The organism is Pseudooceanicola nanhaiensis DSM 18065, from assembly GCF_000688295.1.
Lineage (GTDB): Bacteria > Pseudomonadota > Alphaproteobacteria > Rhodobacterales > Rhodobacteraceae > Pseudooceanicola > Pseudooceanicola nanhaiensis.
Genome location: NZ_JHZF01000015.1, coordinates 109,683 through 167,353, shown reverse-complemented (window position 1 = coordinate 167,353; position 57,671 = coordinate 109,683). Strand labels below are relative to the sequence as shown.

Annotated in this window: 39 protein-coding genes (2 of these 39 cut by a window edge); 27 read left to right on the top strand and 12 right to left on the bottom strand. The window is 69.7% G+C overall.

What is annotated here, in order from left to right; genetic code table 11:
* The 4 genes in view from Q344_RS0119075 to Q344_RS0119060 are tightly spaced (each overlapping or abutting the next) and all read left to right on the top strand, a layout consistent with a single transcriptional unit that may run on beyond the window.
* Nucleotides 1-47, top strand: the 3' portion of a protein-coding gene (locus Q344_RS0119075; RefSeq protein ID WP_028288180.1) for an ABC transporter permease. It extends 790 nt beyond the left edge of the window; 47 of the gene's 837 nt are visible here — the last part of the coding sequence; its start codon lies beyond the left edge, outside the window; its stop codon occupies nt 45-47.
* Nucleotides 47-850, top strand: a complete 804-nt coding sequence (locus tag Q344_RS0119070; RefSeq protein WP_028288179.1) for an ATP-binding cassette domain-containing protein — start codon at nt 47-49, stop codon at nt 848-850. Before Q344_RS0119075 ends, Q344_RS0119070 begins: the two co-directional genes overlap by 1 nt.
* Nucleotides 847-1,614 (top strand): ABC transporter ATP-binding protein, encoded by a 768-nt coding sequence (locus tag Q344_RS0119065; RefSeq protein ID WP_028288178.1) that lies wholly within the window; start codon nt 847-849, stop codon nt 1,612-1,614. The genes Q344_RS0119070 and Q344_RS0119065 overlap by 4 nt, the downstream gene beginning before the upstream one ends.
* Nucleotides 1,611-2,393, top strand: a complete 783-nt coding sequence (locus Q344_RS0119060) for a DUF1684 domain-containing protein (RefSeq protein ID WP_028288177.1) — start codon at nt 1,611-1,613, stop codon at nt 2,391-2,393. The genes Q344_RS0119065 and Q344_RS0119060 overlap by 4 nt, the downstream gene beginning before the upstream one ends.
* Nucleotides 2,394-2,396: 3 nt before the next feature.
* Here Q344_RS0119060 and Q344_RS24480 read toward each other — a convergent pair whose 3' ends face one another.
* Complete coding sequence (locus Q344_RS24480; protein ID WP_036540062.1) at nt 2,397-4,310, bottom strand: FAD-binding monooxygenase; 1,914 nt, start codon at nt 4,308-4,310, stop codon at nt 2,397-2,399.
* Between the two features lie 136 nt (nt 4,311-4,446).
* On the opposite strand from Q344_RS24480, the gene Q344_RS0119050 reads away from it, so the two are divergent.
* Nucleotides 4,447-4,911: a MarR family winged helix-turn-helix transcriptional regulator gene (locus tag Q344_RS0119050; protein ID WP_308423338.1), complete on the top strand. Its 465-nt coding sequence runs from the start codon at nt 4,447-4,449 to the stop codon at nt 4,909-4,911.
* 188 nt (nt 4,912-5,099) lie between these two features.
* Nucleotides 5,100-5,306, top strand: a complete 207-nt coding sequence (locus tag Q344_RS0119045) for a cold-shock protein (RefSeq protein ID WP_028288175.1) — start codon at nt 5,100-5,102, stop codon at nt 5,304-5,306.
* 273 nt (nt 5,307-5,579) lie between these two features.
* On the opposite strand, the gene Q344_RS0119040 is transcribed toward Q344_RS0119045, so the two are convergent.
* Complete coding sequence (locus Q344_RS0119040; RefSeq protein ID WP_028288174.1) at nt 5,580-8,750, bottom strand: bifunctional cytochrome P450/NADPH--P450 reductase; 3,171 nt, start codon at nt 8,748-8,750, stop codon at nt 5,580-5,582.
* 90 nt (nt 8,751-8,840) lie between these two features.
* Between Q344_RS0119040 and Q344_RS0119035 the strand changes: the two genes are divergently transcribed.
* Nucleotides 8,841-9,431: a TetR/AcrR family transcriptional regulator gene (locus Q344_RS0119035; RefSeq protein ID WP_028288173.1), complete on the top strand. Its 591-nt coding sequence runs from the start codon at nt 8,841-8,843 to the stop codon at nt 9,429-9,431.
* Nucleotides 9,432-9,477: 46 nt separating this feature from the next.
* Here the strand turns inward: Q344_RS0119035 and metH are convergent, their stop codons facing one another.
* The gene (gene metH, locus Q344_RS0119030; RefSeq protein WP_028288172.1) at nt 9,478-13,245 is read right to left on the bottom strand and encodes a methionine synthase; all 3,768 of its coding nucleotides are present in this window, start codon (nt 13,243-13,245) and stop codon (nt 9,478-9,480) included.
* 500 nt (nt 13,246-13,745) lie between these two features.
* Here metH and Q344_RS0119025 point away from each other — a divergent pair, with 500 nt between their 5' ends.
* Genes Q344_RS0119025 through arsJ form a run of 3 tightly spaced genes read left to right on the top strand, consistent with a single transcriptional unit; the run spans nt 13,746 to nt 16,848 of the window.
* A complete protein-coding gene (locus tag Q344_RS0119025; protein ID WP_028288171.1) occupies nt 13,746-14,582 on the top strand; it encodes an arsenate reductase/protein-tyrosine-phosphatase family protein in 837 nt (278 codons plus the stop codon).
* A complete protein-coding gene (locus Q344_RS0119020; protein ID WP_028288170.1) occupies nt 14,579-15,577 on the top strand; it encodes an ArsJ-associated glyceraldehyde-3-phosphate dehydrogenase in 999 nt (332 codons plus the stop codon). The genes Q344_RS0119025 and Q344_RS0119020 overlap by 4 nt, the downstream gene beginning before the upstream one ends.
* Nucleotides 15,574-16,848 (top strand): organoarsenical effux MFS transporter ArsJ, encoded by a 1,275-nt coding sequence (gene arsJ / locus Q344_RS0119015; protein WP_028288169.1) that lies wholly within the window; start codon nt 15,574-15,576, stop codon nt 16,846-16,848. The genes Q344_RS0119020 and arsJ overlap by 4 nt, the downstream gene beginning before the upstream one ends.
* 4 nt (nt 16,849-16,852) lie before the next feature.
* Here arsJ and Q344_RS24475 read toward each other — a convergent pair whose 3' ends face one another.
* From Q344_RS24475 to aepX, 3 genes are read right to left on the bottom strand one after another with little or no spacing between them, the layout of a single operon-like run.
* Nucleotides 16,853-17,959 carry a 2-aminoethylphosphonate--pyruvate transaminase gene (locus Q344_RS24475; RefSeq protein WP_036539984.1) on the bottom strand — a complete coding sequence of 369 codons (1,107 nt, stop codon included), beginning with the start codon at nt 17,957-17,959 and terminating at the stop codon, nt 16,853-16,855.
* A 2-nt stretch (nt 17,960-17,961) separates the two neighbouring features.
* Nucleotides 17,962-19,101 carry a phosphonopyruvate decarboxylase gene (gene aepY, locus Q344_RS0119005; protein WP_051630859.1) on the bottom strand — a complete coding sequence of 380 codons (1,140 nt, stop codon included), beginning with the start codon at nt 19,099-19,101 and terminating at the stop codon, nt 17,962-17,964.
* Entirely contained in the window at nt 19,098-19,970 is an 873-nt protein-coding gene (gene aepX / locus Q344_RS0119000) for a phosphoenolpyruvate mutase (RefSeq protein WP_036540049.1), read from the bottom strand. Before aepX ends, aepY begins: the two co-directional genes overlap by 4 nt.
* 356 nt (nt 19,971-20,326) lie before the next feature.
* On the opposite strand from aepX, the gene Q344_RS24470 reads away from it, so the two are divergent.
* Complete coding sequence (locus Q344_RS24470) at nt 20,327-24,823, top strand: hypothetical protein (protein ID WP_036539983.1); 4,497 nt, start codon at nt 20,327-20,329, stop codon at nt 24,821-24,823.
* Nucleotides 24,824-25,105: 282 nt separating this feature from the next.
* Here Q344_RS24470 and katG read toward each other — a convergent pair whose 3' ends face one another.
* On the bottom strand, nt 25,106-27,331 hold the full coding sequence (katG, locus tag Q344_RS0118990; RefSeq protein ID WP_028288166.1) for a catalase/peroxidase HPI: 2,226 nt from the start codon (nt 27,329-27,331) through the stop codon (nt 25,106-25,108).
* 430 nt (nt 27,332-27,761) lie between these two features.
* On the opposite strand from katG, the gene cysG reads away from it, so the two are divergent.
* The 7 genes from cysG (at nt 27,762) to Q344_RS24465 (ending at nt 35,430) form a co-directional block, all read left to right on the top strand.
* Nucleotides 27,762-29,138, top strand: coding sequence for a siroheme synthase CysG (gene cysG, locus Q344_RS0118985; protein ID WP_028288165.1), 1,377 nt, complete (start codon nt 27,762-27,764; stop codon nt 29,136-29,138).
* A gap of 69 nt (nt 29,139-29,207) precedes the next feature.
* Nucleotides 29,208-30,224: a cytochrome c oxidase subunit II gene (locus Q344_RS0118980; RefSeq protein ID WP_051630856.1), complete on the top strand. Its 1,017-nt coding sequence runs from the start codon at nt 29,208-29,210 to the stop codon at nt 30,222-30,224.
* Nucleotides 30,221-32,794, top strand: a complete 2,574-nt coding sequence (gene ctaD, locus Q344_RS0118975; protein ID WP_028288163.1) for a cytochrome c oxidase subunit I — start codon at nt 30,221-30,223, stop codon at nt 32,792-32,794. Before Q344_RS0118980 ends, ctaD begins: the two co-directional genes overlap by 4 nt.
* A complete protein-coding gene (locus Q344_RS0118970; RefSeq protein ID WP_028288162.1) occupies nt 32,791-33,189 on the top strand; it encodes a hypothetical protein in 399 nt (132 codons plus the stop codon). Before ctaD ends, Q344_RS0118970 begins: the two co-directional genes overlap by 4 nt.
* Complete coding sequence (locus tag Q344_RS0118965; RefSeq protein WP_036539982.1) at nt 33,186-33,773, top strand: cytochrome c oxidase assembly protein; 588 nt, start codon at nt 33,186-33,188, stop codon at nt 33,771-33,773. Before Q344_RS0118970 ends, Q344_RS0118965 begins: the two co-directional genes overlap by 4 nt.
* Entirely contained in the window at nt 33,770-34,765 is a 996-nt protein-coding gene (locus tag Q344_RS0118960) for a c-type cytochrome (RefSeq protein WP_028288160.1), read from the top strand. Before Q344_RS0118965 ends, Q344_RS0118960 begins: the two co-directional genes overlap by 4 nt.
* 308 nt (nt 34,766-35,073) lie before the next feature.
* Entirely contained in the window at nt 35,074-35,430 is a 357-nt protein-coding gene (locus Q344_RS24465) for a hypothetical protein (RefSeq protein WP_051630855.1), read from the top strand.
* A gap of 37 nt (nt 35,431-35,467) precedes the next feature.
* On the opposite strand, the gene Q344_RS0118950 is transcribed toward Q344_RS24465, so the two are convergent.
* From Q344_RS0118950 to otsB, 5 genes are all read right to left on the bottom strand, one after another.
* Nucleotides 35,468-37,663 carry a xanthine dehydrogenase family protein molybdopterin-binding subunit gene (locus Q344_RS0118950; RefSeq protein ID WP_028288159.1) on the bottom strand — a complete coding sequence of 732 codons (2,196 nt, stop codon included), beginning with the start codon at nt 37,661-37,663 and terminating at the stop codon, nt 35,468-35,470.
* Complete coding sequence (locus Q344_RS0118945; RefSeq protein WP_028288158.1) at nt 37,660-38,682, bottom strand: FAD binding domain-containing protein; 1,023 nt, start codon at nt 38,680-38,682, stop codon at nt 37,660-37,662. The genes Q344_RS0118950 and Q344_RS0118945 overlap by 4 nt, the downstream gene beginning before the upstream one ends.
* On the bottom strand, nt 38,682-39,185 hold the full coding sequence (locus Q344_RS24460; protein WP_036540043.1) for a 2Fe-2S iron-sulfur cluster-binding protein: 504 nt from the start codon (nt 39,183-39,185) through the stop codon (nt 38,682-38,684). Before Q344_RS24460 ends, Q344_RS0118945 begins: the two co-directional genes overlap by 1 nt.
* Before the next feature lie 107 nt (nt 39,186-39,292).
* Nucleotides 39,293-40,717, bottom strand: coding sequence for an alpha,alpha-trehalose-phosphate synthase (UDP-forming) (locus Q344_RS24455; protein ID WP_051630854.1), 1,425 nt, complete (start codon nt 40,715-40,717; stop codon nt 39,293-39,295).
* Nucleotides 40,718-40,935: 218 nt separating this feature from the next.
* On the bottom strand, nt 40,936-41,703 hold the full coding sequence (gene otsB / locus Q344_RS24450) for a trehalose-phosphatase (protein WP_051630851.1): 768 nt from the start codon (nt 41,701-41,703) through the stop codon (nt 40,936-40,938).
* Nucleotides 41,704-41,873: 170 nt separating this feature from the next.
* On the opposite strand from otsB, the gene Q344_RS0118920 reads away from it, so the two are divergent.
* From Q344_RS0118920 to treY, 9 genes are all read left to right on the top strand, one after another.
* On the top strand, nt 41,874-42,614 hold the full coding sequence (locus Q344_RS0118920; RefSeq protein WP_051630849.1) for a Crp/Fnr family transcriptional regulator: 741 nt from the start codon (nt 41,874-41,876) through the stop codon (nt 42,612-42,614).
* Nucleotides 42,615-42,825: 211 nt separating this feature from the next.
* Complete coding sequence (locus Q344_RS0118915) at nt 42,826-43,326, top strand: sigma-70 family RNA polymerase sigma factor (protein ID WP_036539979.1); 501 nt, start codon at nt 42,826-42,828, stop codon at nt 43,324-43,326.
* Nucleotides 43,327-43,431: 105 nt separating this feature from the next.
* Nucleotides 43,432-45,372, top strand: a complete 1,941-nt coding sequence (locus Q344_RS0118910; RefSeq protein ID WP_051630875.1) for an alpha-1,4-glucan--maltose-1-phosphate maltosyltransferase — start codon at nt 43,432-43,434, stop codon at nt 45,370-45,372.
* On the top strand, nt 45,369-48,665 hold the full coding sequence (gene treS, locus Q344_RS0118905) for a maltose alpha-D-glucosyltransferase (protein ID WP_028288154.1): 3,297 nt from the start codon (nt 45,369-45,371) through the stop codon (nt 48,663-48,665). Before Q344_RS0118910 ends, treS begins: the two co-directional genes overlap by 4 nt.
* Nucleotides 48,662-50,863 (top strand): 1,4-alpha-glucan branching protein GlgB, encoded by a 2,202-nt coding sequence (glgB, locus tag Q344_RS0118900; protein ID WP_051630847.1) that lies wholly within the window; start codon nt 48,662-48,664, stop codon nt 50,861-50,863. The genes treS and glgB overlap by 4 nt, the downstream gene beginning before the upstream one ends.
* A gap of 7 nt (nt 50,864-50,870) precedes the next feature.
* The gene (gene glgX / locus Q344_RS0118895; RefSeq protein WP_051630846.1) at nt 50,871-52,967 is read left to right on the top strand and encodes a glycogen debranching protein GlgX; all 2,097 of its coding nucleotides are present in this window, start codon (nt 50,871-50,873) and stop codon (nt 52,965-52,967) included.
* Nucleotides 52,957-54,690 (top strand): malto-oligosyltrehalose trehalohydrolase, encoded by a 1,734-nt coding sequence (treZ, locus tag Q344_RS0118890; protein ID WP_028288151.1) that lies wholly within the window; start codon nt 52,957-52,959, stop codon nt 54,688-54,690. Before glgX ends, treZ begins: the two co-directional genes overlap by 11 nt.
* The gene (gene malQ, locus Q344_RS0118885) at nt 54,687-56,531 is read left to right on the top strand and encodes a 4-alpha-glucanotransferase (protein ID WP_028288150.1); all 1,845 of its coding nucleotides are present in this window, start codon (nt 54,687-54,689) and stop codon (nt 56,529-56,531) included. Before treZ ends, malQ begins: the two co-directional genes overlap by 4 nt.
* A protein-coding gene (gene treY / locus Q344_RS0118880) for a malto-oligosyltrehalose synthase (RefSeq protein WP_028288149.1) crosses the window boundary here: on the top strand, nt 56,528-57,671 show its 5' portion. Its footprint extends 1,142 nt past the window's final position; 1,144 of the gene's 2,286 nt are visible here — the first part of the coding sequence; it begins with the start codon at nt 56,528-56,530; the stop codon falls past the right edge of the window. The genes malQ and treY overlap by 4 nt, the downstream gene beginning before the upstream one ends.

Below are 57,671 nucleotides of genomic sequence, written 5' to 3'. Positions count from 1 at the left end.
CCGACGGGCTGCGCGACCGGTTCGACCCGCAGCGGAGGGACGGCTGATGGCGCTTCTCACCGTCGAGACCCTGACGCTCGCCACCGCCGACACGGTGCTGGTCGAGGACCTGTCCTTCACCATCGCCCCCGGTGAGCGCTTCGGCCTGATCGGCGAAAGCGGGTCGGGCAAATCGCTGACCTCGCTCGCCGTGACCGGCCTGCTGCCGCGCGCGATCACGCCCTCGGGGCGGATCGTGCTGGACGGCACCGAGGTGATCGGCGCCTCGGAACGCGCGCTCGGCGCGCTGCGCGGCCGCGCCGTCGCCACCGTCTTCCAGGAGCCGCTGACCGCGCTCGATCCGCTGATGCCGCTCGGCCGCCAGATCGCCGGGCCGGTGCGCCGCCGCCTGAAACGGACCGGCGAGGCGAGCGCCGCCGCCGTCACCGCCGAGGTGCGCAAGCTGACCGACCAGGTCCGTCTGCCCGATCCGGAGCGCCTGCTCGGGGCCTACCCGCACGAGGTCTCGGGCGGGCAGCGCCAGCGTGTCGCCATCGCCATGGCGCTCGCCTGCCGGCCGAAGCTGCTGATCGCGGACGAACCGACCACCGCGCTCGACGTCACCACGCAGGCCGAGATCGTGACCCTGCTGCTCGACCTCGTGCGGGACGAGGGCATCGCGCTGCTCTTCATCTCGCACGATCTCGGCGTCGTCGGGCAGGTCGCGGAACGGGTCATGGTCATGCGCAACGGCCGCGCGGTCGAGAGCGGGCCGGCCGGACAGGTGCTGACGGCGCCCCGCGACGATTACACCCGCTCCCTCGTCGCCGCCGCGCGCCGCTTCGACGACGCGCTGGAGGGCCGGCCATGACGCTTCTCTCGGTGGAAAACCTGGGCTTCGCCTACGGCAGGGACCGCCCGGTCCTGGACGACATCTCCTTCACCGTGCCGCAGGGCGCGAACGTGGGTCTCGTGGGCGAAAGCGGGTCCGGCAAGTCGACGCTGCTGCGGCTCCTGCTCGGGCTCGAAAGCCCGCAGAAGGGGCGCATTCTCTTCGACGGCGCACCGCTGCAGGCGCGCGACCGGCGCTACATGCATGCTTACCGCCGCCGGGTGCAGGCGGTGTTCCAGGATCCCTATTCCTCGCTCAACCCGGCGCACCGGGTGCAGCGGATCGTGACCGAACCGCTGCGCTCGCTGAAAATTCCCGGCGATCACCGGCAAATGGCGGAAGAGGCGATCACGTCCGTGGGGCTCGACCCCGACACGCTGACGCGCTACCCGCACCAGTTCTCGGGCGGGCAACGCCAGCGCATCGCCATCGCGCGGGCCATCGTCGCCCGGCCCGAGCTGCTGCTCGCCGACGAGGCGGTAAGCGCGCTCGACCTCTCGACCCGGGTGCGGATCGTCGATCTGTTCGGCGAGATCGCGCAGAAGATGACCATGGTTTTCGTGTCGCATGACATGGGCGTGGTCGCCGCGCTCTGCGACCGCATCGTGGTGCTCGACCGGGGGCGGATCGTCGAGGCGGGCGAGACCGCCGCGATCCTGCGTGCGCCGCAGCACGCCTACACCCGGAGCCTTCTTTCCAGCATTCCCCGCATGCCCGCGGGACAACCACAGGACCCTTCATGACCGTTTCCCCCGATTTCCAGGCCGCCCAGGACGCATGGCGCGCCGCCCGCATGGCCAAGCTCTCCGCCGAGGACGGCTGGCTGAACCTGCTCGGCCGCTGGGTTCTGACGCCCGGCAAGACCGTCACCATCGGATCCGCCGCCGGCAGCGACATCAAGCTCGAGGTCGGCCCCGACACGCTCGGAGAGCTGACGCTGAAGGACGGCGACACGGCGACCTTCGAACGCGACGGCGAGGTGCGGACGCTCGACCGCAAGGCCGGCGGCTTCGCGTGGCGCGAGGGGCGGTTCCTGCTCGAGATCACCGCGCTGAACGATATCCGCGCCCTCCGCATCCGCGACGCGGAGTCCGCGGCCCGCGAGACGCCCCCGGAGATCGACAGCTTCCCGCTCGACCCCGCGCTGCGGATCACCGCCCGGTGGGAAAGACTGCCCGAGCCGATCACCATAACCATGGACAACATGAGCGCCATTCCGACGCAGGTGCCGGTGACCCATGTCGCGCGGCTGACATTCGCCGGACACGAGATGGCGCTGCTGCCGACCTACGGCTCCGCCGACCGGCCGCAATTCGTGATCCGCGATCTGACCTCGCTCGACGACACCTATCCGCACATGCGCTTCATCTTCGGCGAGGATGTGACGGAGGACAGCGTGGTCATCGACTTCAACCGCGCCGTGAACCCGCCCTGCGCCTTCACCAGGCACGCGGTCTGCCCGCTGCCCCCGCGCGAGAACCTCTTCCCGGTCCGCATCGAGGCAGGCGAGCGCCGGCTCTGAGCCCTAGCGGGCGGTGACGGGCCCCGTCGCCGCCCCCTGCGGAAGGAACACGGCGTCGAGGGCCGCGGCGAGGGCCGCGTGCGCGTCGACGGGCAGAACCTGCGCGACGTACTGGTCCGGACGGACCAGCACCAGCGCGCCCTGCGCCCGGTCGATCCCGCGCAGGGCGAAGATGTCGCGGGCCGGGTCGGCGCAGAACATCTTCTCGTAATCGACGAGCCCGAGGCGGCCCTTCCGCGGCTTCAGCAGATCCGGCAAGCTCTCGAGCGGCAGATCGCGATGTCCCTGCTGGAAGATCGCGCGCAGGTCGAGAACCGCGTCGATATCCGCGCCCTCGGGCGTGATCCGGCGCAGGGGCGAGCTGTCGCTTTCGAGGAAATCGCAGAGGCGGCGGATCTCCGAGCCCTCCGCCGCCGGATCTCCGGCCGGGGAGAAGGCGAAGAGGCGCCAGCGGGCATCGGCCTCGATCACGTGGCCCAGCTCCATCGGCCTGGCATCCGCAAGGCGGATCACGGGGGCGGAGTGGAAGCGGGTGCCGATCCCGAAGCCCTCCGCCAGCCCTTGCCAGCGCGTGTCCCCGGTCAGAACGGAGGGCGCATAGGTCACCGACATCCCCGCCGTGTAGCGGCCGTGTTCGATGAAGTAGCTCTGGAACTTCGGCGCCTCCGCCGCATCCGGGTCCGCATCGGCGGGGCGTTCGCTCATGATCCGCGACCATTCCCGGTCGAAGTCGATCAGGTCCTGCGCCACGGCCCGGCGCTCCTCGGAATAGGAGCGCAGGATCTCTGGCGGACAGAGGCCGCGCAGCACCGAGGCCAGCTTCCAGCCCAGGTTGAACGCGTCGCCCATCGAGACGTTCATCCCCTGCCCCGCCTTTGGCGAATGGGTGTGGCAGGCGTCGCCCGCGATGAAGACATGCGGCAGGCGGGCGTCGCCCCCGGGCACGTCGTCGAAGCGGTCGGCCAGGCGCTGGCCGATCTCGTAGACCGACCACCAGGCGACCTCCTTCACCGCGAAGCGGTAGGGGCGGAAGATCCGCTCCGCCGCGCCGATCAGGTGATCGACGGTCAGGTTCCGGCTCGCCACCCGCTCGCCCTCGGAGAGCTTGTCGAGTTCGATGTAGAGCCGGACGAGGTAGCCGCCCTCGCGCGGGATGACGAGGATGTTGCCCTCGTCCGCCGACTGGATCAGCGCCTTGAACCGGATGTCCGGGAAATCGGTGACGGCGAGCACGTCCATCACGCCCCACGCATGGTTCGCGGATTCGCCCGTCAGCTCGGCCCCGATGGCGCGGCGCACCCCGCTCCGGGCGCCGTCGCAGCCGACCACGTAGCGCGCGCGCAGGCTGAGCTGCCTGCCGGTCGCGACCTCGGCGAGCGTCACCCGCACCGGGTGGGAGCCCCCCGCGGGATCGAGCTCGAGCGTGACGAACTCGCACCCGTAATCGGGCGCGAGCCGCGCGGGCGCCTTGCGCATCGTGTCGAGGTAGAGGTCGTGCACACGGGCCTGGTTCAGGATGATGTGGGGCATCTCGGACAGCCCGTCCTCCACGTCCTGCACCCGTCCGGTGCGGGTGATGTGACCCGGCGTGTCGGGGTCGGGCTTCCAGAACGTCGTCTCGTTGACCCAGTAGCCCTGTTTCAGGATCGTCGCGGCGAAGCCGAAGGCGTTGAACATCTCCATCGACCGGCAGGAGATGCCGTCCGCCTGTCCCTTCTCCATCGGCCCGGGCTTGCGCTCCACAATCCGGGTCACGATCCCCGGGAAACGGGCAAGCTGGGCCGCGAGTGTCAGCCCGGCGGGCCCGCAGCCGACGATCAGCACGTCGATCTCCCCGGGCAGAGGCCCCTGGGCGGGGCGGTCGGAGGGGAGGACCTCGGGATCGCCCGGCCGGAACCCGTTGAGGTGATATTGCATCGCGTCGCCCCGCTGGCCGATATGATATGTATACATACCATACTGCCGGGCGGTCCCGTCCCGGTCAAGAAAGCAAGTGCAGATATCATTCCGCGCCGCTAGGCTCGGGGCGCGGCGGAACGGCGGAGCGAGGCGCGTGGCGAAGGACGACAGACCGGCGGTTGCGCCGCGGATGCCGGGGCACCTGATACGACGGTTGCACCAGGTCTCGACCCGCGTGTTCGGCCAGCGCCTGAAGGCGGCGGGGATAGACCTGACCCCGATCCAGTTCGCCGCGCTCGACGCCCTCCGCGCGCATCCCGGCATCGACCAGGCGGGGCTGGCAGAGGCGGTCGCCAAGGACCGCGCCACCATCGGCGGGGTTGCCGACCGGCTGGAGCAGAAGGGCCTTGTCACCCGCATCGTCAGCGAACGCGACCGGCGCGCGCGGGAACTGACGCTGAGCGAGGCGGGGCGCCGGATACTGGCCGCGGCCGAACCGGTGGTCACGGCGCTTCAGCACGAGATCCTGCCGGGCCTGAACGAGGCGGAATACGCGCAGTTCGTCGCGCTGGCGGCCAAGGCGGCGGCCGCGGCCGAAGAGGGAGATACGACCGCCTGATCCGACCGGGCGCAGGAGACAGGCCTGGGCTTGGGACTTGCAATTTTCCGGAAAATGCGTACATGGGAAGCGCGCACGATTTGCTTCGCTACCTCTGTCTCCATGAATACTGGCGTTCAGACTAAGTGTCCGGATTATCGCCAGTCTGCCGCATCCTGCGGGCAGTGTCATCATAGGAGTCCACGGATATGGCCAATGGCACCGTGAAATGGTTCAACGCAACTAAAGGTTTCGGCTTCATCGAGCCCGAGAGCGGCGGACGCGACGTCTTCGTCCACATCTCTGCCGTCGAGCGTGCCGGGCTGACCGGCCTCGCCGACAACCAGAAAGTGACCTACGACGTCGAAGCCGGCCGTGACGGCCGCGAATCGGCGACCAACCTCGCTCTCGCCTGACGCGTTTCGTGCGTGCGGCCCCGGGGCCGCGCGCACCCTTCCGGGACGCTGGCGCTGCAGCCGCGTCCTCCCGGCGCCACCCGACGACCACGACGTGTCGCTCGGCCGCGCCCGCCCCCCCTTTCCCGATCCAACCGAGCCGCGAAACCGCGCGGCAGAGCCGTCACCGAGCAGTCCGGTCCGACATGACGCCCGCCCCTGTCCCTCTGGGCAGTGGAGGCCCGGCGCGGGCCGCCTGTCCGGCGCAGGCGGCCCCATGCCATGGCGGTGGCCTCAGGCGAAGACGTCGGCCACGTAGCGGCCCTGTTCGCGCTCGACACGGTCGGCCCAGGCCTGCGCCTCTTCCTCCGGGGCGCCGGTCTCGTCGCGGTAGATCTCCATGAGCGTCTCGCGCACCGCGGGCGCCATGTGACGCCCGTCGCCGCAGGTGAAGACCGTGCCGCCCTGCCGGAAGACCTCCGACACCAGCGCCCGGTCCTGCCAGACCCGGTGCTGGACGAAGACCGCCTCGCCCTCGGGCTGCTCCGAGAAGACCGGCAGGACGCGCACGATGCCCGCCGCCTCCCAGGCCGCCAGCTCGTCGCGGTAGAGGTAATCGACCTCCGGGTGGTTGGTCCCGAAGAACAGCAGCGACGTCGCCACATCGCGCCCGGCGGCCTTCTGGGCCGCGCGTTCCTGCAGGAATCCGCGGAACGGGGCGAGGCCCGAGCCCGCGCAGATCATCACCATCGGGACCGAGGGGTCGGCGGGCGGATGGAAGCGCTGCTGGCTGGGCCGGACGGCGATCGCCACCCGGTCGCCCGGTGCGAGCCGGGCGAGGTAGCTCGAGGCGACGCCGCGGAACTGCCCCACGCCCGAAGCGGCGGGCGCATCCACCACGGCCACGGTCAGGGTCACGTGGTCGGGGTTCCAGAGCGGCGAGGACGAGATCGAATACTGCCGCGCCCGCATCGGCGGCAGCATCCCGAGGAATTCCGCGAAGGGGAGCGTGCAGCTCTCGTGACGGCTCAGCAGATCGAGGACGGAGGCCCGTTTCTCCAGCACCTGCGTTTCGTAATCCTCACCCGCCAGCCGGTCCAGGGCGGCCTTTTCCGGCGGGCATTGCGTCGCCGCGGCCAGCTGCGCGACCTGGCCGCGGGTCGCGGGCTGCGCAAGCTCGACGTAGTGGGACAGCAGCTCTCCGCAGGCGATCGGATGGCCGGTCGGCAGGCTCGCGCCGCCGCCGTCGCGCGAGACCACGATCAGCCGGTCGGCGGAGAGGCCGAAACGGCGCAGCGCCCGGTCGACCAGGTCCTCGGGGTTGCGCGCCAGCACGGCGAGGTAATCGCCCGCCTGGTAGGTCATCCCCTCGGGCAGCGCGAATTCGAGATGCCGCTTCGACCGGGCCGAGGGGGCGGACATCTCCACGAGCTCGCGGTTCTCGATGACCGTTCCGGGCTGGAGGTCGCCGAGGCGGAGCATGGTCTCGCGCCCGCCCTCGACGAAGTCGACCTGCACGCCCGCGCCCTGTGCGGGTTCGGCGGCCGCCTTGCCGAAGGCCAGGGCCAGGGCGGGCCAGAGCGCGGCGATCCACTCGTCGAAGGCGCCGAAGAAGTCGCCGCCGCTGTCGGCCTCGCCCCGGTCGGCCACGCGGGCCGCCCCGGCGGCGGCAAGGGCGGCGTCCATCCGTTTCGGGATCGCCTGGTAAGTGCGCGCCCATTGCCGGTTGCCGCAACCGAAGACGGCATAGCTCAGACCCTCGAGCGCGCCCGGATCGAGCGCCTCGGCATAGGGCACGAACTGACCGGCATTGTCCGGCGGCTGGCCCTCGTAGGAGGCGGTCACGATCACCACCGCACCCGTCGCGGGCAGGTCGCCCGCGGCCTCGTCCATCCGCGCGACACGGGGCGCGAAGCCATGCGCCGGGGCCTCGTCGGCGATCCGCCCGGCAAAGGCCTCGGCCGAGCCGGTGTTCGAGCCGTAGAGCACCAGCAGCGGCGTGGCATCGGCCGCGGGCTGCGCTTTCGGAGCGCTCAGCGGCTTCTGACGCCGGACCTTGGCGCCCTGCCCCCGCCGCAGCGTGTCCGACGAGCGGCGGGCGCGGGCGCGGATCTTCAGGTTCTCGGGCTTCAGCGTCAGCGTCTCGTGGATCTTCAGCTGGTAGGACGGATCGTCGAGCACGATGTCGAAACGCTGCAGCATCATCGCCAGAACCAGCTGCGCCTCCTGCATCGCGAAGGGCCGGCCGATGCAGGCCCGCGCGCCGGTGCCGAAGGGTTTCCACGCATTGGCGGGCAGCGCGGCGGCGGCCTCGGGCGCAAAGCGCTCGGGCCGGAAGGCCTCGGGCTCCTCCCAGACCTTGGGATCGCGGTGCAGTTCGGGCACCAGCACCATCAGCGTGTCCCTGGGGCCCACCGGGTACTTGCCGCCGATCGTGGTCTCTTCCAGCGGCTTCAGCGCGAAGGCGGGCGCGGTCGGCCAGAGGCGCAGCGTCTCCATCAGCACCTGCTCGACATAGCGCAGCTCGCCCAGGTGCTCGACCCGCGGCATCTCGTCCCCCAGCACCGCGTCGACCTGCGCGCGGGCCGCCTGCATCGCCTCGGGGTTCTTCAGCAGCAGGTAGGTCGCGAAGGACAGGAGGCCGCTGGTCGTCTCGTGCCCGGCGATCAGGAAGGTGATCATCTGGTTGACGATATTGGCATCGTCCAGCCCCTCGCCGGTTTCCGGATCCCTGCCCGAGATCATCCGCGTCAGCAGGTCCGCCTTGTCGGCCGCCTTGGGATCGGCGCGGCGCTCGGCGATCAGGTCCGAGGCGATCGTGGTCATCAGGTCGATGTCCGCCTGGTAGCGCCGCGCGGTCGAGAGCATGAGGTTCGACATCACCCGGGGCCGCCGCGACCGGGCACCGGATTCCGCCAGCGCCCCGACCATGGCGCCGACGAAGGGATGCATCTCGTCGGAATAGAAGCTGTTGAAGCGGTAGTCGAAGGCGCAGAGCGCGATCGTGTCCAGCGTCAGCCGCGTCATGCTGTCGGGCACGTCGATCACGCTGTCCGCGCCGAAGCGTTCCCAGCGGAGGAACATCTGCTCGGCGATGTCGAGCATCTTCGGGAACATGTCGCGCACGCCGATCGGCCCGAAGGCGGGCATCAGGATGCGGTGCGCGCGGGCCCAGTTGGGTTCGGAGTTGAAGGCGGTGAACAGCCCGTCGCCCCCGGCGGCCCGAAGCTCCTGCAGCGTCTGGTGCACGCGCTTGTTGAAGCGGGTCTCGTCGGAAAGCTCGTCGACCAGTTCCTGCGACGAAACCAGGTACATCTCGCGGTCGAAGATCCGCATCTTGAAGATCGGCCCGTATTCGCGGGCCAGCCGCATCATGCTCTGGACCGGGATCTCCTTGTCGATCTCCTGGAGATTGCCGATCACGGGTTTGAGCGGGGGCTGGGGGACCTTAAGGTCTTGTGCCATGTGACGTGTCCGTCCTGCTGGGATATGAGAGAGTCGTCGACTTGTTTATTTTACATGTGTAAAATAGTAATGACGGTGGAGAGAAATCAAGTGGCCAGTTCCGAAAAACCCCTGCGGGAGGCGGATCCCCGCTCCGAGCGCAGCTACGCGGCGCTCATCGGGGCGATGGAACGGCTCGGACGCGAGGTGCCGCTGCACGAGCTGACGATCACGCGGGTGGTGAAGGAGGCGGCGGTGACGCGCCCCACGTTCTACCAGCATTTCACCGGCATCCATCATCTGGCGCAGGTCGCCGCGCTGGGCGATCTCGACCGGGCGATCCCGCCGGCGCCGAGCGGCGCCGGAACCTCGGGCCGCGCGATCCAGGAGGATGTCGCGGCGCGCGTCCTGCCGGCGCTGCGGCATCTGCAGGCGCACAGCGACTTCTACCTCAACGTGCTGGAGAACGGCGCGAACGTCGCGCTCTTCTCGGGCATCGTCCGGCTGGTGACCGAGAAGATGCTGCCCGACGCCTTCCGGGCCGCAGGCGGCAGCGACGAGGCGACCGGCGACCTGATGCGGCTGGTCGCGGCCGGGGTCATGTGGCTGGTGGTCGAATGGATGCGCGAAGGCGAGACCGGGACGGACGCCGAGGAGATGGCCGGGCGCGTCTCGCGGGCCATCGGCCTGCTGGTGGCGTGACGGCGGCGCGGGCCAAGGAGCTCCAGGGTCCTGCGCCGCCCGCCCCCTATTCCGCCGCCATCCCCCGCGTGCCGCCGGGGATGTAGTTGAGGATCGGGCCCAGCCAGCGCTCGACCTCCTCGATCGCCATGCCCTTGCGGGCGGCGTAATCCTCCACCTGGTCGCGTTCGACCTTCGCCACCCCGAAGTAATAGGCCCCCGGGTTGCCCAGGAAGAGCCCCGAGACCGAGGATCCGGGCCACATCGCATAGCTCTCGGTCAGCTCCACCCCCGTCGCCTCGGTCGCGTCCAGCAGACGGAACAGCGTCGATTTCTCGGTGTGGTCAGGCTGGGCCGGGTAGCCCGGCGCGGGGCGGATGCCGTCGTAGCCTTCGGCGATCAGCTCGGCGCAGCTCAGCGCCTCGTCCGGGGCGTAACCCCAGAACTCGGTGCGCACCCTCTCGTGCAGGCGTTCCGCCATCGCCTCGGCGAAGCGGTCGGCCAGCGCCTTGACGAGGATCGAGGAGTAATCGTCGTTCTTCTTCTCGAAGGCCTCGGCGATGGCGATCTCCTCGACCCCCGCGGTCACCACGAAGCCGCCGATGTAATCCGGCGTGCCGGGCTGCGCGACGAAATCCGACAGCGCGACGTTCGGCCGGTCGCCGCGCTTCGCGGTCTGCTGGCGCAGGGTGTAGAAGGTGTCGAGCACCTCGGCGCGGTCCTCGCCGGTGTAGAGGTGGATGTCGTCCCCCTGGGCATTCGCGGGCCAGAGGCCGACGACGGCGCGGGGCCGGAACCAGGCCTCGTCGATGATCCGTTTCAGCATCGCCTGCGCGTCGTCGAAGAGCGCACGGGCGGCCGCGCCCTGTTTCTCGTCGTCGAGGATCTTCGGGTAGACGCCCTTCATCTCCCAGGTCTGGAAGAAGGGCGTCCAGTCGATGTAGCGGGCGAGCTCTGCAAGGTCCCAGTCCTCGATCACCCTGGTGCCCAGGAAGCGCGGCGCCGGCGTGCCGGGCGCCTCGAGCTTCAGCGCGTTTGCCCGCGCATCGCCGAGCGGCAGCCGCTTCTTGGCCAGCTCCGCCCGCATGTGCTTGTCGGCCACGTCGGCGTATTCCGCCTGCACCCGGGCGACGTAATCGGGCTTCTGGGCCGCCGAGAGCAGCGAGGAGACGACCCCGACCGCCCGGCTCGCATCGTTGACGTGGATCGCCTGACCCCTGCCGTAGCGGGGATGGATCTTCACCGCCGTGTGCACCCGGCTGGTCGTCGCCCCGCCGATCAGCAGCGGCACGTCGAAGCCCTGCCGCTCCATCTCGGCGGCGACATGGACCATCTCGTCGAGCGAGGGCGTGATGAGACCGGAGAGGCCGATCACGTCGACATTGTGCTCCTTCGCGGTCGCGAGGATCTTCTCCGCCGGGACCATGACGCCCAGGTCGATGATCTCGTAATTGTTGCAGGCCAGCACGACGCCGACGATGTTCTTGCCGATGTCGTGCACATCGCCCTTCACGGTGGCCATCAGGACGGTCCCGTTGGTGTCCTTGCCGCCGCCGCCGTTGAGCCGCTTCTCCTCCTCCATGTAGGGCAGGAGCACCGCCACCGCCTGCTTCATCACGCGGGCGGATTTCACCACCTGCGGCAGGAACATCTTGCCCGCGCCGAAGAGGTCGCCCACCACGTTCATCCCGGCCATCAGGGGGCCTTCGATCACGTGCAGCGGACGCTCCGCCGCGAGCCGCGCCTCCTCGGTATCGGCGTCGATGAATTCGGTGATGCCGTTGACCAGCGCGTGTTCCAACCGCTTCTCGACCGGAAGCTCGCGCCAGGACATGTCCTTCTCGCGCCCCTTGGCGCCGCCCTGCCCGCGGTATTGCTCGGCGATCTCGAGCATGTTCTCGGTGGCGTTGCCGCCGTTCGCGGGCGTGCGGTTCAGCACCACGTCCTCGCAGGCCTCGAGCAGCTCCGCGTCGATCTGGTCGTAGACGGCAAGCTGGCCCGCGTTCACGATCCCCATGTCCATGCCGGCCTGGATCGCGTGGTAGAGGAACACCGCGTGCATCGCCTCGCGCACCGGCTCGTTGCCGCGGAAGCTGAACGAGAGGTTCGAGACGCCGCCCGAGATGTGCACATGCGGGCAGGTTCCGGTGATCCGGCGGGTCGCCTCGATGAAGTCGAGCCCGTAATTGTCGTGCTCCTCGATCCCCGTCGCCACGGCGAAGACGTTCGGATCGAAGATGATGTCCTCGGGCGGGAAGCCGACCTCTTCGGTCAGCAGCCTGTAGGCCCGCTGGCAGATCTCGACCTTGCGGTCCGCGGTGTCGGCCTGGCCCTGTTCGTCGAAGGCCATGACCACGACGGCCGCCCCGTAGGCGCGGCAGAGGCGGGCCTGGTGCAGGAACTGCGCCTCGCCCTCCTTCATCGAGATCGAGTTCACGATCGCCTTGCCCTGCACGCATTTCAGCCCGGCCTCGATCACCTCCCACTTGGAGCTGTCGATCATGATCGGGACGCGGGCGATGTCGGGCTCTGCGGCGATCAGGTTGAGGAAGTCGATCATCGCCTGTTTCGAGTCGATCAGCCCCTCGTCCATGTTGATGTCGATCACCTGCGCGCCGTTCTCGACCTGCTGGAGCGCGACCTCGAGCGCGGCGGTGTAATCGGCGTTGGTGATGAGCTTGCGGAACCTGGCGGAGCCCGTGACGTTCGTCCGCTCGCCCACGTTCACGAAGGGGATATCCCCGGTCAGCGTGAAGGGCTCGAGCCCCGAGAGCCGCATCAGCGGTGCCCTCTCCGGAACCTCGCGCGGGGCGATGCCTTCAACCGCCTGGGCAATCGCCCGGATATGGTCGTAGGTCGAGCCGCAGCAGCCGCCGACGATGTTCACGAGCCCGTCCCGCGCGAAGCCCGCGATCTGGGCGGCCATCGCCTCGGGGCTCTCGTCGTATTCGCCCATCTCGTTGGGCAGGCCCGCGTTCGGATAGGCGCAGATCAGCGTGTCCGCGACGGTCGAGAGCTCCGCGATATGCCCCCGCATCGCCTCGGCCCCGAGGGCGCAGTTGAGTCCCACGGTCAGCGGCGCGGCATGGCGGACCGAGTGCCAGAAGGCGGTCGGGGTCTGGCCCGACAGCGTCCGGCCGGAGAGGTCGGTGATCGTGCCCGAGATCATCACCGGCAGACGCTCGCCGCGTTCGGCGAAGACTTCCTCGCAGGCGAAGATCGCGGCCTTGGCGTTCAGCGTGTCGAAGATCGTCTCGATCAGCAGCAGGTCCGCGCCGCCCTCGATCAGCGCGCGGGCCTGTTCGGCATAGGCGATCCGAAGCTGGTCGAAGGTCACGGCCCGGTAGCCCGGGTTGTTCACGTCCGGGCTGATCGAGGCCGTCCGGTTCGTCGGCCCGAGCGCGCCCGCGACATAGCGGCGGCGCCCGTCCTCGGCCTCGGCCCGGTCCATGGCCGCCCTGGCCAGCCGCGCGCCCTCGAAATTCAGGTCGCGGACGGCGGCTTCGAGTCCATAGTCGGCCTGCGCGATGGTGGTGGACGAGAAGGTGTTCGTCTCGACGATATCCGCCCCCGCCATGGCGTAGAGATAGTGGATCTCCTCGATCGCGTCGGGCTGGGTCAGGTTCAGCAGGTCGTTGTTGCCCTGCTGCGGCTTCTCGCCATGCAGGTGATGGCAGGGGCAATGGCCGCCGTGGCCGCCGTGGAAATCGTCCTCCGACAGGCCCAGCTGCTGGATCTGGGTCCCCATGGCGCCGTCGAGGACGAGGATACGCGCCCGCGCGGCCTCGGCCAGTTGCTCGAAGATCGGGCTGCGCACGGGGGGTCTGGACGTCATTGTACCTGTCAATCTCTCTGGGTGTCGGACCGCGGAGTGATACAGGGTCCGAAGACCACAATCCAATTCATATCCGTCAATGACGTTATGAGTTTGCCTCACATTCATGGAACCGTCCTGACAGCGTTTCCCCGGATGCGCTCTGCCAGCCGGCCTTCAGACGGATTCCTCCCCACATCCGGGAAGATCGAGGCATGCGGGCAAGCCCTTGGCTTCATGCGAGATCCGGAGTCCGGGCCCGCAATCCGAGTAATTTTGTCAAGTATATGTTTTCATTGCCTTTCTTGACCTCGCGCAGCGCATTCGCTAGATGACGCTCAGGACACGCAAGCCAGCATCAGCCAGCCAGCCCGTCCCCGGATATGCCGCCACCCAGCCCGCATCGCGCGCAAGGCAGCCCCCCCTCGCCAGCCAGCCAGTCCCAGCCAGCTCGTCAGGCCTCCGCCGTGTCATCGGCGGATTTCGCTTGCCTCGCAAATTATATCCATTATTCACGAAATATGGATACGAATCACGTCACCCGACTCGCCGCGCTCGCGCATCCGCAGCGGCTTGCGCTCTTCCGGCTGCTCATGCGGCGCTATCCCGATGCCGTGGCGGCCGGGGAGCTGGCCGAGGCGCTGGACGTGCGCCAGAACACCCTCTCCGCCTACCTGTCATCGCTGCGTCATGCCGATCTCATAGAGCAGACGCGGGTTGGCCGCTCGCTGATGTACCGCGTCGACATGTCGAACACCTCGGGGCTGATGGCCTTCCTGCTCGAGGATTGCTGCCGCGGCCGTCCCGATCTGTGCGCCCCGCCCGCCGCGCGCCCCCGAAAGGACACCGCCATGCCCGAACGCAAGCTGAACGTGCTCTTCATCTGCACCGGCAATTCCGCCCGGTCGATCTTTGGCGAATCCCTGCTGCGCAGCATCGCCGGGGACCGGTTCAACGCCTATTCGGCCGGGACGCGCCCCTATTCCGAGCTGAACCCCCATGCGGTCGAGCTCCTCAACGACAAGGGCCATGACATCGCGCCGCTCCGCGCCAAGACGGTGGCCGAGTTCCAGGGGCCGGACGCGCCGCTTCTGGACTTCGTCTTCACCGTCTGCGACCGCGCCGCGAACGAGGAATGTCCGCCCTGGCCCGGCCAGCCGATCAGCGCGCACTGGGGCCTGCCCGACCCGGTGAAGGCCGAGGGCACCGAGGCCGAGAAACACCTTGCCTTCCAGCAGGCCTATGCCGCGCTGAAGAACCGCATCACCGCCTTCGCGGCGCTTCCCTTCGACAGCCTCGACCGGGCGTCGCTGCAATACCGGCTCGACGATCTGGCACGGGACATGGAGACCCTATGACCACCTACGCACTGAACGGCCTTGGCCGGATGGGCAAGCTCGCCCTGCGCCCGCTGCTGGAAAGCGGCGCCGAGATCGCATGGATCAACGACGCCACCGGCGATCCGGACATGCACGCGCTGCTTCTGGAATTCGACAGCGTCCACGGGCGCTGGCCCGCCGCCTTCGACTGGGACGACAGCTCGGTGACCATCGACGGGACGCGGCTGCCCTTCATCGGCACATCGGACCTGACCGCGCTGCCGCTCGAGGGCGTGGACGTGGTGATCGACTGCACCGGCAAGTTCAAGACCGAGGCAAGGCTCGCCCCCTATTTCGAGGCCGGGGTGAAGAAGGTCGTCGTCTCGGCCCCCGTCAAGGACGGAGGCGCGGCGAACATCGTCATGGGCGTGAACGATCCGAGCTACGATCCGGCGCAGCACCGCATCGTCACCGCGGCAAGCTGCACGACGAACTGCCTCGCGCCCGTGGTGAAGGTGATCCACGAAGGGCTGGGCATCAGGCACGGCTCGATGACCACGATCCACGACGTGACCAACACCCAGACCATCGTGGACCGGCCCGCGAAGGATCCGCGCCGGGCCCGCTCCGCGCTCAACTCCCTGATCCCGACGACGACAGGCTCGGCCACCGCGATCACGCTGATCTATCCGGAGCTCAAGGGGCGGCTGAACGGCCATGCCGTGCGCGTCCCGCTGCTGAATGCCTCGCTCACCGACTGCGTCTTCGAGGTGGAGCGCGAGACCACGGTCGAGGAGGTCAACGCCCTCTTCAAGGCCGCCGCGGAAGGCCCGCTGAAGGACATCCTCGGCTACGAGGAGCGCCCGCTCGTCTCGGCCGATTACGTGAACGACACGCGGTCCTCCATCGTGGACGCGCTCTCCACGATGGTCGTCAACGGCACGCAGGTGAAGATCTACGCGTGGTACGACAACGAGATGGGCTATGCGCATCGTCTGGTCGACGTCGCCCGGATGGTCGGGGCGTCCCTGTGACAGCTGCCGGCCGCCCCGAGGGTCTTTCGGCCTATATCGCCGTCACGGCGGCCTACTGGGCCTTCATGCTGACCGACGGGGCGCTCAGGATGCTGGTGCTGCTGCAGTTCCACATGCTGGGCTTCTCGCCGGTGCAGCTCGCCTACCTGTTCCTGCTCTACGAATTCGCGGGGATGGTGACGAACCTCTCCGCGGGCTGGATCGCGGCGCGGTTCGGGCTGACCTCGACGCTCTACGCGGGGCTGGGGATACAGGTCGTGGCCTTGCTGGCGCTCGCGATGCTGGATCCGGGATGGGCGCTGTGGAGTTCGGTGGTCTACGTGATGGCCGTGCAGGGCGCCTCCGGCGTGGCGAAGGACCTCGCCAAGATGAGCGCGAAGAGCGCGGTGAAGGTGCTGGCGCCGTCGCAGGACGGCGGGCTCTTCCGCTGGGTCGCGGTGCTGACGGGATCGAAGAACGCGGTGAAGGGGCTCGGCTTCCTGCTGGGCGCCGTCCTGCTCGGGACGCTCGGCTTCGTGCCGGCGGTGCTCGCCATGGCGGGCGTGCTGGCACTGATCCTCCTGGCGGTGGCGTGGAAGATGCCGGGCGGGCTGCCGCAGGGGCGGAAGGGGGCGAAGTTCTCCGAGGTCTTCTCGAAGGATCGCAACATCAACTGGCTCTCGGCGGCGCGGCTTTTCCTGTTCGGCGCGCGGGACGTCTGGTTCGTCGTGGGGATCCCGATCTACTTCTACGCGGTCCTGTCGGACGGGACCGAGGCGGGCAACCGCGCGGCCTTCTTCACCATCGGGTCGTTCATGGCGCTCTGGACGATCCTCTACGGCGGGGTGCAGGCGCTGGCGCCGCGGCTCCTGCGCGCCGCCACCCGCCCGGAGGACGAACTGGTCGCCGAGGCGCGTCGCTGGGCGGGGATGCTCTTCGTCCTGCCCGCGCTGCTCGCCCTGACGGTCTGGGCGGCCGGCGCGCCCGCGCCCTGGCTGACGGTGACGCTGGTGGCGGGGCTTCTCGTCTTCGGCGCGGTCTTCGCGGTGAATTCCTCGCTCCATTCCTACCTGATCCTCGCCTTCTCCAGCTCGGCGCGGGTCACGATGGACGTGGGCTTCTACTACATGGCGAACGCGGCGGGGCGGCTTGCGGGCACGCTGCTCTCGGGCCTCACCTACCAGTGGGGCGGGCTGGCTGCCTGCCTCGGCACCGCGGCGCTGATGGTCGGGCTGAGCTGGCTCTGCGCCGGCAGGCTTCAGGCCCGCACGCCGCAAGCGGCGCGGGCCTGAGGGGTCACTCGGCGGCCTTCGGCGCCTTCATGTCCGCGATCGCCGCCTCGAAGGCGTCGAGCATCGCGTCGAACCCCTCGGGCGGGATGGCACCGATGCAGCCGATCCGGAAGGTCTCGGTCTGCGTCAGCTTGCCCGGGTAGATGCGGAAGCCCTGCGCCGCGAGCCGGTCGTAGAGCGACTTGAAGTCGAACCACGGCGCGTCGGGGCTGTCGAAGGTCAGGATGACCGAGGAGCGGAGCTCTGCGGGCAGCGTCGGCACGATCCCGAGCGCCTCCATCCGCGCCGTGACCTTGGCGGCATTGGCGCCGTAGAGCGCGCGGCGGCCCTCGGTCCCGCCGTCGGCGGCGTGTTCGGCGATGGCCCGGTGCAGGGCGGCGAGGATGTGGGTCGGGGGCGTGAACCGCCACTGGCCGTTGCTCTCGAAGCCACGCCACTGGTCGTGCAGGTCGAGCGAGACGGAGGGCGAATGCCCCGCGCAACGCTCCAGCAGCGCCTTTTCGGCGACGACGAAGCCGATCCCCGGCGTGCCGTGAAGCCCCTTGTTCGACGAGGCGATGACCGCCGCGCAGGGCAGCGTCCGGAGGTCGATGGCGTAGGCGCCGAAAGCGGCCATGGAATCGAGGATCAGCCGGCGGCCCGCCTCCGCCACGACCGATGCAATCTCTGGCAGCGGATTGAGCAGCCCCGTCGTCGTCTCCAGATGCACGACGGCGACCTGCGTGATCTCGGGGTTCGCCTCCAGATGCGCCTTCAGCCGTGCCGGGTCCACAGGCTCGGTATCGCCGAACGACAGCGGCTCGACCGCCTTGCCCATCCGGGCGGCGATCTTCTCGATCCGGCGGCCGTATTCGCCGTTGATCGCGACCAGCAGCCGGTCCCGGGGCCCGACGAGCGTCGCCAGCGCCGCCTCGACGGCGAAGGTGCCGGAGCCCTGCATCAGCACCGTCGTATGCGTCGCGCCCGCCCCGGCGATCGCGTCGATCCCCTCGCGGGTCTCGCGGGTCAGCCGGATGAAGGCGGCATCGCGGGAGCCCCAATCCTCCATCATCGCCTGCCGGACCGTCTCGGTCGTGGTCAGGGGGCCGGGGGTGAAGAGGTAACCGCTCATTCTCAGATCTCCTTGAACCCGAAGGCGCCGCGCAGCCGCGCCAGCACCTGAACGGGGGTCTTGTCGGGGCGCGGCAGGTCGTCCATCGAACCGGGCAGGATCGGCATGTGGATCAGGACCGGGCCCTTGCGGGGGGCGCTCAGCGCGTGGTCCAGCCCGGCGAGGTCCTCGACCCTGTAGGCCACGTCATAGCCGCAGGCCGCAGCGATCTCGGCGAAGGGCGCATTGAGCGAGATCGACGCCTGCCCGCCGGTGGAATCGTAGGTGCCATTGTCGAGCACGAGGTGGATCAGGTTCGCGCCGCCATAGGTCCCGATCCCCGCGAGCGCACCCAGGTGCATCAGCGCCGCCCCGTCGCCGTCGATCACCATCACCGGTGCGTCGGTCGACAGCGCCATGCCAAGCCCGATGGACGAGGCGAGGCCCATGGAGCCCACCACGTAGAGGTTCGTCTCCGCATCCTCGGTCGCGAAAAGCTCGCGGCCCGTCTTGCCGGTGGTGCAGAGCCGCACCGTCCCCCGGTCGCCCTTCGCGATGTGGCCCAGCACCTCGGCCCGGCTCAGGAGGCCGCCGCCGATCGAGAGGTCCTCGAACCGGCCCCGCGCCTTCCGGGCGACGGGCTTCTCGGCCGCGCTGATCTTGTCGAAGGTCTTGTCGGCGACCACGATGGCGACGCAGCGCCGTTCCGTCTCGATCCGCTCCAGCACCTGCGAAAGCTGCGCCAGCGCCTTCGCCTCGTCGGTGGACAGATCGACCCAGGGAATGTCCATCGCATCCAGCAGCGCATGGGTCGCCTGGCCCATCCGCTCGTGCTGCGGCTCGTCCTTCAGGCCGGGCTTGCCGCGCCACGAGGTCACCAGCAGCATCGGGAGCGCGAAGGGTTCGACCAGCGAGGTCAGCGGGTTCACCGCGTTCCCGAGGCCCGAGTTCTGCATCAGCACGACCGATTTCCGCCCGGCCATGACGGCGCCGGCGGCGGTCGCCACCGCCTGCCCCTCGTTCGTGGCGGCGATGTAATCGACCGCGTCCGAGGACAGGAAGAACTTCTGCAGCGCCCCGAGGCTGGAGCAGGGCACGCCCGCGGCAAAGCCGTAGCCCGCCGCGACCAGCGCCTGCCCCCAGCGTTCGGTCGAGACCGTCACGCGGAATACCGCTGCGCGAACTCCTCGAAGACGTTCTCTCCGGTCAGCTCGAACACGTCCTTGAGCGGCGCGACACGCTTCTCGACCGCGCTGATCGACTGCGTGCGGTAGATCTCGGCGCAGGTCTCCTCGATCGCGGTGATCGCGGCGCGCATCGCGTGGTTGGCCCAGATCGCGGCCGAGACGCCGAGGTCGCGGAACACGTCGACCGGCGTGTCGTGGTACTTCGTCGGCACGATCACGACCGGCGAACGGTTGTCCCACTGGCGGCAGAATTCCTCGATCTCGACGCTGTCGGATTTCTTGGAATGGATCAGGATCGCGTCCGCGCCCGCGTCCGTGTAGGCGCCGGCGCGGTCCAGCGCCTCCTGCATCGAGCGGCCGGCGATCAGCGCCTCGACCCGGGCCACGAAGCAGAAATCGGGATCGGTCTGGGCGTCCTTGCCCGCCTTGATCTTGGCCACGAAGTCCGGGATCGTCAGCAGCGCCTGGCCTTCGCCGAGGAAGGAGTTCTGCTTGGGGAAGAGCTTGTCCTCGATGCAGACACCCGCCACGTCGCGGTTGCAGAGCTTGCGGACCAGACGGGCCACGTTGTTGAAATCGCCGTAGCCGGTGTCGCCGTCCATCAGGATCGGCACGTCCGTCGCATCGGACATGAATTCGACCGCCTCGAGGACCTGCGTCCAGCTGGCCTCGTTCCGGTCGCGAAGGCCGAAGGCCGTCGAGATCGACAGGCCCGAGGCCCAGATCGCCTCGAACCCGGTGCGTTCCGCGATCTTGGCGCTCATCCCGTTGTGCGCCTCCATCAGGAAGGTGAGGTCCGGAGATTGGACAAGCTGCTTCAGCTTGCGCGCTTTGGTGGTGCTCATGATGCTCCCGCCGTCATTTCTGTTCTTCATCCGCCGCGCGGGCGGCTCTTGGGCACCGTCCGGGGCACGCAACGCCGGGACCGCGGATGACCGCTCCCGCGGCGGAAAACCCCGCCCGGTTGCGCCTCGTGCCGCCCGGTTCTTGCGCCGGATGCGGACCTGCCATCGTCCCGCGGCCTCGACCGGCGCGCGTTTCATCGGTGCTCTTTAAAGGATTTGTAACGGGCACGGAAGCGGCGCGGCGGTCCTGTCGCGGAAAAAAGGCCGGCTTTCCGCCCGCGACCTCACGGCCGCGAGGCATGACAGCCGGTCGGCCGGTTGCTAGGCTGCCGCGCGTCACGATGCAGGAAGACCCGATGACCCGACGCCCCGCCCTGCCCGGCGCCCTTGCACGCCTTTCCCTCCTGCTCCTCGTGCATGCCGCGCCGCTTGCGGCGCAGACGCCCGAGCTTTCGCTCGACACGCTCGGGCGCGAGAGTGTTTCAATGGATTTCAGCCCCGACGGAGAGCGCCTCGCCGAGGCGGCGCTGGACCGTGTCGCGGTCCGCGACCTCGCCACCGGAGAGGTGATCTTCGAGGCCGTGCTCGATGACCTGGCGACCGACGTGACCTTCGGCGCCTCGCCGGACGAGATCGCGGTCGCGATGCGGGACGCGGGCGCCCGCCGGTTCGACCTGTCGGACAGCGCCCGGCCGGAGAGGGCACATCTGCCCGGCACCTGGACCTCGATCGACGCGGACGGCGCCGGCGGCGTCTTCGGCGAAGACGGGGCCTACGAACTGACCGCCGCTGCGCCTGGACATGCGCCCGTCACGCTGGACGCAAGCCAGCATGTCCCCGTGGTGATCGACACCGGACAGACGACCTATTTCCTCGCGGAATGGCGGCTGTCGGTCCCGGATGTGGGAACGCTCGGCGACACACCGCCCCCCGGTGCCACCACCCAGACCGCGGCGCTGCTCTACCGCAACCAGCAGGACGGCAGCTTCGCCTTCGCCTATTACGATTTCGGCCGCCGCAGCTCACTGCGCTCCGGCGCATTGCCCGCCGGGGCCGCGCCGCAGCTGAAGGATTTCCGCGAGACCCCGGCCGGGCCGCGCCTCGTGCTTTGGGTGACGACGGACAGCGGCGAGCGGGTGGTGGTCTACGATCCCGCCGCAGATACCGCCCGGCTGGCGATCGACCTCGATCCCGGCCGCTATCGCCGCCATGCCGCGGCGACGCTCACCCGCTCGGGGACCGGGCTCGCGTTGCAGCGCCTCGACGGCGGGATCGACCTCTTCGCCACCGAAGACGCCACCGCGCCGCTCGTTCCGCCACGGGCGCGCGTGACCGCCCCGGCGATCGCCCTGTCGCAGGGCCATGCCGCCACCATCCTCGACATCGCCGTCGCGCCGCAGGGCGACGTGCTGGCCACGGTCGGCTTCGACGGCCGCGTCCATCTCTGGGACGCCCGCAGCACGCGCCAGCTGCGCAGCCTGGCCGAGGGCGACAGCATCGAAGCCGCGGGCTTCTCTCCGGACGGGCAGAGCCTGATGACCTTCGGCTTCGAACAGACCCTGTGGAACGTCGCGGACGGGCGTAGGCTGCTGTCGATTTCCGCCCCGAACCGCACGCTCGGCACATGGCTCGGCGACAGCGGCGAGATCCTTCTGTGCGACACGGCCGCCTGCGCCCGGGGCAGGCCCGAGGATTTCGTCACGCGGAGCGTCCCCTCGACCGACCTGCCCGAGCCGGTGACCAACGCGACGCTCCGCGGCACGGCCGCCTCGCCCGACGGATCCCGCGCCGCGTTCCTTCTGGCGGGCGGACGGTTCCTCCTGATCGATACCGCGACGATGCGCTATTCCATGCACGAGATCGGCCAGCCCGCGGAAGCCCTCGCGCTGACCGACACCGGGCTCGCCGTCGCCGGAACGCAGGCGGGCGTGGCCGTCCTCTACGATCTGTCCGAGGCGCGGGTCCGCCGCCAGCTCAAGGTGACGGACGCACCGATCGCGCGCATCACCCCGGTGGAGGGCGGGACAGTTCTGCTTTCGGTGCATGGGGCGCAGCGGATGGAAGGCCCCGACACCCCGCCGCGCCGGATCACGCTCGACACGGAGACCGGGCGCTCCGCCGCGCTGCCGCCGATCCCCGCCGCGCCCGGCACCGGGAACGCGGGGCCGGTGGCCTTCGCGCCCGCGACCGGCCGGCTCCATACCGTGGCGCAGACCGGCGCCCGCATGGACATGCCGCCGCAGATCGCCACCTTTTCCCTGCCCGACCGCCGGCTCGAGGCGGTCACACGGCCGGCGGCCGTGGCGCCCGCGCATATCGCCTTCTCGGCGGATGGCGGAATGCTCTACGTCGACGGGCCGAACCGGGCGGTGCATTGGGACATGGCCGCGGGCAAGGCCGTCCGGACGCGCCCCGGAGGCTACCGCGCGCAGACGATCCCGGCGGGCGACGGGGCGGTCTACCTCGGACAGGAGGGCGAGCGGGACGACCGCCCCTTCTTCGCCAGCCGCCGTCAGGGGGAACGCGCTCTGGCGGCCGAGGTGCTGCCGGGCGGCTACGGCAGCGTCGTATCTCCGCAGGTGACCAACGGGCGGACCTTCCTGCTGCACATCATGCAGGAGGACGGCGTTCATTTCGCGCGCTTCGACCTCGCCGCCGTCGCCGCCGGAGCGACCGAGCCCGAGGCGCGCTTCTCGCTCCCCGGCCCGCCCGACTACGGCGAGGCGTTCATGCTTTCCCCGGACGGCACGCTCCTGCTCGGCCACAGCCGGGGGCGCCTGCGCGCGGCCGACGCCCGGACGGGCGCGGCGCTCTGGACCGCCAGCTTCAAGGACAATCCGGAGCAACTGGGGTTCTCGGCCGACGGGGGCACGCTCTTCGTGACCACCGACAGCTTCCACACGTCGCTCTTCCTCGTGGACACTGCCAGCGGGGCGACGACCCCGGCCCCCGCCCTCGCCAACGACCCGGATCTCTCCGCCCTGCTCGCGCTCGACCGCAGCGGCGTCGCCCTCCCGCTCGCGCATGACGGCCGCAACCGGATCGTGGAGCTCGACACCGCGGGCCGGCTGACCGGCCACGGCACCGCCAGCGTGGGCGCGGCGCCGGAACGCGCCCGGCTCGACGACGATCACCGCCGGGTGCTGCTGATCGACGCGCAGGGCCCGCGGACCCTGCTCTGGGACCGGGCCGCAGAGACGATCACCCGGCTGGACAGCGTGCCGGTCGGGCCCGAAGGCGTCGCCTTCTCGCCGGACGGCGGCCTGCTCGCGGTGGCCGAGACCTCGGGCCTCGTCAGCCTCTGGCGCGGCGACGGGGCAGAGGTGGCGCGGCTTGCCATGTTCCCGGACGGGGGCTGGGCCGTCGTCGGCCCGGACGGGCGCTACGACAGTTCCGACCCGGGCGACATGCCCGCCCTCGGCTGGGTGCTGCCCGACGCCCCGCGCGAGGCCCTGCCGATCGAGCTGTTCTTCCGTGAATATTTCGAACCCGCGCTCCTGCCCCGCCTGCTCGCGGGCGAGACCTTCCAGACGCTGCCCCCGATCGAGGATCTGAACCGCGCGCAGCCGCTGGTCGCCTTCGACGCGATCACTCCCGATCCGGAGACGCCCGGCGCGCTCCGCGTCCGCCTGAGCCTGCGGGCGGGCGGCGCGGGCGAGGCGGCGGGCGGCGTCTCGGCCGTGAAGCTCTTCCGCGACGGGCAGCTCGTCGGCCAGACGGAGGGCGTCCTGATCCCCGCGGGCGACGCGGAGAGCGCGCGGAGCGTGACCTTCGGCGGCATCCTCGTCCCCGAGGGCGGCGCGCCCGTGGACTTCAGCGCCTACGGCTTCAACGCCGACGGCATCAAGAGCGCCACGATCCGCCGCCAGCACCGGCCCGATGCGGGCGCGGCGGCGCCGCGGACGGCCTATGTCATCTCGATCGGCGTCGACAGCCACGAGAACCCCTCCTGGGACCTCGGCTATGCCACCGCCGATGCCGCCCTCTCGGCCGAGGCGCTGGCGGGCCGGCTGGGTGCGGGCTTCGACCGGGTGGTCCCGGTGACGCTGCTTTCGTCCCGCCGCCTCGGCCGGGCCGAGGCCGACCGTGCCTCGATCGAGGCCGTCCTGCGCCGGCTCGCCGGGGACGCGGTGCCCGAAGCCGATCTCGCCCGTATCCCCGGAGCATCGGCGCTGGCGCAGGCGCGGCCGGACGATCTGGTCTACCTCTTCTTCGCCGGTCACGGGTTCGCCGCCCCCGACGGGCGCTTCCACCTCTTCCCGCAGGACATCGGCCCCGGCACGGGCCGGACGGTCGATGCGCGGCTCCTGTCCCGCACGCTCGACAGCGAGAGGCTCGCGCGGCTCTTCCGCCGGATCCAGGCCGAGGACCTGGTGCTCGTGATCGACGCCTGCAACTCCGCCGCCTCGGTCGAGGGGCTGGCGTTCAAGCCCGGCCCGATGGGCAGCCGCGGCCTTGGCCAGCTGGCCTATGACAAGGGGATGCGGGTGCTGACCGCCAGCCAGGCGGAGGGGGTCGCGCTGGAAAGCGCCGTGCTGCGCCACGGTGCGCTGAGCTACGCCATGTTCCGCGAGGGGATCGAGGACGGCGCCGCGGACAGGGCGCCCGAGGACGGCCGCCTCACCCTCGCCGAGATGCTGCATTTCGCCGAAGCCCGGGTGCCCGCGCTCTATGCCGAGATCACCGAGGGCAGTTTCACCCCGGCCACGCGGGGCGGGATCAACCTCGCCGTGGTGACCGGAGAGGCCGAGGCTCCGCGGCAGGACGCCTATTTGCAGCGGCCGTCGCTCTTCGACTTCCGCGACAGCAGGCGGGCGGAGGCGATCTACCTGGGCGGTGGCGGGCCGGACTAGCCGCGTTCCCCTCCCGCGCGGGGACCGCACAGGGGGATGGCGCGGCCTGACGATAATGCCTCGCGGCGAAAGGCGGCCACGGCGGCCTTTCGTGCGACAGCGGCGCCCGCGTCGTCAGCCCGACGCGCTCCGGTCAATCGCGGGTTCCTCTCCGGCACCCTGCGGGCGTTTTCCCGAGCCACGGGCACGACCGGGAACCGCCCGAACCGGAAACGCCCCCGCGGTTTCCCGCAGGGGCGCTCCCATCCATCGGAAAGCAGGGCGGGTCCCCCCGCCCCGGGCTTACGCCCGGGCCAGGTCGAACCGGTCCGCGTTCATCACCTTGGTCCAGGCCGCGACGAAGTCGGTCACGAACTTCTCCTTCGCGTCGTCGCAGGCATAGACCTCGGCCAGCGCACGGAGCTGGGAGTTCGAGCCGAACACCAGGTCCACCCGGGTCGCGGTCCACCTGGCCTCGCCGGTGCGCCGGTCGTTGCCCTCGAAGATGCCCTCCTCGCCTTCCTTGGCCTTCCACGCCGTGCCCATGTCGAGCAGGTTGACGAAGAAGTCGTTGGTGAGCCGGCCCGGCGTCTCGGTGAAGACACCGTGCCTGGTGTCGTCCGCATTGGTGTCGAGCACCCGCATCCCGGCGACGAGAACCGTCATCTCGGGCGCGGTCAGGGTCAGAAGCTGCGCGCGGTCCACCATCAGCGCCTCCACCGGCACGGTGAAGTCCACCTTCTTGAAGTTCCGGAAGGCGTCGACCTGCGGCTCGAGCGGTTCGAAGCTCTCGGCATCCGTCAGCTCGTCCGTGGTGTCGGTCCGGCCCGGCGCGAAGGGCACCTCGACGTCGAAGCCCGCGTCCTTCGCGGCCTTCTCGATGGCCGCGGAACCGCCCAGCACGATCAGGTCGGCGATGGAGACCTTCCTGGCCCCCTGCGCGTCGAACTCGGCCTTGATGGCTTCAAGCTTCTCCAGCACCCGCGCGAGCTGCGCCGGCTTGTTGACCTCCCAGTCCTTCTGCGGCGCCAGCCGGATGCGCGCACCGTTGGCGCCGCCCCGCTTGTCCGACCCGCGGAAGGTGGAGGCGGAGGCCCATGCGGTCTCGACCAGTTCGGAGACACTCAGGCCCGAGGCCAGCAGCTTTTCCTTCAGGGCGGCGATGTCGCCCGCATCGACGGTCTCGTAATCCGCCGCCGGCACCGGGTCCTGCCAGATCAGGTCCTCGGCGGGCACTTCCTTGCCGAGATAGCGGACCTTCGGCCCCATGTCCCGGTGGGTCAGCTTGAACCACGCCCGCGCGAAGGCATCGGCGAACTCGTCCGGGTTCTCGTAGAACCGGCGCGAGATCTTCTCGTACTCCGGGTCGAACCGCAGCGACAGGTCGGTGGTCAGCATGTTCGGCGTGCGGCGCTTGCCCGGCACGTGCGGGTCCTCGACGCTGTCGTCGAGCGCATGGCCCACGGGCTTCCACTGGTGCGCGCCGGCGGGGGATTTGGTCAGCTCCCACTCGTTCTCGAAGAGGTTGCGGAAGAAGCCCATGCCCCATTGGGTCGGCGTGGTCGTCCAGATCACCTCGAGCCCCGAGGTGAAGGTGTCGTTGCCGTGCAGCCCGTGCTTGTGCTTCCAGCCGAAGCCCTGCTCGGCGATGTCGGCGCCCTCGGGCTCGAAATCCACGTCGTCGGGATTGCCCATGCCGTGGGTCTTGCCGAAGGTGTGGCCGCCCGCGATCAGCGCGACGGTCTCCTCGTCGTTCATCGCCATCCGGCCGAAGGTCTCGCGGATGTCGGCGGCGGCGGCGACCGGGTCGGGGTTCCCGTCAGGCCCTTCCGGGTTCACGTAGATCAGGCCCATCTGCACCGCGGCCAGCGGGTTCTCGAGCGCGCGGCCCTCGGAATAGCGGCCGCCCGGCTTGTCCGAGGTGGCGAGCCATTCCTGCTCGGTCCCCCAGTAGACGTCCTCCTCGGGTTCCCAGATGTCCTCGCGCCCGCCACCGAAGCCGAAGGTCTTGAAGCCCATCGTCTCGAGCGCGACGTTGCCGGCGAGGATCATCAGGTCGGCCCAGCTCAGCGCCCGGCCGTATTTCTGCTTCACCGGCCACAGGAGCCGTCGCGCCTTGTCGAGGTTGGCGTTGTCGGGCCAGGAGTTCAGCGGCGCGAACCGCTGCGAGCCCGAGGTCGAGCCGCCGCGGCCGTCGCCCGTCCGGTAGGTTCCGGCCGAGTGCCACGCCATCCGGATCATGAAGGGCCCGTAATGGCCCCAATCCGCCGGCCACCATTCCTGGCTGTCGGTCATCACCTTGGCCAGGTCCGCCTTCACCGCGTCGAGATCGAGCGCCTTGAATGCCTCGGCGTAGTCAAAGCCGCGGTCCATCGGGTCGGAAAGCTCGGAGTTCTGCGTCAGGATCTTGAGGTTGAGCTGATCCGGCCACCAGTCCCGGTTGGTGCGGGCGCCGCCGCCATGCGTCAGGTGCTTGTGGCTGCCGTGGAACACCGGGCACTTGCCGGTTTCGGTATCGTTTCCGTCCATGGGGGTCTCCGTTCTTCGCTGCTTCACGTGGCTTCACTTCGGAAGGCCGGCCCTCGCCGCACCGGCCCGCGTCACATGCCCGGAAGCATGGACGCGGAGGGTGATACGAGGATGACACCGAGTCCTCCCTGCTTGCCTGCGGGTGTATCAGCCGCCAGTAATAGGGAAAAGTTGGAATATGTGATCGAATCCATAGGAACGGATTATCGACGCCGCGCGTGCCGCGCCCGATTTCCGGGCAGCCCGGGGGTTCGATGGCGCGCCCGGCGCGGATTCGCTTGAGCGACGCGCCCCCGCTCCGGTAGTTTCGGGCCAGAGGGCGGCAACGGCGCCGCCTGCCCCACCCCGGGACGATGAGCGAAGCTGCTCGACCGCCGCGACCGATGTCGCGCGTGTGTCGGCAGCTTTTTTGCGTTTGAGAGGCAGAGACATGAAGACCTTCCCGATGTTCCTCAGGATGGACGGCCGGCGCGTGGTGATCTGCGGCGGCGGAGAAGAGGCCGCGCGCAAGGCCCGGCTGGTGCTGAAGACCAGCGCCGAGATCGTCGTGCTGGCCGACAGGCTCGATCCCGAGCTGGCCGCGCTTGTCGCCTCGGGGCGGGCGCGGCAGGCGGCGGAGAACGGGGCCGAGACCTTCGCCAACACCGCGCTCACCTTCATCGCGACCGGCTGCGCCGCGCGGGACAGGCGGCTCGCCGGGATGGCCCGGGCCGCGGGCGCGGTGGTGAATGTCATCGACCGGCCGGATCTCTGCGACGCGTTCACCCCCTCGATCGTGGACCGCGACCCGGTGGTCGTGGCGATCGGGACCGAGGGCGCCGCCCCGGTGCTGGGCCGCGCGATCAAGACCGAGGTCGAGGCGATGCTGTCGCCGCGCCTCGGCGGTTTCGCCGCGCTCGCCGGACGACTGCGCGACGCCGTGGCCGAGCGGATCCCGCGCGCGCAGCGGCGGGGGTTCTGGGAATGGGCCTTCACCGGCGAGGCGTTCCGCGCCCATCTCGACGGCCGCGAACGCGCGGCGGCCGAGATGCTCAAGGCGGCGATCGCGGAGGGTCGTGCCCCCGCCGCGCGGGGGCACATCGCGCTGGTCGGCGCGGGCCCGGGCGCCCGCGACCTGCTCACGCTGCGCGCCGTGCAGCGGATGCAGCAGGCCGACGTCATCTTCTACGACAGGCTCGTCGATCCCGAGGTGTTGGAGCTTGCCCGGCGCGACGCGGACCGGGTGGACGTCGGCAAGGAGGTCGGCGCCTGCGCCTGGCCGCAGGACCGCATCGACCGGCTGATCGTCGCCGAGGCGCTTCGGGGCCGCCGCGTGGTGCGACTGAAATCCGGCGACCCCTCGGTCTTCGGCCGCGCCTCGGAAGAGATCGCGGCGGCCGAGGCGGCGGGGATCGAGGTCGAGGTCGTGCCGGGCATCACCGCGGCCTCCGCCGCGGCGGCGCGGCTGCGGCGACCGCTGACAGAGCGGGGCGAGACGGACAGCTTCGTCCTGACCACGGGCACCTGCCGCCCCGGCGACGCCGCGCCGGACCTTGGCGCCCTCGCCCGGCCCGGCACCGCCATCGCCGTCTACATGGGCGTGGCCCGCGCCGCCGAGATCGAGGCCGAGCTGCGCGCCGCCGGCATGCCCGCCGCCTGCCCGGTCGACATCGTGGCCTCGGTCAGCACCGCGCGCGAAGGGCATGCCTCGGCCACGCTCGGCACGATGTCCGAGACGATCCGCCGCGCGGGGCTGACGCATCCCGCGATCCTCTTCATCCGCTATCCGAAATCGCTCGCCGCGGAGGAGGCACGGGCGGTCGCGTGACCTCGGGAAAATTCCGTGCGTCGCGAGGGAACGAGAGGCTCACGAAGGCGTTACCTCTCCATGACTGCAATGTCGCGTGATCCTGTCACAATTGGCCGGGGGGGTCCGAGCCGTGCGATCTTCGCAGTCTTTCTCCTTTGCACGACCCTCTCCGCCTGCGGAGACCGCCAGTCGACGCTGAATGTCGCGGGCGAGGATGCCGCGGCCATCGCGACGCTCTTCTGGGTGATGCTCGCCGGGGCGGTCGTGCTCTGGCTGGGGATGAACGGGCTCTTCTTCTACCTCTCGCGCGTGGCGCCGGGCGCCTTTCCCGACCGGCTTGTCCGGCCGCTGCTGATCGGCGGGGGCATCGTGCTGCCGACGGTGATCCTTGCGACGCTGCTGGTGTGGTCGCTGACGATGCTGCCCGACCAGCGTGCGCCGGACGACGGCCTGCGGGTGAAGGTGACGGGCGAGCAATGGTGGTGGCGGGTGGAATACTGGCCGAAGGGCGCGGAGGCGCCGGTGGTGACCGCCAACGAGATCCGGCTGCCCGTCGGCAGCCGCACGGGGTTCGAGCTCGACGCGCACAAGGTGATCCATTCGTTCTGGATCCCGGCGCTCGGCGGCAAGATGGACATGTTCCCCGGCCGCACGACCTATGTGAGCCTGCGGCCCGAGAAGACCGGCACCTTCCGCGGCCAATGCGCCGAGTTCTGCGGCGCGAGCCACGCCTGGATGGCCTTCGAGACCGTGGTGCTGCCGCCCGACGATTTCGAGGCCTGGCTCGCCGCCGAGGCACGGGACGCGACCCCGCCCGAGGGTGACGCGGCCCGCCGCGGCGCCGCGCTCTTCGCCGCCGAAGGCTGCGGTGCCTGCCATACCGTGCGCGGGACGGAGGCCGTCGGGCAGGTCGGCCCCGACCTCACCCATGTGGGCAGCCGCCTCACCCTGGGCGCGGGCCGCATCGGCGCGACGCTCGACGATTTCGCCGCCTGGGTGGAACATACGGGCGCGCTGAAACCCGAGGTGAAGATGCCCGCCTACGACCATCTCTCCGACGGGCAGCTTGCCGACCTCGCCGCCTACCTGAAAGGGCTCGAATGACCGAAACGCGCGCCACCCGCTCCGGGATCCCGGCCGCCGAGGGGACCTATCCCCCGACCGAGGCGATGCTGGCCGAACCCGTCCCGGCCGAGCTGCAGCGCGCACAGGCCGAGCGGCTCCGGGCGGCATGGGCGGCCCCGAAAGGCTGGCGCTACTGGTCCGCGGTCAACAACACCGAGGTGGGCGTCTGGTACTGCATGACGGCCTTCGTCTTCATGCTGATGGCGGGCATCATGGCGCTGATCATCCGGCTGCAGCTGGCGGTGCCCGAGAACGACCTGATCTCGGCCGACCGGTTCAACCAGCTGTTCACGATGCACGGCTCGGCGATGATGTTCCTGTTCTCCGTGCCGCTGTTCGAGGCGATCTCGATCCTGCTGCTGCCGGGTCTGCTGGGGGCCCGCGACATGCCCTTCCCGCGGCTCTCGGCCTATGGCTACTGGTGCTTCCTGATCGGCGGCGTCTTCGTCATCGGCTCGATCTTCTTCGACGTCGCGCCGCGCAGCGGCTGGTTCATGTATCCGCCGCTCGCCACCAAGGACGAGGGGATGGGCAGCGACATCTGGCTGCTCGGGCTGTCCTTCATCGAGGTCGCCTCGATCGCCGCCGCGGTCGAGCTGATCGTCGGCACGCTGAAATGCAGACCCCCGGGGATGCGGGTGAACGTGATGCCGCTCTATGCCTGGTACGTGCTGGTCGTCGGGGGGATGATCCTCTTCGCCTTCCCGCCGCTGATCGCTGGCGATTTCCTGTTCGAGCTGGAGCGCTCCTTCGACTGGCCCTTCTTCGATCCCGAGCGCGGCGGCGACCCGATGCTCTGGCAGCACCTGTTCTGGATCTTCGGTCATCCGGAGGTCTACATCATCTTCCTGCCCTCCATCGCCATCGCCGCGATGATCATCCCCACCGTCGCCCGGCGGCCCATCGTGGGCTATTCGTGGATCGTGCTCTCGGCCGTCGGGACCGGGTTCCTGAGCTTCGGGCTCTGGGTGCACCACATGTTCGCGACCGGCCTGCCGTCGATCTCGCTCGGCTTCTTCTCGGCCGCGTCCGAGGCGGTGGTGATCCCCACGGGTATCCAGCTCTTCGCCTTCCTCGCCACGCTGATGCTGGGCAAGGTCCGGGTGACGCTGCCGATGCTCTGGATCACCGGGGCGCTGGCGATCTTCACCATGGGCGGGCTGACGGGCGTGATGCTGGCGCTCGCGCCCTTCGATTTCCAGGCGCACGACAGCTACTTCGTCGTGGCGCACCTGCATTACACGCTGTTCGGCGGGATGATCTTCCCGGTCGTCGCGGGGGTCTATTACTTCTTCCCGTTCTTCCGGAAGAAGCTGCTCTCGGAACGCCTCGGGCGGTGGAGCTTCTGGCTCACCTTCTCGGGCTTCAACCTCTGCTTCCTGCCGATGCACCTGACCGGGCTCTTCGGGATGCCGCGCCGGATCTACGCCTACCCCGCCGGGCTGGGCTGGGACGGGCTGAACATGATCTCGACCGTCGGCGCCTTCGTCATCGCCGCGGGCTTCGCGGTGCTGGCCTGGGACATCGTCCGGCCGAAGGGGCGCCAGCCGCAGATCCCGCGCAATCCCTGGGACGCCGGCACGCTGGAATGGTCCCACGACGTGCCCGGGGAAAGCTGGGGGGTCCGTTCCATCCCGCATGTGACCACGCGCTATCCGCTCTGGGACCAGCCCGGGATGCTCGCGCGGATGGACAGCGGGCGCTACTACCTGCCCGACGCGGAAGAGGGCAGACGCGAGACGCTGCTCACCTCGGTCATCGATGCCGAGCCGGTGCAGGTCCAGCGCGTCACCGGCCCCACCTGGATCACCCACCTTGCGGCGTTCTTCACCGGCGGGGCCTTCATCTTCCCGACCTTCCACTGGTATCCGCCCGCCATCGTCAGCGGCATCCTTGCCGTCGCCTGCATCATCTGGTGGCTCTGGCGCGACACCGCGCGCCCGCCCGAGGACGAGACGAAGGACGTGGGCCTCGGCCTGCGGCTGCCGACCTATGCCTCGGGGCCCGCCTCGGCCGGGTGGTGGGCGATCTGGATCACCATGCTGGGCGACGCGACCGCCTTCGCCTCGGTGATCTTCGGCTTCTTCTTCTACTGGACCGCCCGCCCCGACTTCCCGCCCGACGGCGCCGCCCATGCCGACGGCACCCTCGTCGCGCTCGCCTGCGCCGGGTTCGCCCTGTCCTGGGCGATGACCATCGGCGCGCGCGAACTGAACCGCCGCGGCGCGGTCGGGGCGGCGCGGCTCGGCCTCGGGCTCGGCCCGCTGCTGGCGATTGCGGCCTCGGCCGCGCTTCTGGGATCGGTCTGGACGCTGGCGCCGACCAGCCACGTCTACCCGGCGATCCTCTGGGCCATCGCGGTCTGGGTCGTCGCCCATTCCATCGTGGCGGTGATCATGCAGGCCTATTGCCTGGCCGGGTCGATCTTCGGCAAGCTGACGCCGCGCTATGATGCCGATCTGTGGAACAGCACGCTCTTCTGGCATTTCCACGCCCTGGCCGCGCTGGTCGCCTGCGCCGTCCTGGGCCTGGCCCCGAGGCTGCTATGACCGACCGCCACACCCCCGAGAAGGACAGCGCCGAGTTCGCGGCCGAGGCCGGCAGCCTCTGGCGCATCACCTTCGCCCCGGCCACATGGGCAGGGCATTTCCTGCTCTGCTACACGCTCTTCGCCACCGGCTGCGCCAAGGGCTGGCCGGTCGGGACCGTCCGGCACGGCCTGATCGGGATGAGCGTCCTGGCGCTCGCCGTGATCGCCCTGATCGGCTGGCGCGCCTACGCCCAGTGGAGCCCGCGCAGCACCGGGCGCATCGTCAACCCGAGGGGCGACGCCGAGGACCGGCATCATTTCCTCGGCCATGCGGGCTTCCTGCTGGCGGTCATCTCGTTCATCGGCGTCGTCTTCGTCACATTGCCGCTGCTGCTGCTGGAGGGCTGCCGATGACCGCCGCGGTGAGGCCCGCCTTCCTGCTGCCCGGGCTCGGGCTGCTGGCGCTGATCTGGCTGCTGCCGCTCGAGGCGGTCATGCCCGTCTTCGCCGCCCACATGCTGCGGCACATGACGCTCGTAGCCCTGGCCGCGCCGCTGATCGTGCTGGGCCTGCCGGGGGCCGTGACATGGCTGGCGGTGCCGCCCCTGATGGCCGCGGTGGCAGAGTTCATCGTGGTCTGGGGCTGGCACCTGCCCGCCGCGCACGGGCTCGGCCGGACCGCGCCCATGGGCTTTTTCGCGGAACAGGCGAGCTTCCTCGCCGTCGGCCTGCTGGTCTGGGCCGGCTGCCTGCGCGCCGACCGGCCGCTTGCGGGGGCGGGCGGGCTGCTGCTGACCTCCATGCACATGACCCTGCTCGGGGCGCTGATCGTGATGGCCCCGCGGGATCTCTATGCGGCGGTCTGCGGCACCGCGCCCGACCTCGACGGCCAGCGGATCGGAGGGATGCTGATGCTCGCGATCGGCACGCCGGTCTACCTCGTCGCCGGGCTGGCGCTGACCGGCCTGTCGCTGCGAGAAGAGGAGGCCGGCGCATGAGACGGATGATCCAGACGCTGGCGGCGCTTGCCCTGCTCGGTCTTCTCGGGGCCGCGGCGGTGGTCGGGCTGGGGCTCTACAACGTCTCGGCGCAGGTCGGGCACATGCCCGGGGTGAGCTGGGTCCTGCACACCACCTTCCGCAATTCGGTCAAACTGCGCGCGACCTCGATGGAGGCCGCACCCGATCTCTCGGATCCGGACCTCGTCGCGCTCGGCGCCGGGCATTACGCCACCGCCTGCGCGCCCTGCCACGCCAGCCCCGGCACCGATCGCAGCGCGACGATGCGGGCGATGAACCCGGTCCCGCCCCGTATCGAAGAGGCGATCGGCGACTGGGCCCCGAACCACCTCCACTGGATCGTCGAGAACGGCGTGAAGATGAGCGGCATGCCCGCCTGGCCCGCCGCGCACCGCGGGGACGAGGTCTGGGCGGTCGTCGCCTACCTTGTCGCGCTGCGCGAGGGCACGGCGGGCGATCTGCCGACCGACGGGCCGGAGGGCGAGGCCCGCGCCTATTGCGCCACCTGCCACGGGCGCGTCGGCGGCCGGGTGCCGCGGCTCGACCTGCAGGATCCGGGCTACCTTGCCGCCCAGTTGCGGGCCTACGCCGATGGCACCCGCCCGAGCGGGATCATGGCGCAGGCCGTGAGCCTCGTGCCCAAGGCGGCGCATGCCGAGCTCGCCGCGTATTTCGCTTCGGCCGAGGGGCCGGAGGACGTCTCCGCGGCGACCGGCGCGGACACCGCCGAGGGCGCGGAACTGGCGCAGGCGGGCACGCGCGAGGTTCCGGCCTGCGCCGCCTGCCACGAAGGGGCGGAACCGCGGAAGGGTCCCGTGCTCGACGGTCAGACCCGGGCCTTCCTGGATCAGCAGCTCCGCCTCTGGCGCGACGGGACCTACGCGCACGACAAGCTCATGTCGGCCGCCGCCCAGGAGCTGACGGACGACGACATCGCCGCCCTCGCGGCCTACTACGCGGGGCGCCGCTGAGCCTTCCGGAAAAAGGGGGAGATGCCTGACCGCAGACGGGACAAGCCCTCGTCTGCCGTTTCGTTGGCCCCGGGGAGAAATCGGAAAAATCCCCGAGTTGACTATACCGTCGTGTCCGATTGACATGCGGCCAGGTCTCATCCGGACAACATTCGGGATGGCCAGAGGTTCCCGCCCGCGCGCCCGCGATCGAAGGCCGGACAGGGCCTCGGCCGGAGTCCGCCGGCAGGCGGGCCCGGCGCCGCGGGCGCGGTCAGGAACATTCACCCCCCGGTCAGGTTGGTCCTCTGCAACAGGGAGTTCCCCGAATGGACGATCAGAAACCTCGACCCGACGACAAGACCCCGCGCCCGTCCGGCGCCGAGAGCGCACGACTGCGCGAGGACATCGACAGCGGCGCGACCGGGGACAAGGTCCCGTTCAGCGACCCCTCCGCGGCCCCTCTCGGCACCGATGCCGAGGCCGGCGGCGCGCCCGCGGCGGCGCCCGAGCTCCGCGCCAACCGCGCGGAAGAGGCCGGGCACGACGCGAGCTCGGGCCAGCCCGAGAAGCGCACGCCGTCCGACCTTCAGGGGCGCGCCGCCGGCAAGCGCAACATGACCACCGCGGCCGTGGTCGCGGTGGTCGGACTCGTGATCGTCGTGATCGCCGTCATGGTGCTCTGAAGGGGGGGGGGCGCAACGGCCCCCCTGCCCGTCACTGTCACTCCGTCGCGGCCTCGAGCGCCGCGACGAGCTTGTCCGGGGTCGCCGGCAGATCGCGGATCCGCACGCCGCAGGCATTGTGGATCGCGTTCAGGATCGCGGCGCCGGAGCCCGAGATGCCCAGTTCGCCAACGCCCTTGCTCTGCATCGGGTTGGCCTGATCGTCGCGCTCCTCGAGGAACTCCACCTGCATATCGGCCGGAATGTCGGCATGCGCCGCCACATGGTAATTGGCCAGATCGCGCGTGACCACGTGGCCGGTGCGCGGATCGTGAACCAGGTCCTCGTGCAGCGCCGAACCGACGCCCCAGACCATGCCGCCGACCGCCTGCGACCTTGCGGTCTTCTCGTTCAGCACCCGGCCGATACCGAAGACACCCAGCATGCGACGCACGCGGACCTCGCCGGTCCATGCATTGACCGCGACCTCGGCGAAATGGGCACCGAACCCGGACGAGAAATGCGACTCGGCCGTCTTGCCCTCTTCGATCTCGGCCTCTTCCACCAGCTCCCCGTCCAGCAGATCGGACAGCGCGGCCTCGTGGTTGGCGCCGCGCGCGATCCCGTCTCGCAAGGTGAGGTCCTCCGGGCTGCAGCCCAGCTTTCCGGCCAGCGTCTCGCGGATCTTGCGGGCGGCCAGGAACACGGCCGAGCCAGACGAGCTCGCGCCGAACGACCCGCCGGAGCCGGAGGCGCCCGGCAGGTCGGTGTCGCCGAGGCGCACGCTGACCTTCCCGGTCGGCAGGCCCAGCATCTCGGCCGCGATCTGGGCGAAGATGGCGTAGGTCCCGGTGCCGATGTCGGTCATGTCGGTCTCGACCACCGCGCCCTCGGCGGACAGGCGCACGCGGGCGGCCGCCTTGACCAGCATGTTGGGCCGCGCGGCCGAGGCCACGCCCAGCCCGATCATCCAGTCGCCTTCGCGCCGGCTGCCGGGAACCGTCCGCCCCGGCCAGCCGAAGCGGTCCGCCCCGGTCTTGAGGCACTCGGCCAAGGCCCGGGCCGAAAAGTCCTGCCCCGTCACCGGGTGCTTCTCGGGGATGTTCTTGAGCCGCAACTGGACCGGGCACATCTCGAGCGCCTCCGCCAGCTCGTCCATCGCGGATTCGAAGGCGATCATGCCGACCGCCTCGCCCGGAGCGCGGACCGAGCCCGCAGGCGTGCGATGCACGCGGGCCACCGTCTGCCGGAACAGGAGCGCATCGGCACCGTAGAGGAACTGCGACGCGCTGCTCACCGGTTCGGCGAATTCCTCGTCGCGCAGGTTCGAGATGCGGTCGTCATGCCCGATGGCCAGCAGCCGCCCCTCGCCGTCGGCGGCGAAACGGACACGCTGTTCCGTCTCGGTCCGGCGGAGCACCGCGTCGAACACCGTCTGCCGGGTCATCACGACGCGGACCGGGCGGCCGAGCTCGCGCGCGGCGATGGCGGCCGAGACCGCCTCGGATCCGATCCCGAGCTTCGAACCGAAGCCGCCGCCGATGTAAGGCGACAGGATCTGCACGTCCTCCGGGTCGATGCCCAGCGAATCCGCGATCTCGTTCCTGTTGAAGCGCAGCATCTGCTGCGAGCCGCGCAGGACCAGCCGGTCGGCCTTCCATTCGGCCACCGCCGCGTGGGGTTCCATCGCCGCCGAGACCTGTGCGGGGGTGGTGTAGGTCACGTCGACCGAAACCGTCGCGCCGGCCACGGCCTTGTCCCAGTCGCCGCTTTCCGTCGGATCGCCGTCCTCCGTCTCGGAGGCGGTGGCGGGATCGACCTCGGCGCCCGCATCCTCGTCGTAGCGGACCTTCAGCCGAAGCGCGCCGTCGCGGGCCGCCTCGTAGCTTTCGCCCACCACCAGCGCGATCGGCTGGCCGTGATAGTCGATCCGGTCCCCGGGCTGCACCGGGGCCTCGTCCGCCATGCCCTGCGCCGGGTTGCGCACGAAGCGGTCGTCGCGGATCACCGCGATCACCCCCGGCAGGTCGGCGATGCTGTCCTCGTCGATCCCGGCGATGCGGCCGCGGGTGATCGTGGCGCGCACGAGCGCGCCATGGGCCAGCCCCTCTGGCAGGTTGTCGGCGGCATAGGCGGCCTTGCCGGTGACCTTCAGCGGGCCTTCGGGCCGGTCCATCGGGGTGCCGATCACGCCCTGTGCGGTGTCATCCAGCAGCCGGGGCTGCGCTTCGTCCATGCGGAAAGTGCGGGTCATGCGGCGTCCTTCGCGTGATCGGTCCCGGGGGAGGCCTCGGCCAGCCCCGTTGCCTCGCGCAGCACGGCAACGAGCGTGCGGCGCAGCAGCGGCAGTTTGAATGCGGCGTCCGGATGGGGCGCGCGGTCGGGCTCCAGTGCGCCCGCGGCGCGACGGAACAGCGCCTCATCCGGTGTCTCTCCGGCGAGGGCCGCGGCGACATCGTCGCCCGCCCAAGGCCGCGGGCCCACGCCACCGAAGGCCAGATCGACCTTGCCGATCCGGTCGCCGTCCATCTCGACCACCGCGGCGACCGAGACCAGCGCGAAGGCGTAGGAGGCGCGATCCCGCACCTTGCGATAGGCCTGCACCGACCCTGCGCGCGGCGCGGGAAGGACGACGGCGGTGATGATCTCGTCGGGGGCCAGCGTCGTCTCGATGTCCGGCCGATCCCCGGGCAGCGTGTAGAACTCGTCAAGCGCGAGGGTCCGCAGCGCACCGTCCGCCGCCCGCACCTCGACCGTTGCGCCCAGCACCCGCAGCCCCACGGCCATGTCGGAGGGATGCGCGGCGAGGCAATGCTCGGAGGTGCCGAAGACCGCCAGCATCCGGCCCGCACCCTCCTGCGCCGCGCATCCCGTGCCGGGCGCGCGCTTGTTGCAGGCCATTGCGGTGTCGTAGAAATAGGGGCAGCGCGTCCGCTGGAGCAGGTTGCCCCCCGTCGTCGCCTTGTTCCGGATCTGGCCCGAGGCCCCGGCAAGGATCGCGCGGGACAGAACGGGATAGCCCGCGCGGATCCGGCTGTCGGCGGCAAGCGCGGCGTTGCTGACCAGCGCCCCGATGCGCAGGCCGTCGCCGTCTTCCTCGATGGTCGAGAGTCCGTCGATCCGGGTGATGTCGACCAGTCTTTCCGGCGTCATGATCTGCAGCTTCATCAGGTCGAGCAGGTTCGTCCCGCCCGCGATGATGCTCGCCTCGGGTCCGAGCGCCTCGGCGGCGGCATCGGCATCGGTGGCGCGAAGATAGGTGAAGTCCCGCATCACTTGTCCTCCGAGGCCATGGCGATCGCCTCGCGGATGAAGGGATAGGCCGAGCAGCGGCAGAGGTTGCCGCTCATGCGCTCCGCCACCTCCGGGTCGGTCATCTCGGAGCCCTCCGAGAGGCTGGGCGAGACGTGGGAGGGCATGCCCTCCTTCAGCTCGGCCAGCATGCCCGTCGCGGACATGATCTGGCCCGCGGTGCAGAAGCCGCACTGGTAGCCGTCGCAGGTGACGAAGGCCGATTGCAGGGGCGACATGGCCTCGGGCGTGCCCAGCCCCTCGATCGTCGTGACCTCGTCGCCCTCGTGCATCGCCGCCAGCGTCAGGCAGGCGTTGATGCGCTTGCCGTTGAGCAGGATGGTGCAGGCGCCGCACTGGCCGTGGTCGCAGCCCTTCTTGGTGCCGGTCAGCCCGAGGTGGTCGCGCAGGGCGTCCAGAAGGCTGGTTCTGACGTCGTGGTCGAGCCTGCGCTCTTCGCCATTTACGGTGAGTGTGGTTTGCATCGTCGTCCTGCCTGTCGTGGTGGGAAGCGGCGCCGGGGCGCTTGAGGGGCAACGAGCGATTGCGCGCAATGTTCCCGGAGGCGTCGATCCGCCGGGCCGACGCGGCGTTACTCGGCCACCAGATCGGCAGGGGGCGCGGACAGGTTGTACCGTCCGCGCCCCATTGATGAGGGAAGATTCAGCGTGGGCATGCATCTTTCGAGCACCCTCAGGAACTGCGTCGACCAGAGCGACACATCCGTCCTGCGCACCGCCTGCATGCAGAACGCGTGCCTTCGCCGTCGTTCGTCGAGCGGCATCTCCAGCGCCCGGTCGATGGCCGAGGCGATGTCGTCGGTGTCGTACGGGTTCACCAGCAGCGCCTCGGTCAGCTGCTCGGCCGCGCCCGCGAATTTCGACAGGATGAGCACCCCGGGGTCCTCGGGGTCCTGGGCCGCCACGAATTCCTTCGCGACAAGGTTCATCCCGTCCGCCAGCGAGGTCACGAGCGCCGCACTGGCCCGCCTGTAGAGCGTGGCGAGCTGCTCGCGTTCGATCTGCCGGTGGATGTAGCGGATCGGGGTCCAGTCCAGCGTGGCGAACTGGCCGTTCAGGCTGCCCGCGATCTCTTCCAGCTCGCGGGTGATGTCCTGGTAGGCCTTCACCCGCTCCCGCGTCGGCGGGGCGATCTGGACAAGGCACGGCCGCTTCTCGGCGCCGCCGTTCTCGAGAAAGCGGCCAAAGGCCCGGAAGCGGTTCGGGATACCCTTGGAATAGTCCAGCCGGTCGACGCCGATGATGTATTTCGCGGGCTCCTCGCGGCCGAAGGGCGACGGCGCGCTGCGGCTGGCGCTTTCGATGAAGCTGTCCACGTCGATACCGATCGGGAAGGAGCGCACCGAGAGGATGTTCATCCCGAACTTCACGCTGCCGTCGGGCAGGAATTCGGCCCGCGGATCGGCGCGGTACATCTCGAGGCACCGCGCCACGTCGGCGCCGGTCTGCAGCCCGACGAGGTTGTAATCCGCAAGCCAGCCCGCGAAGGTCTCGGGCTGCGGCAGGACCGAGAGGTCCGCGTGCGACGGGAAGGGAATATGAAGGAAGAACCCGATCCGGTTGCTGACCCCGAGGCGGCGCAGCTCCTGCGCCAGCGGCAGGAAGTGGTAATCGTGGATCCACAGCATGTCGTCGGGCTTCAGGATCCGCAGGATCATCGCCGCAAGGCGGCGATTCACGGACAGGTAGTCTCGCTCGTACTCCGGCTGCAGCTCGACGAGGTCGACGCGCCGGTGGCACAGCGGCCAGAGCACGGAGTTCGCGAACCCGAGGTAGTAATTCGAATGTTCCTCAGCCGTCAGCCTGAACGCCAGCCGTCGGTAGGGCGTGCCCTCCAGCTCGTCAAAGCTGTCGGTGGCTTCGCCCGGCTCGCCGTAGGCTCCGATCCACGTCCCGTTCTTCTCGGTGATCGCGTCCTTGAGGGCTACGACAAGTCCTCCAGCCGGGTTCGGGCCTTCCGGAATTCGGTTTGAAACGACGATGAGCCGCCCAGCCATGGCCTGAACCTCCCCCTGGTAGTGTAACGGGTCCGCGATGCAGCACCAGAGAAACCATTTGATCTGGCGTTAGTTCCTTTGTTCTGGGGTTAACTTTTAGGCATCGGGGCCCGCGGCTGCGCGAAGACCGGTGAAGGCCGCACGGCAATGGCCTGAAAGCACGGCGATTTCGTCCCGAAGCCGATGCGCCGCGGCAGATCGGAGATTTCTTGCCGGTCTCAGGCCGCCCGTTCGAGCGTGCGGCCCAGCCACGCGAGCGCGGCGTCCATCGTGGCGACCCGGTAGCGGGCGCAGGTCTCGGTCCCGCCGATGCGCAGCCCCGCCCCGCCCATCTCCTGCGCCGCGGCAAAGCCGTCCTCGTCGGTCGTGTCGTCGCCGATCATCACCGGCACCCGGCCGTGGAAGGGCGGCTGTTCCATGAAGGCCCGCAGCGCCGATCCCTTGTCGATCCCGGCGAGCGCGGCCTCGCTCACCATGTTGCCATGCATCGCCCGCAGACCGTGCTGCCGCGCCGCCCGCGTCACCGCGTGGATGCTGGCGCGTTCCAGCTCGGGCCGGTTGCGGTAGTGCAGCGCCACTGCGCCGGGCTTGCGTTCCAGCAGAAGGCCCGCGTCCGAAGCCATGTCCGACAGGTCGGCAAACGCCCCGTCGAGCGCGCCGCCGTCGATCGAACCGCTTTGCGCGTCGCCGCCGGTCAGGCGCACCTCGGCCCCGTGCGAGCCGGACATCGCCGGGCTGAGCGGGCCCAGCATGCCGGCCAGATCGTCGAGCGCGCGTCCCGAGATCACCGCCACGGCACCGTCCGTCACGCGCATCGCGGTGGAGATCAGCTCCCGCGTGGAAGCCGCCATGACGACATCTTCGGGTCGGGCCACAAGCGGCGCCAGCGTGCCGTCGAAATCGAGGAACAGGGCGTGGCGCGTCCAGTCGAGGACGGACGGCGGCGGCGCAGGCTGCGGAGAGGTCACGCGGTGCAGCCCGTCCATGCCGACGGATCACGCCCGCGCGAAATGCGGGAACGTTCCCGCCAAGCATCGGTTGACGGATAATCGGCTTTGCCAGATAGCGGGTGATTCAAGATTAACATATGTTTATCCGGTCGGCGCCGCGACATCGCGTCGGGCAGGTGAAGCGAGCAGTCACAAGTGGAAGTATGATGTCAAGAGAAGCGTATCCGCTGAGCCACCGGTTCCTGCGCGGTCGTGGCCGGAGCCAGTTGTCTGCAGACGATTGCGGAACCATCGAGAACCTGTTCCACGACGTGGAGCGGTTCACCACGGCGCACACGATCCTCGAACGCGGCGACGTGCTCGACCAGAGCACGCTGCTGATCGAGGGCTTCGTCGCCCGCGTCATCCGCGAGGAAGGCAAGCGGCACATCGTGGCCCTGCACGTCCCCGGCGATTTCGTGGACCTGCATGCCTTCGCGCTGAAGCGGCTCGACCATGATGTCGTGTCCATCGGCCCGGTGCAGATCGGCTACGTCAAGCACGCCAGGCTCGAGGCGCTGATCCCGAAGAAGCCGCAGCTGATGCGGATGCTCTGGTTCTCCACCCTGCTCGACGCCGCGATCCACCGCGAATGGATCCTCAAGCTGGAACAGCTCAGCGCGGACGGACGGCTGGCGCATCTGATCGCGGAGACCTGGCAGCGGCTGGATTTCGTCGGGCTTGCGCAACCCACGGGCTTCGCCTTCCCGCTGACGCAGGCGGAACTGGCGGACGCCTGCGGGACGACGCCGATCCACCTCAACCGCGTGGTCCGGAAGCTGCGGGAAACCGGGGTCGCCGACATCTCGCGCGGGCGGGTCTCGGTGCTCGATCACGCGGCGCTGAAAGACATCGGGCGGTTCAACACCGCCTATCTCTATGGCCAGGGTCCGCTGCATCTCGACTGACGTCCGCTTATTAATGCGGCGTTAGTGTTCTTTACCCCGAGATATGACCGCTGATATTGGAACGCGTCGCCTCTCCCGGCGTTAACCGGGCGTGGGCAGGACATGCCGGGCCGTTGCGCCGCGCCTTTCCTCGCCCTGCGCGACATCCCGAGAGACGCCCGCAAGAGGCCTCCGGCGTGCCGCGCTACCCCACGCGCGAGGATCGTTCCGGATGCCCGACGGCGAACATCGAACCCTTGTATCGGACCAGGTCGTCACGTTCATTCCGGCGCTGCGCGCCTATGGCCGATCGCTTGCGCGCAATCCCGACGATGCCGACGATCTCGTGCAGGAAACCCTGACCAAGGCGATCGCACGGGCCGAGCTGTTCCACGCCGGCACCAACCTGCGCGCGTGGCTCTTCACCATCATGCGCAACACGCATTATTCGAACTGGGCCAAGCGCGCGCGAGAGACCACCGGCGCCCAGGACTGCGTTTCCGGCGAGGTGATCTCGCAGCCGACGCAGGAATGGACCGTGCGCGGGACCGAGCTGATGGCCGCGGTGAACCGCCTGCCCGAGCATTACCGCGAGACGCTCGTCCTCGTCGTCATGCTGGGGCTCAGCTACGAGGAAAGCTCGGAAATCTGCCATTGCGCCATCGGCACGGTGAAGAGCCGCGTGGCGCGCGCCCGCTCGATGGTCGTCGATGATCTCGAAGGAAACGCCTGAGATGCGCGGAGGACCGCCGTCAGGCTGCTGGAACGAAAACGGGACCCGAAGGTTCACCGGGGTGGACGCCCGGTTTGCCCGGGCCAAGCCGGAGAGGGCGTGCACGTGACGGACAACATCACCGAATTGGCGCAGCAGCGCGTGGTCATCGAGAACCTGCGGCCGCGGGTCGAGGACGGGGATTACCCGGCCAAGGTCGTGTCGGGCTGGCCCGTGCGCGTGAGCGCCGACATCTTCAGCGACGGGCACGAGGTGATTGCCGCGGCGGTGGTGCTGGACGACGGGACCGAGGCGCGGATGCGCCATATCGACAACGACATGTGGGGCGCGGATGTCCGCTTCGGCAAGCCGGGGCCGGCGCGCTTTCATGTCGTCGCCTGGCGCGACGTCTTCGCCACCTGGCGGCGCGACACGCTGAAGAAGCTCGGCGCGCAGCAGGACGTCTCGGTCGAGTTGCAGGAGCTCTCGATCATGCTGGCCGGGATGAAGGCGCGGCGTGGCGAGGGTGATCGCATCAAGGCCCTGCGCAGCGCCGCCAAGCGCGGCGACATGGACACGATCCTGTCCGAGGAGACCCGCGACTACATGGCCGCGAACGGCCCGCGCGCCAGCCTCACCCGGTCACGGGGGCAGGAGGTCCGCGTCTCGCGCGAGCGCGCCGCCTTCTCGGCCTGGTACGAACTCTTCCCCCGCTCGATCGGCCCCGGCGACCGGCACGGCACCTTCCGGGACGTGATCGACCACCTGCCCTACGTCGCCGGCATGGGGTTCGACGTGCTCTACTTCCCGCCGATCCACCCGATCGGGCAGACCAACCGCAAGGGCCGCAACAACACGCTCAAGGCCGAGCCGGGCGATGTCGGCTCTCCCTATGCCATCGGGTCGTCCGAGGGCGGGATGGATGCGCTCCACCCCGAACTGGGCACGATGGAGGATTTCGAGGCGCTGATCGCCGCCGCCGCGGAGCACGGGCTCGAAATCGCGATGGACATCGCGCTCAACGCCTCGCCCGACCACCCGTGGATCGCCGAGCATCCCGACTGGTTCGAGCGGCGCCCGGACGGCACGATCAAGTATGCCGAGAACCCGCCGAAGAAGTACGAGGACATCGTCAACTTCCGCTACTATCTCGACGACGACGTCCCGAATGTCCCGCTGTGGGAGGCGATCCGGGACCTGTTCCTCTTCTGGGCCGGTCACGGCGTGCTGGTCTTCCGCGTGGACAATCCCCACACCAAGCCTTTCCCCTTCTGGGAATGGCTGATCGCCGACGTGCAGGCCCGCCATCCCGACACGATCTTCCTGTCCGAGGCCTTCACCCGCCCGAAGGTGATGAAGCGCCTCGCCAAGTTCGGCTTCGACCAGAGCTACACCTACTACACCTGGCGCAACACGAAGGAAGAACTGACGGCGTACCTGACCGAGCTGACGACGGAGAACTGCCGGGACTACATGCGGCCGAACTTCTTCACCAACACGCCCGACATCAACCCGATCTTCAACCAGACCTCCGGCCGGCCCGGATTCCGCACGCGGGTCATCATGGCAGGATCCCTGGTCGGAAACTGGGGGATGTATTCGGGCTTCGAGCTGTGCGAGGGCACGCCCCTGCCCGGCCGCGAGGAATACGTCGACAGCGAGAAATACGAGCTGAAGCACCGCGATTTCGACGATCCCGCCTCGATCCGCGACGACGTCACCTTCATCAACACGCTGCGCCGGAGCGAACCGGCCATGAAGGACTTCACCAACCTGCGGTTCTTCACGGCCTACCATGACGAGGTGCTCTATTACGGCCGGTTCGACCGGCATACCGGCAGCTACGTCCTCTTCCACGTGCTGATCGACCCGCTGCGCCCGGCCGAATTCGGTTTCGAGGTGCCGCTTTGGGAATTCGGCCTGCCCGCCGACGCCTCGATCGAGGTGAAGGACCTGATACACGGCAACAGCTTCACATGGCACGCCAGGGACCACCGGCTGACCCTCGACCCCCACACCCGGCCCTACGCGGTCTGGAAACTTACCCCTCCCGGAGACACCGCATGAACCGGCCCGACCCCAGGCTCGCCGATGGCGAGCAGCTTTCGAACGCGCCCGACTGGTACAAGGACGCGGTGATCTACCAGCTTCACGTGAAGGCCTTTGCGGACAGCAACGGCGACGGGATCGGCGACTTCAAGGGGCTGATGACGCGGCTCGACCACGTGCAGGAGCTGGGGGCCAACACCGTCTGGCTGCTGCCCTTCTATCCCTCGCCCCTGCGCGACGACGGCTACGACATCGCGGAATACAAGGCGATCAACCCCTCCTACGGCACGATGGAGGATTTCGAGGGCTTCGTCGAGGAAGCGCACCGGCGCGGCCTCCGGGTGATCACCGAGCTCGTCATCAACCACACCTCGGACCAGCACGAATGGTTCCAGCGCGCCCGGAATGCCCCCAAGGGCAGCCCCGAGCGCGACTGGTACGTCTGGTCGGACGATCCGGGCAAGTGGATGGACCAGACGCGGGTGATCTTCAACGACACCCACGACAGCAACTGGACATGGGACCCGGTGGCCGAACAGTTCTTCTGGCACCGGTTCTTCGACCACCAGCCGGACCTCAACTTCGACAACCCCGCCGTGATGGAGGCGGTGCTCGACGCGATGCACTTCTGGCTCGACAAGGGCGTGGACGGGCTGCGGCTCGACGCGATCCCCTACCTCGTCGAGCGCGACGGCACGAACAACGAGAACCTGCCCGAAACCCACGACGTGCTGAAGGCGATCCGCGCCGATCTCGACAAGCATTACACCGGCAAGATGCTTCTGGCCGAGGCCAACCAGTGGCCCGAGGACACCCGCCCCTATTTCGGCGAGGGCGACGAATGCCACATGGGCTTCCACTTCCCGCTGATGCCGCGGATGTACATGGCGCTGGCGCAGGAGGATCGCTATCCGATCACCGACATCATCCGCCAGACGCCCGAGATCCCCGAGGATTGCCAGTGGGGCATCTTCCTGCGCAACCATGACGAGCTGACGCTCGAGATGGTGACGGACCGGGAACGCGATTACCTCTGGGACGTCTATGCCGCCGACAAGCGGGCGCGGATCAACATGGGGATCCGCCGCCGCCTCGCGCCGCTTCTCCAGAACGACCGGCGCAAGATCGAGCTGCTGAACTCGCTCCTGCTGTCGATGCCCGGCACGCCGATCATGTATTACGGCGACGAGATCGGGATGGGCGACAATTACTACCTCGGCGACCGCGACGGCGTGCGGACCCCGATGCAATGGAGCGCCGACCGCAACGGCGGCTTCTCCCGCGCGATCCCGCAGCAGCTCTACCTGCCGACGATCCAGGACCCGGTCTACGGCTACGAGGCGATCAACGTCGAGGCGCAGCAGAGCTCGCCCTCGTCGCTCCTGAACTGGATGAAGCGGATGATCGGCGTGCGCCAGACGCTCGACGTCTTCGGGCGCGGCGAGATCGAGATCCTCTATCCCCGCAACCGCAAGGTGCTGGCCTACCTGCGCCGGCTCGGCGACACGGCCGTGCTCTGCGTAGCGAACCTCTCGCGTCAGGCGCAGGCGGCCGAGATCGACCTGAAGGAATTTCGCGGCCGGGTGCCGATCGAGCTGACCGGCCAGTCGCCCTTCCCGCCGATCGGGGAACTGCCCTATCTCACCACCTTGCCCGCCTACGGCTTCTACTGGTTCGTCCTGACCGAAGAGCACGACGCGCCCACGTGGCACACGCCCTATGCGCAGATGCTGCCGGACTTCCTGACGCTGACCACCCGCGACGGGCGGCTGTCGACCGCGCTGGCCGACCGCTCCGCCCGCCTGTTCCGGTCGGACACGCTCTCCGAGTGGTTGCCGCTGCAGCGCTGGTTCGCGGCCAAGGCGTCCGAGCTCGACGACGTGAAGCTGCACCAGCTGGCCGAGATGAACGACGGGCGCCACCTCCTCGCCATCGCCGAGGTCGAAGCGGACGGCGAGGCGCAGCGCTATTTCCTGCCGCTCTCGGCCAGCTGGGGCGAAGACGCGCTGACCATGTCGCCGCGCCTGCCCGCGACGCTCGCCAAGCTGCGCCGCGTGAACCGCGTCGGCGCGATGCTCGACAGCGGCAGCGACGAGAGCTTCGCACAGGACATCATCGCCGCCCTGCGCGCGGGCCGCAGCCTCGAAACCGAGGCGGGCCGGATCACCTTCACCCCGCTCAAGGGGCTGGAGGACATCACCGCCGACAGCGAGCCGCGCCAGATCGCGGCCGAGCAGTCGAACACCTCGATCGCCTTCGGCGACACGCTGATCCTCAAGCTCTACCGCCGCCTCTTCGAGGGGATACAACCGGATATCGAGATCGGGCGCTTCCTGACGGAACAGACCGATTTCGCCGCCGCGCCCGCTCTTCTGGGCACGATCGAGCTGGAAGGCGCCGATGGCGTGCGCACCACGCTGGCCGCGGCCTTCGAGTTCGTGCGCAACCAGGGCGACGCCTGGACCTACGTGACCGAGATGCTGCTCCGTGATCTCGAACGGGCGGACCTTGCCGACAGCCAGCCGGGCGAGCCCGCCGAGGGGATGCTGGGCGGACCGCTCGATCTGGGGGCCGTGCTCGGGCGCCGCACCGCCGAGATGCACCGCGCCCTGTCGGGCGGCACGGTCGAGGACGGCTTCGGCATGGTGCGTATCCAGTCCGACACGCTTGAGACGCTGGTCGCGGAGAGCCTGCGCGACACCACCGCCCATCTCGACCGGCTCGAGGACGCGCTGCCGACCCTCGGGGAGCCGGCGAAGACCCTCGCCCGGCAGGTGCTGGACCGGCGCGCGGCGCTCGAGGACCGGGTGGCCCGGCTGGGTGCCGCGACCCCGTCGGGCGGCCTGTCGCGCATCCACGGCGATTACCACCTCGGGCAGGTGCTGGTCACGGGCAACGATGTCCGCATCATCGATTTCGAGGGCGAACCGGTGAGTTCGCTTGAGGAACGCCGTGCCCGCCATGCGCCTTTGCGCGACGTGGCCGGGATGCTCCGCAGCTTCGACTACGCCTTCTGGTCCACCATGCGCCGCCGGGCCGAGCTGGGCGCGGACACCACGATGACCGGCGAGGCGACGGCGGAATGGCGCCGCGCGACCGCGGACGCCTTCCTTGCCGCCTACCGCGAGGGCATGGCGGGCGCCTCGGTGCATCCCGACAGCGCCGAGGCCGAACAGGGGCTGCTGGACCTCTACCTGATCCGCAAGGCGGCCTACGAGGTCGGCTATGAACTTTCAATGCGCCCCGACTGGGTCGACATCCCGCTGCGCGGGCTGCTCGACCTGGCAGGCGGCGGGGAGGACCTGCAATGAACCGGCCCGAAATGCCCCACACCGCCCCGGACGCCGGCGAGATCGAGGCGATCCTGCGCGGCCAGCACGGCGATCCGTTCCGCGTGCTCGGCCCGCACCGCCCGGGCGGCGGGGCCATCACGCTGAGCGTCTTCGCCCCCGATGCGCGCGAGATCGAGGTGCTCGACCGCAAGGGCAAGCCGCTCGGCCCGATGGAGATGATCCACCCCGAGGGCTTCTTCCACGCCAGCTTCGCCGAGAAGAAGAAGCCCTTCGCCTATACCCTGCGCTGCCGCCGGGACGGCCATGAATGGGATCGCATCGACCCCTACGCCTTCGGCCCCGTGCTGGGCGAGATGGACGAATACCTGCTGGCCGAGGGGCGGCACGAAGAGCTCTATCGCCGCCTCGGCGCCCACCCGGTGACGCATGAGGGCGTCGAGGGCGTCACCTTCGCCGTCTGGGCGCCCAATGCCCGGCGCGTCAGCGTCGTGGGCAATTTCAACGCCTGGGACGGACGTCGCCACCCGATGCGCCGCCGCGGCGCCTCGGGCGTGTGGGAGCTGTTCGTTCCCGGTCTCGCCGCGGGCGAAATCTACAAGTACGAGGTGCTGAACGCCTACGGCCACGTGCAGCCGCTGAAGTCGGACCCCGTGGGCTTCGCGGCAGAGCTGCCGCCGGCCACAGCTTCGGTCGTGGCCGGGCTGCCCTCGTTTACCTGGACCGACGACGGCTGGATGGCGGAACGCGCCGATGCACGCAGCGCGCCCGTCTCGATCTACGAGGTGCACCTGGGCAGCTGGCGGCGCGGCGACGACGGCGAGATGCTCGACTACGACACGCTTGCGGGCGCGCTGATCGACTACGTGACCGAGATGGGCTTCACCCATGTCGAATTCCTGCCCGTGTCCGAACATCCCTTCTCGGGCTCCTGGGGCTATCAGCCCATCGGCATGTTCGCCCCCACCTCGCGCTTCGGCCCGCCCGAGGGGTTCGCCGCCATGGTGGACAGGCTGCACGGGGCCGGGATTGGCGTGATCGTGGACTGGGTGCCCGCGCATTTCCCCTCGGACGCGCACGGGCTCGAACGTTTCGACGGCACCGCGCTCTATGAACACGAGGACCCGCGGCTCGGCTTCCACAAGGACTGGAACACGCTGATCTACAATTTCGGCCGCCGCGAGGTCGCGAACTTCCTGCGCGCCTCGGCGACGTTCTGGCTGAAGGAATACCATGTCGATGCGCTGCGCGTGGATGCCGTGGCCTCGATGCTCTACCTCGACTATTCGCGCGAGCCCGGCGAGTGGGTGCCGAACCGTTTCGGCGGGCGCGAGAACCTCGATGCGATCGACTTCCTGCGCGGGGTGAACGAGGTGACCGCGCGCTACGCGCCCGGCAGCCTGACGATCGCCGAGGAAAGCACCGCATGGCCCGGCGTGACGCGCCCGGTCCCGGACGACGGGCTCGGGTTCGACTTCAAGTGGAACATGGGCTGGATGCACGACACGCTGGAATACATGTCGAAGGACCCGATCCACCGGCGCTACCATCACCACGAGATGACCTTCGGCATCCATTACGCGTTCTCCGAAAACTTCGTCCTGCCGCTCAGCCATGACGAGGTGGTGCACGGGAAGGGATCGCTTCTCGGGAAGATGCCGGGCGACCGCTGGCAGAAATTCGCGAACCTGCGCGCCTACCTCGGCTTCATGTGGACCCATCCGGGCAAGAAGCTGCTCTTCATGGGCGGCGAGTTCGGGCAGGAGCGGGAGTGGAACCACGACATCTCGCTCGACTGGCACCTGCTGGACGATCCCGCGCACGAGGGGCTGCGGCTCTGGGTGCGCGACCTGAACGCGATCTACCGCGCCCGCGGTGCGCTGCACGAACGGGACTGCGACCCCGAAGGCTTCCGCTGGATCGAGGGCGGCGACACCGAGAACAGTGTCTTCTCCTTCCTGCGCATGGGCCACGACGGCACCGATCCCGTGGTCGTGATCTGCAACATGACCCCGCGCGTGCACGAGGGCTACACCATCGGCCTGCCCTCCGGCGGCGCGTGGCGCGAGGTTCTGAACGGGGACGCCGAACTTTACGGCGGCTCGGGCGTTGCAAATGTCACGCCGGTCGACGCGACCGACGCCCCGCTGCACGGCCAGCCCTTCTCTGCCGCCTTCCGCCTTCCGCCACTCGCGACCATCGTGATCGCGCCGGAGTAGACCTTAGATGCCAACTTCACCCGCCGTCACGACCCGCCGCGTCCTGCCCGGCAGCGACCGCCCCCTCGGCGCGACCTGGGACGGCAGCGGCACCAATTTCGCCCTGTTCTCCGCCAATGCCACCAAGGTCGAGCTCTGCCTCTTCGACGACCGCGGCCGGCGCGAGATCGAGCGGATCACGCTGCCCGAATTTTCGCACCAGATCTGGCACGGATACCTGCCCGAGGTCCGGCCCGGCCAGCTTTACGGCTACCGCGTGCACGGCCCCTACGCGCCGGAGGCCGGGCACCGTTTCAACCCGAACAAGCTGCTGCTCGACCCCTATGCGCTTCAACACTCGGGAAACCTGCGCTGGCACGATGCGATGCACGGCTACCGCGTCGGACATTCCCGGGGCGATCTCTCGTTCGACCGTCGCGACAGCGCCTTCGTGATGCCCAAATGTGTCGTGGTCGACCCTGCCTACACCTGGGGCAGCGACCGGCGGCTGGAAACGCGCTGGCCCGAGGCGATCATCTACGAGGCCCATGTCGGCGGCATGACGCTCGGCCGGGAAGACCTGCCGCACAAGATCCGCGGCACCTTCGAGGGGCTGGCCGATCCGCGCACCATCGACCGGCTGGTCGATCTGGGCGTCACCGCGATCGAGCTGCTGCCGGTGCAGGCCTATTACGACGAGGGCCACCTGCTCGAGAAGGACCTCGCCAACTGGTGGGGCTATGCCACGCTCGGGTTCTTCGCGCCCGCGCAGCGCTATCTGACGCCGAACGGCGATCCCAACGAGTTCAAGCTGATGGTGCACCGCCTGCACGAGGCGGGGATCGAGGTGATCCTCGACGTGGTCTACAACCACTCGGCCGAGGGCAACGAGATGGGGCCGACGCTGTCGTTCCGGGGCATCGACAACGCAAGCTACTACATGCTGGGCGACGATCCGCGGCATTACTACGATACCACCGGCTGCGGCAACTCGCTGAACCTGTCGAACAGCCGCGTGCTGCAGATGGTGATGGACAGCCTGCGCTACTGGGTCGAGACCTGCCATGTCGACGGCTTCCGCTTCGACCTCGCCACGACGCTCGGCCGTCAGCGCGAGACGTTCTCGCGCGATGCCATCCTCTACGAGGCGATCCGGCAGGACCCGGTGCTTCAGACCGTCAAGATGATCGCCGAGCCGTGGGACACCGGTCCGGACGGCTACCAGCTGGGCAATTTCCCCCCGGTCTGGGCCGAGTGGAACGACCGCTACCGCGACAACCTGCGCGCCTTCTGGAAGGGCGACGAGGGGACGATGCGCCAGCTGTCGGACGGGTTGCTGGGCTCGCCCGGGACCTTCGATCACGACGGCCGCCGCCCCTGGGCGAGCGTGAACTTCGTGACCGCACACGACGGGTTCACGCTGATGGACCTCGTCAGCTACGACCACAAGCACAACGAGGCCAACGGCGAGGACAACCGCGACGGCCACGACCACAACCTGAGCTGGAACTGCGGGGTCGAGGGGCCGACGGATGACCCGGAAATCAATGCGCTCCGTGACCGGCAGCGGCGGAACATGATCGCCTCGGTCCTGCTGAGCCAGGGCACGCCGATGCTGCTCATGGGCGACGAACACGGCCGGACGCAGGACGGCAACAACAACACCTATTGCCAGCCCGGTGAGATCAACTGGCTGGACTGGTCCGAGGACCGCGACCACGGGTTCGAGGATTTCGTCCGCGGCGTGATCGAGATCCGCAAGTCGCGGCCGCATTTCACCGAGCCCTATTACCTGCACGACCGGCCCGACTCGGGCGCCGCGCGTGGCGCCGGATGGCTGCACCCCGACGGGCGTGCGATGGACACCGGCGACTGGGAGGATCCCGAGGCCCGCAGCACCGGCCTGCTGATCCAGCTCGCCGGCCAGGGCAGCGTGCTGCTTCTGGTGAACGCGGATCATGAGCCCTGCAGCTTCCAGCTGCCGGGCGACGCGGACCGCGTATGGCACCGTCTCGTCGACACCGACAGCGCGCTGGCCGATCCCCGCTCGAACCGCGAAGACCGCGGCAGCGTGGAGCTGCCGGGGCGGACGCTCGTTCTGCTGGAGGCGCGGGATGACGCCTGAGACCTACAGCTGGGGCGCGCTGCCCCTCGACGGGGGCCGCTGGCGGTTCCGGCTCTGGGCGCCCGGGCTGACCGGGCTGACCCTGCGGCTCGAAGGCCGCGATCTGGCGATGGAGAGCGAGAGCGACGGCTGGTTCTCCCTCGTGACCGAGGCCGCGGCGGGCGACGCGTATTCGTATGTCCTGCCCGACGGGCGCGTCGTGCCCGATCCGGCCAGCCGGCGGCAGGCGGGCGACGTTCACGGCGCCTCGGTCCTGACCGCGCCGGCGGCGCCCGAGGTCTGGCATGGCCGGCCCTGGGAAGAGGCGGTGATCTACGAGCTTCACCTCGGCACCTTCACCCATGCCGGCACCTGCCGCGCCGCGATCGACGAGCTGCCCCTGCTGGCCGAGCTGGGCTTCACCGCGATCGAGATCATGCCCGTCGCGCAGTTCGGCGGCGACCGGGGCTGGGGCTACGACGGCGTCCTGCCCTACGCTCCGCATCCCGGCTACGGCACGCCCGAGGACCTGCGGGCGCTGGTGGCCGCCGCGCAGGAGGCCGGGCTGATGGTCCTGCTGGACGTCGTCTACAACCACTTCGGCCCGGACGGGAATTACCTCAACGCCTACGCGCCGGACTTCTTCGACCCCGACCGCCAGACGCCCTGGGGCGCGGGGATCGACTACACGCAGGGCCCCGTGCGCCGCTTCTTCATCGAGAACGCGCTCTACTGGCTGCGGGAGTTCGGCTTCGACGGGCTGCGGCTGGACGCGATCGACCAGATCCGCGACCCCTCCCGCCCCGACCTGCTGGAAGAGCTCGCGCGGGAGCTGCGGGCGGCCCTGCCGGACCGGACGATCCACCTCACCACCGAGGACAACCGCAACATCACCCGCCTGCATGCGCGGGAGGGGGACGGATCGGTGCCGCTCTATTCCGGCGAATGGAACGACGATTTCCACAACGCGGCCCATGTCGCCGCCACCGGCGAGACGGAGGGGTATTACGAAGCCTACGCCGACGATCCCTGGCACCACCTGGGCACCGCGCTGACCGAGGGGTTCACGATCAAGGGCCAGGGTGGACGCGGAGAGCCATCGGGCCACCTGCCGCCCGTCGCCTTCGTCGATTTCCTGCAGAACCACGACCAGATCGGCAACAGGGCGCGGGGCGACCGGCTGTCCACGCTCGCGGATCCGGCCGTGCTCGAGGCGCTGACGTCGATCCTGTTGCTGTCGCCGCACATCCCGATGGTCTTCATGGGCGACGAATACGGCGAGACCCGGCCCTTCCTGTTCTTCGCCGGCTTCGAGGGCGATCTGGCCAAGGCGGTGACGAAGGGCCGCCGCAGCGAATTCGCGGGCTTCGCGGCCTTCAACGAGGAGGCCGTGCCCGACCCGATCGACCGCGCGACCTTCACTGCCTCGCGCCTCGACCGCCGCCGCAGGGGCACGCCCGAAGGACAGGCCGCGCTCGAGCGGACCCGGCGGCTGCTGGCGCTGCGGGCCGCCCGCGTGGTCCCGCATCTTGCCGGGGCGGGCCCGGAGTCCGGGCGCCTGCTGATGGCGGAGGACGGCGTGCTCGCGATCGACTGGACGCTGAACGGCGCGGTGCTGAGCCTGCGCGCCGATCTCGGGCGGGGCGACGCGGAGGTGCCGCGGGCGCAGGGCGACTGCTTCTACCGCAGCGCCAGACCGGACAGCGGCCCCTGGGCGGCGCATTACCTGCGGGAGCTGACATGACGACGCGGGCCGCCCTCGACCGGCTCGCCGCGCATCACGGCATGAGCATCGCCTACGGGGACCTCGCCACCGGCTCGCCGCGCCCCGTCCCGGCCGAAACGCTGCGCCTGATCCTCGACGGGCTGGGCGTGGACCACGACGCCGCCCCGTCCGGCGCGCCCGCGGCGTCCGAGATGGTGGTGCCCGAGGGTGCCCGCTGCCATGTGCCCGCCTCGCTCGACGATGCTCCCGGCTGGGGGGTGTTCTGCCAGCTCTACGAGTTGCGGTCGGACCGGAATTGCGGGATCGGCGATTTCGGCGATCTGACACGGCTGGCCCGCATCTGCGGCGCGGCGGGGGCGGATTTCCTGGGCGTGAACCCGCTGCATGCCCTCTTCACCGCCGCGCCCGACCGCGCGAGCCCCTTCTCGCCCTCGAACCGGCGGTTCCTGAACCCGCTCTACATCGCGCTGGACGCCGTGCCCGGAGCGGCGGAGCCCGAGGACGCCGCGGCCCTGCGCAGCGACACGCTGGTCGATTACCCAGCCGTCGCCAAGGCGAAGCTCGCCGCGCTGCGCGGCGCCTTCGACACGCAGCCCTTCGGCCCCGACGCCAGCCGCGACAGCTTCGAGAGCTTCGTCGCGGAGGGTGGAGAGGCGCTGCGGCTGCACGCGGTCTTCGAGGCGATCTCGGGCCGGATGACGGCGGCCGGCCACGGCCCCGGCTGGCGCGACTGGCCCGCGGCCCTGCGCCGCCCCGGCAGCCCCGAGGTCGCGCAGCTTGCGGCCGAGCTCGCGGACGACGTGACCTTCCACCTCTGGCTGCAATGGATCACGCGCCGCCAGCTCCATGCCGCCGCCGAAGCGGCGCGCGCGGCGGGCATGCGGATCGGCCTCTACCTCGACCTCGCGGTCGGCGAGGCGATGGACGGGTCCTCCACCTGGTCCGGGGCCGCGGCGGCCCTGCCCGGCCTGTCGATCGGCGCCCCGCCGGACATGTTCGCCACCACCGGCCAGAACTGGGGCCTCTCCGCGCCCTCTCCGACGGCGCTCGCCGCCGCCGATTTCGCGCCGTTCCGCGAGATGATCGCGGCCCAGCTCGCCGATGCCGGGGCGCTCAGGATCGACCACGTGATGGCGCTCTGGCAGCTCTTCCTGATCCCCGAAAACCATCCGCCCGCGGACGGGACCCACCTGCGCCAGCCCTTCGCCGACCTTCTGCGCGAACTCGCGGCGCAATCGCGCGCCCGGCAGGCCGTGGTGATCGGCGAGGACCTGGGCTTCGTTCCCGATGGCTTCCGCGACGCGATGGAGACGGCCAACATCCTGTCCTACCGCATCCTCTATTTCGAACAGGACGACGACGGCTTCGCCGCCGCCGCGAGCTATCCGACCTCGGCGCTGGCCTGTATCTCGACCCACGACCTGCCGGTGATGGCCACCTGGTGGCGCGGCATCGACATCGGCCTGCGCGAGGCGCACGGGCTTGTCGATCCGGAAACCTCGAAACTGCACGCCGCGCATCGCGAGCGCGAGCGGAAGGGACTGCTCCGCGCGCTGGAACGCGACGGCGGGCTGCCGGCGGGCACCGCAGATGCCGCCGCGCCCGACCTGCCTGAGCAGGCGCTCGACGCCGCGCACAGGTTCCTCGCCCGGACGCCCTGCCTGCTCTGCGGCGTGCGGCTCGCCGACCTCGTCGGCCCGACCGAGCCGACGAACCTGCCGGGAACGGTGGACGTCTATCCCAACTGGCGGCCGCGCAGCCCCGTGCGGATCGAGGATCTGCCCGAGCACCCGGCCTTCGCCCGCGTGACCGCGCTGATGCGGGCCGAACGGCCGCGGCCCGAAAGGAGCGCATCGTGACCCTGCCGACCGCCACCTATCGCCTGCAATTCCGCGACGGGATGGATTTCGACCGCGCCGCGGGGCTCGCGCCCTACTGGGCCGGGCTCGGGATCAGCCATCTCTATGCCTCGCCGCTCTTCACCGCGACCGGCGGCTCGACCCATGGCTACGACATCACCGACCCGACCGAGATCGACCCCGCGCTCGGCGGGCGCGCCGGGCTGGAGCGCCTCTCGGCCGCGCTGAAGGCCGAGGGGCTGGGGCTGGTGCTCGACATCGTGCCGAACCACATGGCCTTCGCGCCGGAAACCCCGTGGCTGCGCGACGTCCTGCGTCACGGGCGCGAGAGCCGTTATGCCGGGCATTTCGACATGGACATCGCGGCCGACCGCCTGCGCCTGCCGTGGCTGCCCGCGCCGTTCCACGCGCTTGCCGCCGACGGCGCTTTCCGTGTCGAGGACGATGCCGACGGCCCGGTGCTGGTGACCGGCGGGCTGCGGATCCCGCTGGCCGAGACGCCCTCCCTCGCCGCGGCCCGGAACGATCCGGGGGCCATCACCGCTCTGCACGAAGAACAGCCCTGGCGCGCGGTGTACTGGCGCACCGAGATGGACAGCCTCTCGCACCGCCGCTTCTTCAACGTCACCGGGCTGATCGGCGTGAAGGTCGAGGACCCGGCGGTCTTCGAGGACGTGCACCGGCTGCTCTTCGAGCTGACGGAGGCCGGGATCGTCGACGGGATCCGGGTGGATCACGTCGACGGGCTGGCCGATCCGGCCGGCTACCTCGACAAGCTGCGGGCCCGGGTGCCCGACCATCCGGTCTGGGTGGAGAAGATCCTCACCGGCGACGAGCGCCTGCCGTCCTGGCCGGTCGAGGGCACGACGGGCTACGAGATCACCCGCGTCTTCGACCGGGTCCTCGCGGCGCCCGAGGGGCTTGACCACATCACGCAGGCGTTCCGCGCCGCCACGGGCCGCACCGCCCCGTTCCACGACGTGCTTGCCGACGCGAAGCGGCAGGTGCTGACGCAGGACCTGTCGGCCGAGCTCTGGGCGCTGCACCGGCTGTTCTGCGCCGTGCTGGACGGCACGCCCGAGGGCGAGGAGCTGGGGCCCGAAGCCACCCGGCAGGCCATCGTCGAATACATCACCGCCT

Excerpts from the sequence above, each read along its gene's own strand:
- Q344_RS0119070 (WP_028288179.1), top strand. The coding sequence starts at position 47 with ATGGCGCTTCTCACCGTCGAGACCCTGACGCTCGCCACCGCCGACACG.
- Q344_RS0119065 (WP_028288178.1), top strand. The coding sequence starts at position 847 with ATGACGCTTCTCTCGGTGGAAAACCTGGGCTTCGCCTACGGCAGGGAC.
- Q344_RS0119060 (WP_028288177.1), top strand. The coding sequence starts at position 1,611 with ATGACCGTTTCCCCCGATTTCCAGGCCGCCCAGGACGCATGGCGCGCC.
- Q344_RS24480 (WP_036540062.1), bottom strand. The coding sequence starts at position 4,310 with ATGCAATATCACCTCAACGGGTTCCGGCCGGGCGATCCCGAGGTCCTC.
- Q344_RS0119045 (WP_028288175.1), top strand. The coding sequence starts at position 5,100 with ATGGCCAATGGCACCGTGAAATGGTTCAACGCAACTAAAGGTTTCGGC.
- Q344_RS0119040 (WP_028288174.1), bottom strand. The coding sequence starts at position 8,750 with ATGGCACAAGACCTTAAGGTCCCCCAGCCCCCGCTCAAACCCGTGATC.
- metH (WP_028288172.1), bottom strand. The coding sequence starts at position 13,245 with ATGACGTCCAGACCCCCCGTGCGCAGCCCGATCTTCGAGCAACTGGCC.
- Q344_RS0119025 (WP_028288171.1), top strand. The coding sequence starts at position 13,746 with ATGGATACGAATCACGTCACCCGACTCGCCGCGCTCGCGCATCCGCAG.
- Q344_RS0119020 (WP_028288170.1), top strand. The coding sequence starts at position 14,579 with ATGACCACCTACGCACTGAACGGCCTTGGCCGGATGGGCAAGCTCGCC.
- Q344_RS24475 (WP_036539984.1), bottom strand. The coding sequence starts at position 17,959 with ATGAGCGGTTACCTCTTCACCCCCGGCCCCCTGACCACGACCGAGACG.
- aepX (WP_036540049.1), bottom strand. The coding sequence starts at position 19,970 with ATGAGCACCACCAAAGCGCGCAAGCTGAAGCAGCTTGTCCAATCTCCG.
- Q344_RS24470 (WP_036539983.1), top strand. The coding sequence starts at position 20,327 with ATGACCCGACGCCCCGCCCTGCCCGGCGCCCTTGCACGCCTTTCCCTC.
- katG (WP_028288166.1), bottom strand. The coding sequence starts at position 27,331 with ATGGACGGAAACGATACCGAAACCGGCAAGTGCCCGGTGTTCCACGGC.
- cysG (WP_028288165.1), top strand. The coding sequence starts at position 27,762 with ATGAAGACCTTCCCGATGTTCCTCAGGATGGACGGCCGGCGCGTGGTG.
- Q344_RS0118980 (WP_051630856.1), top strand. The coding sequence starts at position 29,208 with ATGTCGCGTGATCCTGTCACAATTGGCCGGGGGGGTCCGAGCCGTGCG.
- ctaD (WP_028288163.1), top strand. The coding sequence starts at position 30,221 with ATGACCGAAACGCGCGCCACCCGCTCCGGGATCCCGGCCGCCGAGGGG.
- Q344_RS0118970 (WP_028288162.1), top strand. The coding sequence starts at position 32,791 with ATGACCGACCGCCACACCCCCGAGAAGGACAGCGCCGAGTTCGCGGCC.
- Q344_RS0118965 (WP_036539982.1), top strand. The coding sequence starts at position 33,186 with ATGACCGCCGCGGTGAGGCCCGCCTTCCTGCTGCCCGGGCTCGGGCTG.
- Q344_RS0118960 (WP_028288160.1), top strand. The coding sequence starts at position 33,770 with ATGAGACGGATGATCCAGACGCTGGCGGCGCTTGCCCTGCTCGGTCTT.
- Q344_RS24465 (WP_051630855.1), top strand. The coding sequence starts at position 35,074 with ATGGACGATCAGAAACCTCGACCCGACGACAAGACCCCGCGCCCGTCC.
- Q344_RS0118950 (WP_028288159.1), bottom strand. The coding sequence starts at position 37,663 with ATGACCCGCACTTTCCGCATGGACGAAGCGCAGCCCCGGCTGCTGGAT.
- Q344_RS0118945 (WP_028288158.1), bottom strand. The coding sequence starts at position 38,682 with ATGCGGGACTTCACCTATCTTCGCGCCACCGATGCCGATGCCGCCGCC.
- Q344_RS24460 (WP_036540043.1), bottom strand. The coding sequence starts at position 39,185 with ATGCAAACCACACTCACCGTAAATGGCGAAGAGCGCAGGCTCGACCAC.
- Q344_RS24455 (WP_051630854.1), bottom strand. The coding sequence starts at position 40,717 with ATGGCTGGGCGGCTCATCGTCGTTTCAAACCGAATTCCGGAAGGCCCG.
- otsB (WP_051630851.1), bottom strand. The coding sequence starts at position 41,703 with ATGGACGGGCTGCACCGCGTGACCTCTCCGCAGCCTGCGCCGCCGCCG.
- Q344_RS0118920 (WP_051630849.1), top strand. The coding sequence starts at position 41,874 with ATGTCAAGAGAAGCGTATCCGCTGAGCCACCGGTTCCTGCGCGGTCGT.
- Q344_RS0118915 (WP_036539979.1), top strand. The coding sequence starts at position 42,826 with ATGCCCGACGGCGAACATCGAACCCTTGTATCGGACCAGGTCGTCACG.
- treS (WP_028288154.1), top strand. The coding sequence starts at position 45,369 with ATGAACCGGCCCGACCCCAGGCTCGCCGATGGCGAGCAGCTTTCGAAC.
- glgB (WP_051630847.1), top strand. The coding sequence starts at position 48,662 with ATGAACCGGCCCGAAATGCCCCACACCGCCCCGGACGCCGGCGAGATC.
- glgX (WP_051630846.1), top strand. The coding sequence starts at position 50,871 with ATGCCAACTTCACCCGCCGTCACGACCCGCCGCGTCCTGCCCGGCAGC.
- treZ (WP_028288151.1), top strand. The coding sequence starts at position 52,957 with ATGACGCCTGAGACCTACAGCTGGGGCGCGCTGCCCCTCGACGGGGGC.
- malQ (WP_028288150.1), top strand. The coding sequence starts at position 54,687 with ATGACGACGCGGGCCGCCCTCGACCGGCTCGCCGCGCATCACGGCATG.